The organism is Moraxella sp. I5G (assembly GCF_055193055.1).
Genome location: NZ_JBUXLH010000003.1, coordinates 115,344 through 171,978 on the forward strand (window position 1 = coordinate 115,344; position 56,635 = coordinate 171,978).

Consider the following 56,635-nt stretch of genomic DNA (forward strand, 5'->3'; position numbering starts at 1 on the left):
GAGTTCATCAGCTGCTTGCATGGCAAGTTTATTGTGACTGATAAAAATAAATTGCACATCAGCAGATAATTCATGAATCAAACTGGTAAAACGTCCAACGTTGGCGTCATCAAGTGGCGCGTCTACCTCATCTAACAAGCAAAAAGGGGCGGGATGCTGCTTAAAAATCGCAAAAACTAGACTAAGTGCCGTCAAGGTTTTTTCACCGCCTGATAATACAGCAAGGCGAGAGTTTTTCTTGCCCTTAGGCTGTGCCATCAGCACAAGTCCTGCTCGCCATTTGTCGGTTTTGGATAATGTTTCATCATCCAATAACGCCAAACTTGCCTGACCGCCTTCAAATATTTTAACAAACAGTTCATTTAGCCGCTGATTCACAGCATCCAACATTTGTAAAAATAGCGTTTTAGTTTTTTTATCAATGGTTAAAATAGCTTCTTTTAGGGTTATCATACTTTGATGCACATCATCAATTTGCTGCTGCATGGGCAAAATTTGCTCATCAAGCTCTTGCAGTTGTGTCAAAGCTGTTAAATTAACCGCGCCTAACTGGGTAATTTTTTGCTTTAATGCATCAATTTTTTTATCCAATTCATTAAAATTAGGAGGAATTTTTGCAAAATCAGCCAATTGTACATTTAAATCAAACTGAGCATTTTTTTGTCGCATTTGTTCTGATAAATCCGTTAAACGGCTGGTAGTTACAGCAATTTGAGTATTAATATCTGTATAATTTTGACATACTTTAGTAAAAAGCTCTTGATGATTTTTTAGATGCATCTCTTCATCAGAGGTCTGATTTTCCAGTTCAAGAAGCTGTTTATCAATATCATCAGTACGCTGTTTTAATGCTTCCACCATAACCACAGTTTCATCAAGCCGCTCTTTGACTTTGGGTAAATCCGTTTGATTTTTTTCTTGCTCTTTTGTCAGAACCTGAAGTTCGTTTTCATCTTCTTTGGCTGATTTTTGGGCAAACAAAATCAAATGTTCAGCATGTATTTTTTGTTGTTGCCAGCTTTGCTGATTTAGTTTGAGTTGATTAATTTCGGCGTTAATTTGTTTAATTTTATCTGTCAAATCGCCATCAATTTTATTAAAATCTTTTAACTCATATTGAGCTTGCTGAAGCTTGGGATTTAAAACATCCCATTGCTCTTGGATGGTCAAAAGCTCACCTGCCAACTCGCTCAATTCTTTATCTAATTCTTGTTTTTCATCCTCTAATACAGCGTTATTTTTAACAAAATTTTCTTCATGGAGCATTTTTTGCTGCATTTTTAGGGTTAAATGAGTAATTTTTTCCTTGACGAGATGCAGCTCTTTGGTTGTACTAGCAACCGTCTGTTCATGAGTTTTTTGTTGCTGCTCCAAAACATGCAGTTTATCTACAATTTCAATAAACGCTGATTTTTTATCCATTAATTTATTTTGTAAACCATCAAGACAATTTTGTATTTGCTCTAAACGCTGACGGTGATGAATTTGTTTGGATAAAAACTCATCATTAATAACTTGAAAGTGACTGACATGCAGAATTCCAAATACGCCAATAAGCCAGCCTGTTGGTGTAAAAATCATCATACCTTGTTGAAAATGATGCTGATACATTTGAGCAATATCTTGCAAATTGACATCGTGGTTTTTCAACAAAAAAACATAATGAAATAAATCCAATTGTGGTGCTTGTATCAGTTCATCTAAAGCAACTAGCCCGTTTGTATCATGCCAATTTTTCTTCACACTCAATTGCTTTTTAAATAAAAATGATGTTGGATGACTATTATTGAAAGTAAGATGTACGCCGTTTTTATCCAGCATTGTCATCAAATCATCACAAATTGCCGAATCAAGCCAAATTTGCAAAAATTTATCCAAAATATCGGCGTATTGCTCGCCTTTTTTGGTTAAAACGATGCTCTGTTTCAATGTTGTCCAAACTGGTTCTTTAGAAGTTGCAACATTTACTTTCTGAACGTGAGTTTTTTGGTCGTTTATCCACTGATTGATTGCAATTTGCTCACTTTGTAATGAAATTTGCTGCTTTTCAAGTTCATAAATTTCTTGCTGTAACTGAACATGTCGCTGTTTTGTTTGCTGCAATCGTTCTTTGTCAGTTTCTGTTCTTGTTAGTGTTTCAAGCTCTTTTTGTAGTCCAATTTGTGAATTCTTTAATAAATTCAGTTCATCAGCATCAAAATCGGCGTATTTTTTAACGTGATTTTGCTGTTCGCGCTGTAAGTTTTGATATTTTTTTGACCATTTATCCAGTCTAATATTGGTTTGTTTTTGAGTGTTCTGAGCAATATTTTTGGCATTTTGTAAAATCTGTTTTTCATTAAACAATTGATTTAGATGGTTTTTTGCTTTTTGATAACCAATTTTATGGTCATCAAATTGTTTTTGGGCATTCTGCAATTTTTCAATCAACTTTTGAAGTTTTGGCGTTAGTGCAACCAAATCTTGCTCATAAACCTGTTGCACATTCAGCTGTTTTGTAATTTGCACTCGAGTGTTTTCTTGTCGCTGCTTTAATTGCGTGATTCTTAGCTGGTTTTTCTTGATGGTTTGAATAAGTTCTTGATATTGATGACTGAGAGTTTGGGCGGATAAACTCACATCATGATATGTATCTTTGGCTTTATCTTTTTGAGCTAAAAGCTGGTTTATTTGCAATGTATTCTCATCAATTTGCTGCTTTGATTGTAAAATCTTAGTTTGGCAATCGTTTACAGTTTTTTGGATGATTGTCTGAAGCTGTTTTTTTTCTTCCACCAATTGCCAAGTTTCAAAAATCTTTTTTAATCCTTCTTGCCAAAGCAGTTTATCTAATTTTTGACTCAATTCTTGATAAGTTTTGGCTGATTTGGCTTGCTGCTGTAGTACAGATTGCTGTTTTTTTAATTCACCTTGCAAATCTTGTAATCTATCTAAATTTTGACTAGCCTGCAACAATTGTTTTTGAGTTTCTTCTCGACGTGCTTGGTAACGTGAGACGCCCGCAGCTTCTTCAATAAATGCTCGAAGTTCCTCGGGTGTACTGTCCACAATTCGCCCTATCATACCCTGCTCAATCACTGCATAACTTTTAGAACCAAGCCCCGTCCCTAAAAATACATCAATCACATCGCGACGGCGTACTTTTTCCCCATTGATAAAATAATCCGATTTACCTTCTTTGGTGATTTGTCGTCTTAAAGTCAATTCATGATATAAATTTAAAGCATGGCAAATTCCTGCCTTTTCATCCTGAGTATGTTCAAAAGTCAAATCAACACTCGCCAACGATTTACCACTGCGTCCGTCAGCGCCTGAAAAAATTACATCGCTCATTGCTGTGCCGCGAAGTTGTTTTGCTGATGTTTCTCCTAAAACCCAACGAACCGCATCAATGATATTAGACTTACCGCAGCCATTTGGCCCAACAATAGCAGTAATGTTGTGTTTAAACGTAAATGTTGTTGGGTTGGCGAACGATTTAAACCCTGCTAATTTTAAAGACTTTAGGCGCATGATAAAGCAAATGTTGATAAAAATTACACAAATTATAACATTGATTGGATTTTAAAAAGCAAAAAATAAGTCTTCGCCAGATGGCAAAGACTTATATGATTTGGCGTCAGACGAGTATTTATTCTGCGTCTTTTTTCGCACCCAACTTCTCACGGATACGAGCTGATTTGCCAGAACGCTCACGCAAATAGTAAAGTTTGGCACGACGTACATCACCACGACGTTTAACGCTGATGCTGTCAATGATAGGTGAATGAAGTTGGAAAGCACGTTCAACACCAACACCACTTGAAATCTTACGCACGGTGAAGGATGAGTTTAAACCACGATTACGTTTAGCAATCACAACACCTTCAAAAGCCTGTAAACGCTCACGGTCGCCCTCACGAACTTTTACTTGCACCACAACGGTATCACCTGGGGCAAAAGATGGATGTTGTTTTAATTGGGCATTTTCAACCAATTGAACTAAAGGATGTTTATTACTCACAAAATATCTCCAATAAATGACATAGGCTATCTACCTTTTTAAAGTGGTTAAAAGGTCGCATATCATCATACAATTAACAGGATAAACCTGCTATCTAAACCACTTAGATAAAGGGTTATATTTTAATTATAAACCTAAAAAAATACAAGTAATTTTATAAGTCTTTTAACCATTTTAATTGTTCTTTAGTTGGACTAAATTGTTCCCATAAATCAGGGCGCTTGGCTTGAGTATGTTTAACTTGCTGCAAAAATCGCCATTTGGCAATATTTTTATGATGACCAGACAATAAAACATCAGGGACATTTTGACCATCAAAACTAAGCGGCTTGGTAAAATGTGGGCAATCCAAAAGTCCGTCCACAAAACTATCTTCAATGGCGGAATTTTGATTCATCACATCAGGTAAACGGCGTATTAGACTATCCATCAGCACCATTGCGGGCAGCTCACCGCCAGTCAAAACATAATCACCAATGGAAATTTCCATATCCACATAACAGTCAAGAATCCTTTGGTCTATTCCTTCATAACGTCCACACAATAAAATTGCCCCATCAAATTTATTTGCCATATCCACAACCAAGGATTCAGATAAGGTTTTTCCTTGTGGTGATAGATAAATAACAGGGCAAACCACTTTAGCTAAATCTTTTTGCTGAGCCAAAAAATAATCATTAGCGAGTGATTTGGCGGTCAAAATGGCTTTTTTTAGCGGTTCTGCCATCATTACCATGCCCGGACCGCCTCCAAAAGGACGTTCATCAATACGCCGATAATTATCCGTTGTAAAATCTCTAGGATTAATAAGATGTATGACTGCATGATTATTGTGAATAGCTTTGGCAGTAATTCCAAAATCTGTTACTGCAGAAAACATCTGTGGCATGATGCTAATAACCACAAAAAACATAAACACCCTATTATTTATCAACAATTAATAATCTTTTTCCCACACAACCAGTATCTTAGCAGCTTCCAAATCCACATTCAACACAGTATCTGTATGCCAAGGAATTAGGCGTTTCTCATTATCAATACTATCTTTTGTAGGCTTTACATCCATAATCTCATGCGCCCCTGTTTCAAACATTACATCAATCACGCCCAAATTTTCACCTTGCTGATTGATGACTGTTAAGCCTTCCAAATCTGACCAATAATATTCATCTTCTGCCAAGGCAGGTAAACTTGTTTTATCTACCCAAATACTGACGCCATTCATCGTTTCAGCGATATTTCTATCAGCAATTTCTTTAAAACTTGCAACCAGTCCTGAGCCTTGCTGACGCCAATTGGTTACAGTTAAAGGTTTAAACCCAGTGGCAGTTTTCATTTGCCAATTTTTTAAGGCAAAAATATCAGTGTGATTATCCATATGGCTAAACACCCAAAGCCAACCTTTGATTCCATAAGGTTTTTTTAAAGTGGCAATTTGAATTAAATTTTGTTCTTTAGATTGTGATAATGGTTTATTCATAACTATCATTTGTCATTAAAATCTCAATAAAAAAATCGGCTTGTGAAACCCACAAACCGACTTTTATCATCAAAAACTTAGGCGTTTTGTGATTTAACCAAATCTGCAACGCGCTCAGACGGTTGTGCGCCTTTTGCAATCCAAGCAGCATAAGCATCTAAATCAATGCGGAACTTAACTTCTTGACCACGTGCCAATGGATTGAAAAAACCGATTTTTTCGATATGGCGACCATCACGGGCAGCACGTTTGTCAGCAACAACAACTTGATAAAAAGGACGTTTTTTTGAACCACCGCGGGCTAAACGAATAACAACCATTTTTTAACTCTCTTTTTTGTAAAAATCTAAAATAAAGTGCAAGAGTATCAGGGCGGATGCCCTACATTGATGCTGGTTGCCGAATTTGAGGATGAGCCGATGGCAAAACCAGAACTAAAGTGCCAATTATAACAAAAAATTTTAGTAAAGTAAAATGAGTTTAATGGGTTATTAACATCAAATCCAAACAATCCATCAATACACTATCTTATTAAGTATAAACACTACGGTGCATTTTTCTTAATTATGCTACAATAACCTCACTTTTTTGGGGTTGGGTTTATGAAAAAATTACTTCATTTTTGGCTATTAAAATTTCGTTACAGTTTAAACTCCAACACATGGCACACCGTTGTCATGATTATTTTTATTGTATTTGTTAGCGTTGGTCTTTCCGTTTGGCTCTTTTGGCGAAGTTTATATTTACCCGAAATTAAAACCCACGCTCACTATTTGGCCAGCGAATTGGAAATTTTTGACAAAGCCAATACCAAATTTTCCAACGACCCAAAAACTTTACAATGGATTCATCAGCACAGTCATATGGAAATCATTAAAAATAAAGATGAATTTCCAGAGGTTAGCGATAAAGTCATTGCTGGGTTTTTTACTAAAATTTTTGCCAGGGAGCTTACCAATCAAGTTGGCAGCAATGTGCAAGTGTATTTTAAATTCAAACCCACTCCCCATCTTTGGATACAAGACCAGCGATATCCAGATGTTTGGTTTCGCGAACCTATGCGGCATTATTCGCAATACAGTACAGGAGTATTGGCAGGATTTTTAGTTGGACTGCCAATTTTAACCATCTTAACAATTTTAATTATTGTTCGCCGACTAAATCGCCCTTTAAAACGCCTTGAGCGCACTGCAACTGATTACATCAATCTAGGTCATGCCACAACCTTACCTACCAATAAAGGCTCTAACGAGATTCGCAAAGTGAACACCGCCTTTAATCGGCTATTTACTACACTCAGTCAAGCCCATAAAGAACGCACCATTATGCTTGCTGGTATTTCGCATGACCTGCGCACACCTTTGACACGAATGCGTTTAACGGCTGAAATGCTACCTGATGAATTTTTTCGTGAAGGGCTAGTTTATGACATTGAGGATATGGATGCAATTTTAGAACAGTTTATTTCTTTTATGAAAGATGGCTCTGATGAAGCAGTTCGACTAACTAACCTAGAAAGCATTTTTCATGAAATTATGGTGCAATTTGGGGATACACATTTTATTTATCACAATGAAGTTATTCAAGATGTCGCTGTCAGACCGTTATCCATTAAACGCCTGATTGTTAATCTTGTTAATAACGCCCTACGTTATGGCAACCAGCCAATTCATTTAAATGCGCGCATCTTACCTGCTGACGAAACATCAAACCCTAATGAAATATCATTTCCAACACTGCTTTTAGGGGTGCGTGATGAAGGTAACGGTGTTGCTGATAGTGAGCTTGAGCGCATCATGCAGCCATTTGAGCGCGGAGAGATGGCACGAACCACTCAAGGTAGCGGTCTTGGACTGGCGATTGTTGAGCGAATTTCTCGCCTACACCAAGGGGAAGTGTCCGTAAAAAACCACCCTGATGGTGGTTTGCAAATTTGGGTTAAAATCCCTCTAAAATCACAAAATATTAAAAATAACACTGAAGAAGTTTAGAAAGCATCATAGGCAGTTACTTTTTACCAATTTCTGGAGGAAGTTTATTGGTTGAATTTTCAAAGGGTACAGGGGCTTGCAGACTTTTTTTCGCATCAACTAAAGCCTTGGGTTCTGATTTTGGAGCAAGCATCAAATAGCCCAACAGTGCAACATTTGCCACAACCAAAAAACTAAAAATATAAGGCATAACCATCCCAACCTATCAACTAAATACAGCAACTTAAACTATCAACAATGACTGCTCACACCCTTATGGTAACATATTTATTGACCAAAAACATAGAGTAATGGTCAATTAAGTAACATTGATTACCTAAATGGTTATAAATGTTACCTAATTGGTATAATTGCATAATTATTAATCGAAAAAACAATCAGTGTTTTTTATCAGCAATTTCTTGGGTAAATTCATCAGCAGCAATAGCAATACCTAGCTGTTTAACAGGCCATTGCATGATAAATCTGGCGCCATGCAAAGTTGGGCTTTCATCTACGCTCATATTACCATTAAACCAAAATGCAATGCGACTTACGATAGAAAGTCCCAAACCATAACCTCCCGATGCTCGGGTACGACTGTCATCAAGGCGCGCAAACGGAATAAATACTTTTTCGCGATCCGCTTCTGGAATACCTTGCCCATCATCTTCAACACTTACAAATGCCATATTTTTATGAACACCAGCGCTGATGACAATGGTGCTACTAGCATAACGCAAAGCATTACCTGCCAAATTTTGCACCACTCGATGCAAATAACGTCTATCCGCCATTGCTAAAGTTTTTGCACTTGGTGGGTTAATTTGAACTTTAATTGGTTTGCCCAGCGCATTGGTTTCTTTCTCAATTTGCTCAAGCAACTCTTTGAGCTCAACCATCTGCCAGTCCATGCTTGGTGAGCCTTCCTCTAATTTGGCGTAAGTTAAAATTTCATCAATCAACTCATTTAACGCTTCAATATCTCCATCAATGTATTCTTTTTGGATTTGTCGAGATTCATAATCATCATCATCAGCCAACATATCCACCGCAAAGCGAATTCTGGCAACGGGTGTTCTTAGCTCATGGGAGACAGCACGAGTAAGCTCACGTTGAGACTGAATTAAACGTTTGATGTGTTTGGTCATCACATTAAATGCTGATGACAGTCGTGCCACATCATCACTACCAACTACCTGAACGCTGGTATCCAATTCACCTTTAGTAACTCTATCGACACCCATTTGCAAAAGCTGAAGCCGTCTTTGCAATGGGAAAATCAGTCCATAAACTCCCACACTAATCAGCAGCAAAGAAATCAAAATCATGCTAACAATCAAATTAAGTGGAAAGTAATTAAATAAAGCAATAGGACCTGCAACGATTGCCAAATTATCAATTTCAGATTTTACTACCAGTGAAACGTTGGGGTCTTGTGTAACCACACTGTCTTTAAATAAAATCACTGGTTCTTGGCGATTTAATTTAGCAAGCTGCTCATCATCAAGTCCAAGACTTGGCAAAGTTTCCAAAGTAACTGGATAACCAAATTTTTTACTTAAAAAATCAAGCCGTCCACGTTTAGTATCAAAACTGGGGTAATTAGACAAATCTTGGAATAAAAATAGCATGATTGCCCGTACTTCTCGTTCACTTAAACGAGCAATTTTAGTCGATAATACGTTATTTTCATCGCCGATACGATAATAAACCCATGATTCATTGGTTTGTGCGTTATAACGAACTACCGCTCGTTCCTCACTGAGGCGCTTTAGCTCTCTTGCTTTAAATCCCACACTTTCCACCGAAGTAATGGTGAAAGGGGAGCCAAACAATCCACTGGTATTTTTCAGCCAGGTTTCACGTTCTTGAGGTGATTTTTGGGCAGCCAAACTCTGACTCGTTAGATAAAAAGCCCCTGTTGCAATATTTTCACGATACGATTGAATGCGTTCTTGGTTAATGGTTTCAATCAGTAAATATGCAATAAACGCCACTACCAAACAAATCAGTAGCAGTCCTGAATAAATACGAAAAAAGATGCTGCGTTCAGCAAAAGAAAACAACGTCATACCCCAAACCTATACGAAAACAAAAGCCAGCTCGAAGCCAGCTTTTGTTTGATAAATCCAAAATTAATTACCATCTTTAACAAACAAATAACCTTTGCTACGCACGGTTTTAATGCGTTTTGGATTTTCTGGGTCATCGCCAATTTTTGGGCGAATGCGCGAGATACGCACATCAATGGAGCGGTCCTGACCGTCATATTCTATACCGCGCAAACGCTCAAAAATATCTTCTCGCGATAAAATACGACCTGCATTTGACGCCAAAAGCCACAACAAATCATACTCAGCACTGGTAAAATCCACCACTTTATCATTTAAAGTTACAGAGCGTCCGCCATTATCAATTACCAGCTCGCCAAACTCAAGGCGTTGTGGAGATTCATGACTAGGCGTTGCCTCGGAACGACGCAACAACGCCCGAATACGCGCCAATAACACACGAGGCTGAGCAGGTTTGGCAACATAATCATCGGCACCCATTTCAAGTCCAAGGACCTGGTCCATATCCTCGGTACGAGCAGTAAGCATCAAAATTGGATTATGATACTGCGGGCGCACCTCACGACACACCGTTAAACCATCGCTGCCTGGCAGCATAACATCAAGTACAACTAAGTCGGGTTGCTCACTAATGATGCGACGAATGGCGCGAGTGCCATCTGTTTCAATCGCTACATCTAAGCCATTGCGTCTTAGGTAATCTTGAGTCAGTGTTGCTAAACGCTCGTCGTCTTCAACAATCAAGATGCGCGGAATATCATCTCTTTCTGCTAGGTTTGTTACCATACCTTTCCTCAACAATCAGCTAATTAATGTTTGCACGATTTCTTAATTTTTCAATAGTTCGTAATTGTGCTAAAGATTCTGCCAATGCTAATAGTGCCACGTTGGTTTGAACGTTGCTGTTTTGGTTGGCAAGCATTTGTTCAGCTTGACGGCGAGCTTCCAAGATTCTAGCTTCATCCAAATCATGAGCTCTTTCAGCAGAATCAGCAAGCACGGTTACTCCATGGGGCTGAACCTCCAAAACACCACCTTGGATATAAATAATTTCCTCTTTGCCGTCAGCAGCTTTTAGGTGCATTGCACCTGGTTTTAGCAGTGTAATTAGCGGAGTGTGTCCTGCCAAAATACCCAACTCACCATCAACGCCCATGGCTACCAGCACATGAATATCGCCAGCGTACAATTCCTCTCTTGCACTGACAACGCGGCATTTAAAATTTGCCATATCATACTCCTAATGTTTTGAATTCATAGAGTATCGCTCGTATATTATACCACCAAAATGATGTCTAATAATATTTACGACAAAGGGGACTTGAGAAATTTTTGTACTTAAAAATCCACAAATCCCCATGCTCTATAAAGCACCTAATTAATTATAACAAAACATCAATTAAGCAGCTTTTAATTTTTCAGCTTTTGCCACAACTTCATCAATACCGCCAACCATATAGAAGGCTTGCTCTGGAAGATGGTCGTATTCACCTTCAATAATTGATTTAAAGCCAGCAATGGTATCACGCAGCGCCACATATTTACCTGGAGCCCCTGTAAATACTTCAGCTACGTGGAATGGTTGTGATAGGAAACGTTGGATTTTACGTGCGCGATAAACAACCATTTTATCTTCTTCAGACAATTCATCCATACCCAAAATGGCAATAATATCTTTTAATTCTTTATAGCGCTGTAACACTTCTTGTACACCACGAGCAACATTATAATGCTCTTCACCAATTACCTGTGGATCTAGCTGACGGGAGGTGGAATCCAAAGGGTCTACCGCAGGATAAATACCTTGTGAAGCAATATCACGACTTAATACAACTGTTGCATCCAAGTGAGCAAAAGTGGTTGCTGGTGATGGGTCAGTTAAGTCATCCGCAGGCACATAAACAGCTTGAACCGAAGTAATTGAGCCTGATTGGGTAGAAGTAATACGCTCTTGCAATAAGCCCATTTCTTCTGCCAGTGTTGGCTGATAACCTACCGCTGATGGCATACGTCCAAGCAGTGCTGACACTTCGGTACCTGCCAAAGTATAACGATAAATGTTATCTACAAACAACAACACGTCACGACCCTTGCCAGTGGTTTCGTCTTTTTCATCACGGAAATATTCAGCCATTGTCAAACCAGTTAGGGCAACACGTAAACGGTTTCCTGGTGGTTCATTCATCTGACCATAAACCATAGCCACTTTTGATTTGCTAAAATCTTCTGTATTAACAACGCCAGCTTCTTGCATCTCATGATAGAAATCGTTACCCTCACGAGTACGCTCACCAACACCCGCAAATACAGATAAACCAGAATGTTTTAAGGCGATGTTGTTAATCAATTCCATCATATTTACAGTCTTACCAACACCGGCACCACCAAACAGACCAACTTTACCACCTTTTGCAAATGGACAAAGCAAATCAATAACTTTAATACCTGTTTCTAAAAGTTCAGTTGAGTTTGATTGCTCATCATAACTTGGTGCTTCACGGTGGATAGACCATTTCTCAGCAGCATTTACAGGACCTGCCTCATCAATTGGGCGACCTAGTACGTCCATGATACGACCCAAAGTTGCTTGCCCTACGGGAACAGAAATTGGCGCGCCAGTATTTGAAACAGGCAACCCGCGTTTCAGACCTTCAGTTGAACCCATGGCAATGGTACGTACAACGCCATCACCTAATTGTTGCTGTACTTCTAAAGTTGTTTCAGTACCATCAACGCTTAAAGCGTCAAAAATTTGTGGTACTTGACCACGATTAAATTCAACGTCAATTACCGCACCAATAATTTGTACAATACGACCGCCACTCATTACATTCTCCAATTAAGATTTACTGCATCACACCATATTTAGATTGATTAGCAGTCTCTCTAAAAGTGTAATTTGTCACCACACCTTTAGTATCAAATAAAATAACCAATTCTTTAGTTTTAGTATTGTCCCCTAAAGAAAAGAAGTTATATGGGATAAAATTTCTTGCCATAGGTTTGGATTTTGAATGTCGGTATGTCCAAACTTCATTACCACTATCTGTAAAAGATACCGCATCCGCTGAGCCAAACTTTTGAGTTACTTCCTGCTTAGTTGTCTTACCTTTTTGAATGGCGCTATCAATACTTTGTTGGGTCTGCTCTTTCATAGCAACATTCCCAGACGTTACGCAACCGGTCATGAGTAATGCACAAAATAAGGGAGCAACAAAACCAGGGTTCACTTTTGACATCAATTCCCTACCTCAATAATATTAAGAGACAGCAGCCGCACCGCCAACGATTTCTGAAATCTCCTGAGTAATCGCCGCCTGACGCAACTTGTTATAAACCAACTGTAATTCTTTAATTAAGTTACCTGCGTTATCGGTCGCTGCTTTCATTGCCACCATACGAGCGGATTGCTCTGACGCAATGTTTTCAAGTACAGCTTGATAAACAATGGATTCAATATAACGCACCATCAGGCTATCAATTAAAGACTTGGTGTCTGGCTCATATATATAATCCCAGCCATGTGATGTATCCTGATTATCCAACTTACCTTCTGGCAAAGGTACCAATTGAATTAAAGAAGGTTTTTGTGTCATCGCGTTCACAAATTGGTTGTAAACCAAGTAAATACGATCAAGACGTCCTACTTTATAATCTTCCAACATCGTCTGAACAGGTCCACTTAGCTGCTCATAACTAGGGCTATCGCCATAATCCGTTAAAGCTGAACTAACTTTTCCGCCAAACGTTCTAAAAAAACTAACACCTTTTGAACCAATAGCCGCAAACTCAATTTCAACGGATTGTTCTTGATATTTCTTCACGGATTTTAACAGGTTTTTAAATAAGTTAATATTTAAACCACCCGCCAAACCACGGTCTGATGTCACCACAATAAAACCAACACGATTTACAGGACGACTGACCATGTATGGGTGCTTATAATCCGATTGCGCTTGCACCAAGTGAGAAACCACACGGTGCATACTTTCGGCATAAGGGCGACCCATCTCCATACGTTCTTGTGCACGGCGCATTTTACTGGCAGCAACCATTTGCATCGCACGGGTAATTTTTTGGGTGCTTTTGATGCTGGTTACTTTTGCACGTATTTCTTTTAGGCTTGCCATAACTATTCCAATACTGAATTTATACAGAATTTATGGTGTATATGTATACACCATAACTGCCAAATTAGTAGCTGTGTGATGATTTAAAACTCTGGATTGCAGATTTTAAACGACCTTCAATATCGTCGTTGTAATTTGCCGTTTCATCAATTTCTGTCATCAATGCAGCATGCTCATTGCGCAAATAACGCAACAATGCATCTTCAAACGCACCAATCTTTTCAACAGCCACATCTGTTAGATAGCCTTCGTTTGAAGCATAAATAACTGCTGCCTGATCAGCAATAGACATTGGCGCATACTGTTTTTGTTTCATAAGTTCAGTAACACGTTGCCCATGCTCCAGTTGCTGTTTGGTTGCATCATCAAGGTCTGATGCAAACTGAGCAAATGCCGCTAGTTCACGATATTGGGCTAACGCTGTACGGATGCCACCTGATAGCTTCTTGATAATTTTAGTTTGAGCCGCGCCACCAACACGAGACACCGAAATACCTGCGTTTACCGCTGGACGAATACCTGAGTTAAATAGGTTTGACTCAAGGAAAATCTGACCATCTGTAATAGAAATTACGTTGGTTGGTACGAATGCTGACACGTCACCAGCTTGAGTTTCAATAATTGGCAATGCTGTCAATGAGCCTGTCTTGCCTTTTACTTGCCCACCTGTAAAGGCCTCAACATAATCGGCATTAACACGAGACGCACGTTCAAGCAAACGAGAATGCAAATAGAATACATCGCCAGGATAAGCTTCACGCCCTGGTGGACGGCGTAACAATAGAGAGATTTGGCGATAAGCAACGGCCTGTTTGGATAAATCATCATAAATGATTAAAGCATCTTCACCACGGTCGCGGAAATATTCACCCATAGTACAGCCAGAATATGGAGCAATGTATTGAAGAGCTGCAGGTTCTGAAGCTGATGCAACCACTACAGTTGTGTAAGCCAAGGCTCCCGTTTCTTCCAATTTACGCACCACGTTAGCAATGGTGGAACGCTTTTGACCAATGGCAACATAAATACATTTGATGCCTGAATCTTTTTGGGCAATGATGGCATCAATAGCAAGTGCGGTTTTACCGGTTTGACGGTCACCAATGATAAGTTCACGCTGACCACGACCAATTGGAATCATGGTATCAACTGCTTTATAACCTGTCATGACAGGCTCATCAACAGACTGACGAGCAATAACGCCAGGGGCAATTTTTTCAACCTTGTCAGTTAATTTAGCATTGATTGGACCTTTGCCATCAATTGGGTTACCAAGTGCGTCAACTACACGTCCAAGCAGTTCAGGACCAATCGGAACTTCTAAAATGCGTCCTGTGCAATAGGCTTTTTGTCCTTCTTGCAAAGGTAAGTAATCACCCAATACTACAGCACCAACAGAATCTTGCTCTAAGTTGAGTGCCATACCATAGACACCACCTTCAAACTCAATCATCTCACCATACATAGCTTCTTCTAAGCCATGAATTTGCACAATACCATCAGAGACACTGACGATAACGCCTTCAGTTTTTGCAGTTGCGCCTACGTCAAGGTCTTGAATGCGCTGTTTAATCAGATTACTGATTTCAGCGGGATTCAAATTTTGCACCATTGCCTTATTTCCTTTAAATTTAGACAGCCCTGCTTAAGCAGAAAGCTGATTCTTTAATTGTTGTAACTTTCCACGCACTGAGCCATCAGTAAACTTATCGCCCACTTTGATAGTTGCTCCACCCAATAGCTCAGGATCCACCGCTTCATGTAGAATCACAATAGAATTTGTGGATATTGCCAAACGTTGTTGCAAATCTTTGCGCTGGGCATCTGTTAGTGGATAGGCTGAAGTAATATAAGCGTCAACCTGTTTTAGCTCTTGTGACTTTAACTTGCTGTAATGAGCATAGATTTCAGGTAACAATACCAGTCTATCATGTTCTGATAATTGAGTGGTAAAATTACTCAAAGCTACTGATGGCTTATTGATGCCTGACAACGCCTGCGCGACACCACTCACATCCACCCCGTGTGAAGCAACATAATTTAGCGATTTGGCTAAAATAGAACCCATAGAAATGTGGGATTGATAAATATCCATCAAAATGGTTGCTTTTTGTGTCGCTGAAATGGCTGGATTGTTCAGCAGTGAAGCAAATTCTTCATTGACAACAATACTGCTGGCAGCTGACAGAAAATCTTCCCATTCATTGATTGCATTGTGCTCTTTAGCATACTCAAATGCTGCTTTTGCATAAGGTCTTGCCAAGGTAGATAATTCAGCCATGATGTCCTCTAATTACAGCTTCGCCGCCAACTGTTCTAGCATATTGGCGTGTTTTTGTTCGTCAATTTTGTCTTGCAAAATCTTTTCTGCCCCAAGTACAGCTAAGTTTGCCACCTGCAAACGTAATTGTTCGCGAGTTTGGGCAACTTCTTGCTCAATTGCAGTATGGGCAGCCGAAATAATACGCTCACCTTCCAAACGAGCTTGTTCTTTAGCATCTTCAATCATTTGGTTGGCAGTTTTATTTGCACGCTCAATAATGGAAGCTGCTTCTGTTTTTGCTTTGGCAAATTCTGCCTCTGCTTGTTTTTCAGCAGATGCTAAGTCCGCTTTTGCTTTTTCGGCGGCATTCAAACCTTCTTCGATTTTACGCTGACGCTCATTAATTGCACCAATTAAAGGTGGCCATACAAACTTCATGCAAAACCAAACAAAAATTGCAAATGCAATTGCCTGACCGATAATAGTCGAATTAATGTTCATCCAATCACCTCAAGTATTAGTGAAAGTCAGGTGATAGCCAATTTCTGTGTCAGACACAACCAAGACACGCCAACACAGAAAAACGGGCACTAAACTGACAGTCTTAGCCTGCAAATGGATTGGCGAACAATAACAACATAGCAATACCAACACCAATCATTGGTACAGCATCTAGTAGACCTGCCACAATAAACATTTTAGTTTGAAGTTGTGAACCAAGTTCTGGCTGACGAGCGGTACTTTCTAAGAATTTTCCACCCAAGATAGCAAAACCGATGCCTGTAGCAAGTGCGCCCAAACCGATAAGTAAAGCAACTGCAAGTAGCGTGTACTGAACGATAACTGGATCCATGATGTCTCCTATGACCTATATTTAAGGATTGAAAAAGAGTCTAAAGTTAAAATGTTAATGTTCTGATGTTTGCGAAATTAATGATAAGTAAACAATCGTCAACATCATAAACACGAACGCCTGAAGTGTAATAACCAAAATATGGAAGATTGCCCAAGGCACAGACAGCACCCATTGAACCCAGAATGGCATCAAAGCAATCAAAATAAAGATAAGCTCACCTGCGTACATGTTACCAAACAAACGCAGACCAAGCGAAATTGGTTTTGCAATCAATGTTACTGTTTCAAGGATTAAATTGACAGGGATTAAAATAGCTTGCAATATTGGGTTTTTTGCACTAAATGGATGCAAAGTAAACTCTGCAATAAAACCACCAACACCCTTGTATTTTAGACCAAAACCAATAATTAATAAAAATACACAAAATGCCATACCCAAAGTAACATTTGGATCAGTACTTGGTACAATCTTCATATATACATGATGCGGGTCATGTCCCATTGCTCCACCAATAAGTTGAGCAAGTCCAGGAATAAAATCAATAGGCATTAAATCCATTAAGTTCATCAAAAAAATCCACACAAAAATTGTCAAAGACAATGGTGCAATTAGTTTTGATGTGCCGTTATAAGACTCGCGAACACTATTATCCACAAACTCAACAATCAATTCAATAACGGCTTGTAACTTGGTTGGTACACCCGAGGTTGCTTTTCGAGCAACCGCCCAAAATAAAGCACAAAAGATAATACCCAAGCCCACAGACCAAAGCATAGAATCCAAGTGTATGGCATTAAAACCCATACTAGATGCTTCTTCTGCGGTATGCGCAACAGCCCAGCTTCCATCTGGCAACTTACCAAAAGTCCAGTTGGTTAAATGGTGTTGAATATAATCTGAAGATGATTGTTCAGCTGCCATAATAAGCTCTTTAATTAAAAGAAAACTAATAAAATACGTCAAAGCCACATCTGTGGTTATTTGTCGTAAACTTCCTTTTTACAATAACAATATTTCACAACACAATATTTTTTATACGTTTTATGGATAACCCAATAAACATTCTATGTTTTTTGACACTACATTCTAATTTTGTAATTGGGTTTTCTTAAAAAAACCTAGCCAAAAAACGTAGGCATAACTTGGTGTATTTTATTGCACCAAAGCCAATAAGTAAAGTAAAATTATTATTTTTTCTTGCAGAATTTTTACCAAAGTAGGTAAAAATAACTGTGATTAAAATTTTAAACGCCAAATAGTTATAATATAACTAAACTGTAGCAGCCCATAGCCTACAAAAACTGCCAGTGCATTTATTGGTTTTATCATAATAAAAACCAACGCAAATCCGATGAGTGTAACTAGCCATTTTAACATCTGTCCAAGATACATGTATAAAACGACCTGTTTTCGTGCCCTAATTCCTGTTTTATGATAAGCAACAAAAGTAAAAAAAGATTGGGCAAAATAGGCAATCACCAATCCAGATGCTAATCCTTTAGTAATGTTAGAAGTCATACCAACCAGTAACATACTGATTAAAATCACCACAAACACAACCCAAATTTGACGACGCTGCGCCAAAAAAATCATTTTTTGATGGTTTGGTCTGGCAGGTCTAATCATAGTGGCGTATCAATGCCTAATGCACACTTTGGGTTTAAAATAACAACAAGTTTAGGGAATTATAAGAATTTTTTAATAAACTTACAAGCTATTTTCACCAGAAAATACCAATAATTTTTCTAAAAAATAGTGCAGGTAAATCAAAATCATAAATTTATTGTAACTATTGGGTGCAAGTGTAAATTTCCTGAGCAGATTTTTGCCACGCATCCACAAAATCAGTAGCATCACTCAAATCTTCTTGCAGTACTGCCACACGAATATTGCCAAGCTTATTGGCAATTCCAGACGATACTGCGCCTTGCGATAACAAACACATAGTTTTATTTGGGCGATTTTCACTCAAGTATTTAATTTGATTTACTTTTGGTGCAATATGATGGTCGGGTGTTAATGCTCCAAAAAATGATAAATTTAAAGATTTTTCTAAATACTGAAAAGAATCGTGATATGCCCAATAGGGTCTTTTTGCTGTTTTTGGTAAACTAGCAACCGCTTTATCCATTCGACTGGCAAATTCTTGAGCATTTTTTTGGTATAATTGAGCATTTTTTGGATTGTCATGACTATGAATAACAACAAGTGCCCGTACAATGGCTTTGGCATTTTCTGGGTCTAGCCATAAATGTGGATCTAAACTATCTGGTTTTGGATTACCCTGCACATCTCGCAGTGGCAAACGATGATAAGCATTCATCTGATATAAAGAAATGGCATTAGGTGCATCATTTAAATTATTTACCAGATTTTGCTCTAATTGACTGCCAAACCATACAACAAAGCGGCTATCTTTTGCCATTTTGACCTTACTTGGACTAAGACTACCATGATGACCAACATCGCCTTTTTCAAGCAACACGCCAGCAGGCTCACTACCCTTAGTTACAGCATTGGATAATAAAGCCAGTGGATAATTGCTTACACTAACACTGGCACTGGCGGCCGTGGTAATCAGTGCAGCGGCTGTTATGATGGAAATGGAGTGTAAAAAATTTGACATAATCATAATTAAAAAAATAAAAAAATGAAAATAAAATTGGATTTTAAATATGTTATATTATAACATTATAAAAAAATGATTGCCAATGTTTAAAATTTTGTGATTATCCGTTGTTTTTAGATTTGCTATGCTATAATGTAGCAAGTATTTTATGGGTGCATTATTTTATAATATTTCATTATAAATTACTATTATAAGAATATAAGAAGGTTTTTATGTTTGCTCATCACCATCATCATGTACACAACCACGACCCTGCCGTGCGTTTAGCTGAAGCCAAAGCGTATTGTGAAAAACAAGGGGTGCGTTTTACACCACTTCGTGAGGAAGTGTTTTGTTTGATTTTGACAGCAGACAAACCGCTTGGGGCGTATGATTTAATCAGCGCCTTACAAGAAAGTCGTAAAGCCAGCGACAAAAAAAGCAAAAACGTTGCCCCTCCAACCGTTTATCGATCTTTGGAATTTTTATTAGCAGAAGGATTGATTCATCAATTAAGTTCTATCAACGCTTATGTGCCCTGCTGTCATCCAAGAGACAAGCATGCAGCAGCTTTTTTAATTTGCCAAAATTGTCACAAAGTTGAAGAATGTAGCAACTTGCCCGTCAATGATGTGATTAATTTTGCTAAAAATGATGCAGGGTTTTTGATTGAGCGCACAGTGATTGAACTAAGTGGTCTTTGCCGTGAATGTCAATAACAAATTTAGTTGTGTTTTTAAATAATCCATCTTTAAAATAACAAATCTTTAAATGGTGAACCTTTGGATAATGATGACTACTTAATTCGTCTAGACGATGTTAATTATCACGTTCAAGGCGCTCAATTATTAAATCACATCAGCTTAAGTATTGCCAAGAATGAGCGTATTAGCTTGATTGGACCAAATGGCGCAGGCAAATCGACTCTAGTCAAGCTAATTTTAGGGTTGATTACTCCAACATCAGGTGTCATTACTCGCAAAACCACCATGATGAGTTATGTGCCACAAAAATTTGCCATACCCAGTATTTTGCCATTGCGTACGCAAGATTTACTCAATCAAGCCAATCAAAAGCGACTTAATCAGCATCAAAAAGCATTTATTTTTGATAAACTCTTACTAACTCCTTTACTAAAACGGCAAATTCATCATTTATCTGGCGGAGAAATGCAGCGAGTACTATTGGCTCGGTCACTTTTGGATAAGCCAGAATTACTCATTTTAGACGAACCTATGCAAGGGCTGGATCCTGATAGCGAAACGTGGTTGTATAATTTTATTGATGACATGCCTGATTTTTTACGCTGTGGGATGTTGGTGGTTTCACACGACCTACACTGGGTAATGAAAGGTTCACGTCGAGTAATTTGTCTTAATAAACATATTTGCTGTCAAGGAAAACCCAGTCAAATTGCAACTACCACTGAATTTTCTTCTTTGTTTGGACATTATATGCCCTATATTCATCACCATGACCACTGTCAGCATCATTATTAATTAATACCAATAAGTTAAAGGTCAATAACAATCCCCATGAATCAATGGCTTTCTATTATCGCACCTGCATGGATTGCAGGCTCTTTACTTGCTTTATTGTCCGCGCCTTTAGGGTGTTTAGTATTGTGGCGACGTATGGCCTTTTTTGCTGATACGTTGGCTCATGGCGCACTATTAGGTGTAGCACTGGCAGTTTGGCTTTCTCTTCCTGCTGATTTTGGAGTGTTGCTTGTTAGTTTGGTGGTGGTGATTATCTTAACTTTTTTAGACGATAAACGTTTACCAAGCGATGCTCTGCTTGCCGTTCTTGCTGCCAGTTTATTGTGTTTAGGACTTTTAACACTGACTCAGCTCACTCAAAAACAAGCTAATGTTTTAGGTTATTTATTTGGTAATCTATTGGATGTAGATTGGGCAGATTTACCACATTTAACCTGCATGATTGTTTTGGGTCTTATTTTTTTAAAATGGATTTGGAACAGTCAAGTTAAACTTGCCACCTATGAACCACTTGCCCAAATTAGTGGCATTAATCCTGTTAAGCAAAAATTATTTTTTATGGGGCTATTGGCAGGTTTTTGCTCGATTGCCCTACAAGCGGTTGGCAGTTTGCTTATTAGTGGACTGTTAATTTTGCCGGCACTGATTGCAAGACTGCTTGCCAACTCACCCAAACAAATGGTCATTTATGCAACCCTAATCGCACAAATTGCCGTAACTTCTGGTATTTGGGGCGGTGTGTGGCTAGACATTCAAACTGGTTTGTCTATCGTGTTAACACTGGCTTTGGGTTTTTTTGGGGTGCTATTGACTAGCAAACTGTCCACATTTATCAGTCATCGTTAATGAAATACCCTATTACCAAAATTAATGCCAATGACAAGTTTCTGATTGCTCAAATCAGTGATTTGCATTTAGGTACAAACATCAATTCAGTTTATCATCAAAATTTTTTGACTGTTTTAAAAAAAATTTGCCACCACTCAGTGGACTTACTAATTTTGACGGGAGATTTGGTTAATAATGGTGCAACCAAAGGCTATGACTGGCTTTTTAAAACACTTGCGCAAACCAAAATTGCTTTTTTATGCACAGCGGGTAATCATGACGTTACTATAGAAAAAAATACTCATTTGGATTTTGAACAGCGAATTTTTTTGCCTAAAAAAACAGATTGTCGTTTGTTAAATCACCACATTACCCAACTTAATTTTCCCAATCAAAAATGGCAAGTTATCGTATTGGATTCGACTAAGTCAGGTCAAATTGATGGCAGATTTAATAGCATCACCTTAAACTGGCTAAATACAGCACTTAAAACAACCGTCATACCCACTTTGATTTTTTTTCACCATCACCCATTGGTTGTTGGTTCAGCATGGATTGATAAATATCAATTACAAAATTCAGTGGATTTTTGGCAAATTATCAATCAATACGCCCACGTCAAAGCTATTTTTTGCGGTCATGTACACCAAAACCAAGCGTTTAAAGCTCCAACCAATCACCCGTGTTACGTTTACACCGCTCCTGCTACCAGCCGACAATTCTTACCCCATCATGACGCGTTTTTCTTGGATAAAAAATCTGCTGGTTTTCGCTTAATTACTTTGGGAAATAACTGTTTTCAAACACAAGTTTACAGAATTTAACTGTCATTTTGTCAAGAACGTATAAAATTCGGCATAATTTTTGCTTAAAATATCCGCGATTGATTAAATTAATACACTTACTTGAAAAAACAAACGATTGCCCCAATTTATAGCGGGTTTTTATCTTTAGTTTTTTAATTGTTACAACTGTTTTTTTAGCAAAGGAAAGTTAGCATGAGTGCCACTTTTACCCCCTATACCCCCGCCAAAGGCGAAGAATATATGTCAGACAAACAACTGGCTCACTTTCGTGCTTTGCTATTAAACTGGAAAGCTGAACTTTTGGCTGAAGCTCAGCGTACCAAAGATTATATCAATGAAGAAACAAACGCTTTGGCAGATATTAATGACCGTGCCACCCAAGAAGAAGAGTTTGCTCTGGCTCTACGCACACGCGACCGTGAGCGTAAATTGGTGCGCAAGATAGAAAAGTCTATCAATGAAATTGATTCGGGTGATTATGGTTACTGTGAAACTTGTGGTACAGAAATTGGTTTGCGTCGATTAGAAGCCAGACCTACAGCTACTCAATGTATTGATTGCAAAACCATGTCCGAAATTAAAGAAAGGCAAAACCAAGGACATTTTTAAAGGTTTATGGCGATATGTCAAAAAACCCAATTATTGGACGCTTTGCACCATCGCCAACTGGAAAGCTGCATTTAGGGTCATTAACAACGGCTGTGGCAAGCTATTGTCATATCAAATCTTTAGGTGGAAAATGGCTGGTTCGCATTGAAGATGTGGATTTTGAACGCTGTAAACCAGCTTATACCGCCAGCATTTTACATGATTTGGAAAATTTAGGCTTGTATAGTGATGACTGCGTCTTGTATCAATCTAAACGCACCGCCATTTATAATGAATTTTTAGCTGATAAATTGGCAAAATTTAGTTATATCTGCACTTGCTCTAGAAAACAGCTTTCTGAGTACTACCAACAATCTCAAAAAAATACTGCCAAAATTTATGCCAGACTTCACCAAACCCAAGGGCTAAATACCGCTGACATTTATCCTAGAATTTGCCTAAAAAAACAGCCTTTAACAAACATCAAAGGCAGCAAAACCCGCTTGATATTACCAGATACTTGGGTAGGTTTTTATGATGGCATTCAGGGGATATTGTGGGATAATCCAGCATTGTCTTTAGGTGATGTCGTGGTTAAACGCCAAAATGGCATGATTAATTATATTTTAGCGTGCAGCATTGATGATGGGTTGCAAAATATCACCCATGTTATGCGCGGACTGGATATTATGCCAATGACAGTTGCCCAAATAAAGATTTTGGGTTTATGTAAGTTACCCGCCCCATCTTATTTTTACCACTTGCCTTTATTGCATAATTTTGATGGTCAGAAATTATCAAAACAAAATCTTGCCACGCCTATTGATACTCAAAGCCCATTAAAATCTCGAATGCTTTTATTGGATGCGCTAAAACGACTAAAACAGCCAGTTACGGATGATTTATTAGATGGTAGTGTTGATGAAATTTTAGCATTCGCAATCAAACATTGGAATCATAAGCCATTACAGCAAACATCAACACTGGGCATCGCATAACCAGAATATAGACAATCAATATTCACGGTTTTTATTTTGGTGGTAAATTTTCTCACTTTCTTTAGAAATTTTTAATATAATAGCAATCATCATCATAAACATGAGCATTGATGAGCCGCCATAACTGTAAAATGGTAAAGTCAAGCCTTTAGTTGGCGCAAGAGCCATGGTCATGCCAGCATTGATAATCACTTGACCAAAAATAATCGTTGCAAAACCAAATGCCATATAACTTAAACGCAATTGGCGGCGCTTTAATGTAATGTAACTGATGCGCATAATACAGCCAATAATTAAGGCCTCCAAACAAAACACCAGCATCACGCCTAAAAACCCAAGCTCTTCACCGGTAATGGATAAAATAAAATCGGTATGTGCTTCAGGTAAATGTGATAATTTTAAAATGCTATCACCATAGCCAACGCCCGTCGTCCCACCGCGACCAAACGCCATTAAAGAGCGTGCCAACTGATAGTCTGATTTATAAATATCATCAAATGGGTCAAGAAATGAAAAAATCCTTAATGAACGATAATCTGAAATTAAAATTGCTATGGCGAAAACTGGTATAGCAAGTATTACCAAATAAACAGAATGTGAAAATGGCACGCCACTAATAAACAGTATTACAAGAGCGGTCGCAACAATAACCACACAGGAACCAAAATCAGGTTGAATTGCAATCAATAGTAAAACAGGAAGATACCAAACCAATAACCTAAGTCCTGCCCAAATACTTTCACGCACTTCAGCAGAACGTCGCACCACATAATCAGAAACAATCAACACCATTAACAGTTTGACAAATTCGGAAGTTTGTAAGTTTGCTGGACCAAAATCCAACCAGCGCTTTGCACCAAAAATTTCTGGAGCCACCAATAAGGTTAGAATCAATAATAAATTTAATAAAACCCAAGCAGGCACCACTAATGGCATTTGAAAATACCATTTGAGTGGAATTTGATACACAATTAAAGCGGCTAAAAAACCGACAAACACATAAATAGCCTGTGACCAAAAAAACTTTAACTCAGGAAAGCCCTTTGTTTGAGCATACGGGATGGATGATGACGCAATCATTAATAGGCTTAATACAATCAATGAAAACAGCCCCAATACCAACAGTGATTTTGCTGTTGGCATATAAGGCGACTGCATCAGATTTTGCCATCTGCCAGAAGGAAATTTTTGAAATAGGTGCATGATAAGATAAGAATTTTTTTATAAAATCTTATTATAACTAGTTTTATAGGTTTTTACGAATTTTTTAGGTGAGTTATTCGCCGTTTGACAAGCCCTGAACCAGTCGCACAAAAACCTCACCACGATGATGGTAGCCATCAAATTGATCAAAACTGGCGCAAGCTGGCGATAATAATACCGCTTTAGCATCACTCTGACTGGTCTTAACAATTGCATTATCTAGGGTTTGCACCTGAACAATGTTTATATCATGACTTATACTTAGCAATCCCTGCTCAATCAAATTTGCATCTTGCCCTATCAAATACACCACCGAAGCAAATTTTGCAACAAATTCTCCAAGCTCACTAAAATTTTGTCCTTTGGCTTGACCTCCTAAAATCAATGCCAGCGATTTTTCACCATAAACCATTCCAAGCCCTTCAATGGCAGCAATGGTTGAACCGATATTAGTGCCTTTAGAGTCGTTATAATAATCCTTACCCAAACTATTTGCCACAAATTCACAGCGGTGTGGCAAACCTCGAAAAGTACGTAAAACCGATAGCATACTTTCCATTGGCAAATTCACACTTTGACCAAGTGCCAATGCTGACAAAGCATTGAGTAAATTATGTTTACCCCTAATCAAAAGTTCATTTGCAGATAATAACTGCTGCCCTTGATAATTTAGGTAAATTTGCTGATTTTCTTCACTTAGATAAAAGTCTGCTTGTTTTGGATTACCAATTTGTCCACTGGTTGTAATTGTGTTAACATTTTGACCAATATTAGCAAAAGTTTCTTGGCAAGACTTAGCTAAATTTTCATCATCAAGGCAAATAACTGCGGATGCTGCCTGGTCAAAGATACGCAGTTTTTGTGCTAAATAGCCTGCCATATCGCCATGTCTATCTAAATGGTCTGCTGACAAATTTAAAATTGTAGCAACACTTGCTCCTAATTTTTCAATGTGTTCAAGTTGAAAACTTGATAACTCCAAAACCACCATATCCAAATTGGCAATTTCTAATAAATCAAGGGCGGGAGTGCCAATATTGCCACCAACACCAACTGTTTTACCAGCCTGTTTTGCCATCTCTCCAACCAGTGTGGTTACAGTGGATTTGGCGTTAGAACCTGTAATGGCGACGATGGGCGTTTTTTTGCCTGCCTGAACATCTCTTTGTTGTAGCGCTTGCACAAACAACCAGACATCACTCACCACAGGCACGCCTGCACCTTTGGCGTTAGCAACTTCAGCAATTTGTGGATTAATGCCGGGACTAATCACAATGACATCAGCTTTAATTAGTTTTTCACCATCAATCGCTCCAAAAGAAGTGAGAACTTCTTTGGGTAATTTATCTGCCAATTTTGGCTTAATATTTTCATCAGTAACGGTAACGGCATGACCTTTTGCAACCAAAAACTTTGCTGCAGATAAGCCACTACCACCCAATCCAATAACCACATAATTTGCCATAAATTACCCCTTAGTTTTTTAGTTTGATTTACTTATGATGATGATGCTGATGCTCCATATGATGATTATGTTCCATCTCTGGATTTTGCTCCATAGTGTGATTGTGGTGAGCATCACCATGATGACCATTGTCTACTGATGAATGCGCGTGATGACCATGATGACCGTGCCCATGTCCACCATGCAAATGGTGCATAACCGTTGGAGAAAACGCAATCAAAAGCCCAGAAACAAGCATAATTGCTCCGCTAAATTTGCGAATGTTAAAGGCTTTTACTTTGGCTTGCAGCCAAGAAAGTGCTGTTCCAGTCAGAACCAAAGCAGGCAATGTGCCAAAACCAAAAAATAACATAAACAGCGCACCCATGCCAGAATGATGAGTAGTTGCTGAAATACTTGCTGACATTACCAGCGCCCCGTACACCAAGCCACAAGGTAACAAACCCCACAAGAGCCCAGCTGATAAAGCTTTTGGTATAGTATTCATTGGCAAAACTTTTTGGCGAATTGGAGCAAGTGCATTCCACAATCCCAAACCAACTTTCTCAAGACGATTTAAAAATGGCACACCTAACATCAATAAAGCAGCAAAAACAATCGCAAACCCTAACACCAATCTTGGCATGGCATTATCGGTCAAAAATGGTGCCAAAATCTGCTCGCCAAACAAACTTGCCACCACTCCAAGCATGGTATAGCTTATCAATCTACCCGCATGATAACTACCAATCAACAATGCTTGTTTTTGTGGGCTTACTTGTTTAATGGAGATGCCAAAAGCAGTAACAATGCCTCCACACATTCCCATACAGTGTGGCGACCCTAAAAAGCCCATTAATAATGCTGGAATCAGCAAACTCATACTCATAAATACATCCTTAATTTATTAACCAACTTGCTATTTAAACTAACTTACTGTTTAAATGATGACTTAATTGGTTTATTGTGCTGGTTTTGACTGGCTTGCAAAATTTGACGGCGAGCTTGTCTATCATCAAGAATAATCTGGTCAGGTGCATTATCCAAATCTTCAAACTGATTGGATTTCACAGCGTAATAAATTGCCCAAATCCCTACAACAAATAACATCAAGCTAAGTGGTATCAAAAGATAGATACTGACCATATTACACCTTTTTTTTAAGTTTTAAATGTTATTTTATCACATTTTTATTTAGTTATATAGATACTGACCATATTACACCTTTTTTTTAAGTTTTAAATGTTATTTTATCACATTTTTATTTAGTTATGATGCATTCATTTACGCGCCTATTAATAACTTTACAGCTACTCATCACCGCGCACTCGCACTTTGGTAATACTAGCCTTACCGTCCAAAGTTAATAAATAGATTTCGGTATTTTTTGGGCGAATACTCAGCTCAAAGGTGCGAAATCTTTCCATATCCATGACTCGACTACCATCACCATGTAGTAGCTGCCAAATCAACATACCCAACCACATTCCATGACCAAACACCACATAAGTACCCGCATTTAATCCATCAAAATAAGCACGAGCATTCATTACCCGTCCTGCAAAACTCCAAAAACTTTCTGTGTTTTGACTGTCTTTATGATAAATATCATTGACTTGCCAAAAATCATCGGTTTTTTGTTTTAACTGAGCAAAACTCAAATCCTTAATATGACGAAAATCCAAATAATCAAATTCGTGCAAATCTTCCAAAACAGATGCTTGGCGTTTTACTTTATTTAAAAAAGGTTCAGCGGTTTGTTGAGTACGAACGTAATTTGATACAAAAATTTCCTCAATTGGTTCTGTAATATGATGTAGCAGCCAATCTGATAAGATTTCCGCTTGGTTTTTTCCCAATGGAGTTAAATTAATTTGTGGATTTGGACGAATGTTAATTGCAGCATTTGATTCGCTTTGAGCGTGACGAATAAGATAAATTTTTTTCATTGCAAACCAGATTTTATTAAAATTAGATAATTTTTTCATTTTATCAGATTTTTTATATACATAGCTACATAAAAACAACAAAATAGCGTATTTTTACACAAGACCAACCCTAAGATAGATGATAAAATCACTGTCCAATCTTGCTATTTTGATTTAAAATTGAGCTAATTTTCATTTGATGTTTTTATCAGCATTTAGATTTCTTTACTGTACGATGATTGTATGACGGACTCTACCCACGCCAAACCTTGGCAAAAAATGGCTTTTTTATCTTTATTTGCAACTAGTGTGGGAATCACCGGATGCAATGACAACGCCAATTCTGACGGACAAGCATTAGAGCAAGTCAACGACGCCAAATCTTTTAAACCACTTGCTACTTTTTACACTCCAAACCAAGCCAATATTCATGGGCAACAAAGCGCTTTAAATCATTTTTTAAGTCGACGATGGCAACTAAAAAACATCAACCACATTCCAATTGCTGAGCCTGTCAGCATTGATTTAAGCGATTTTACTCATGGTCATGGTACGGCATTTACCAGTTGTGACCGTATTGATTTTGTACTTGATACGAGTAAATTAGCTTCTGGCGGTTTATCCATCAGTAAAATTGAACGAAAAATGAATGACTGCACTCATAATATCGGCGATGATATCATGCGGATTTTTGGAGATTTACACAGTTTTCACCGCAAAGATGATGTATTGATATTAATTAGCCTAAAAGATGAAGTTGAGCTTATTCCTGAATCTTAAGTACACATTTCATGATAAATAAATAAAATTAAAGCAAAAAACAGTTGCCATTGCATTCACAGTTTGAGAAAATAGGCGGATAGCTTGCGTATCATTTAATCAAATTTTAGCTTTTTTGGACATATATTTTTTTGGACAATCATTTTGCCATTATCTTCCCTAAAAATACAGTTTTTGCCACGTTTTTCTCTGAATTTTGCTGCCAATATTATGGCAAGTTTGTGGATGCTTGTTGGTTCTATTAAAGCCTTTGATTGGGTTAAACCCACGTTCACACAATTTCTTTTATTTTGCATCCTAGCACTTAGTGTTAACGTTTTGTTTGCTTGGCTTGTTGCGGATGCTAACAGCGCCTTTAACGAGCAAGGATTGATTAGCTATCTAGTTTGGCCCATGATTATGCTAATCGCTGGAATTATTCTTGCCAAACGCTCACAAAATTATACCTTGTTATTTGTACCAGTAATTTTATGGTTAACTGCTGATACACTGCTTGTTTTACTGCAAAGTGGCATTCAATTTTTAGGTAATCAAAATCTATTACCAGCCTGGTCTTATGGTGTTATTGAGATTTTATTTTTTTCGCTGTTTATCTGGCAAACCGTCTCTTTGCTTTGGGTTTTTGCCAAACGCCTACATTGGCCTTGGTGGGAACAGGTTATTATGTTAATTGGAGCGGTATCTTTGCTATTTGTCTGGCAAAAAAATGCAAACAATCAAAGAATTTTTCAAACCACAACACCGCCGCCAACCTTAAGCGAGGTCGCTTTTTATGCTCAACCAATGTTACTGGATGATAAATTAGCCAACCTTACCCAAAGTTCTGAAGGCATTAGTGATTGGTATTTTGTGGGAGTGGCGGGTTATCCTGAAAGTGTTTTTGCAGGTGAAATCACCGAAGCCCAGCGACTCTTTGATGTGCGTTTTGGTATGAAAGGTCGCTCGTTGGCATTGGTCAATAACCCATATACTTGGCAATCTGAGCCTATCGCCAGTCAAACCAGTCTTGACCGCGTCTTAAAACATCTTGGTAAAAAAATGAATGCCAGTGAAGACGTGTTATTTTTAGTCCTAAGTTCACATGGTGCAGTGGATGAATCTGGTAAGGTTTTAGGCGACATTGTACTGGACAATCCACCCTTAGAATTAGAAGATATTAATCCAAAATGGTTAAAACAAACACTGGATAATGCAGGTATACGTTGGCGAGTGATTGTAGTATCATCTTGCTATTCAGGCACATTTATTGATGAATTGTCCTCACCAACCACCGTGATTATTACCGCCTCAAAAGCCGACCGAGCCAGTTTCGGCTGTCAGCCTGGCGCTGAACTTAGTTATTTTGGAGAAGCATTTTTTGCTGAAGCTTTGCGAGCCAATACCAGTTTTGAAAGTGCTTTTAAACAAGCCATCCAACGAATCAAAGAACGAGAAGCCTTGCTTGGCTTTGAACCTTCTGAACCGCAAATGGTTGTTGGTAGTCTGATGAAAACCGCTCTTCCTGAATTTGAAAAAGCTTTATTTTATCACGATACCCAAGAAACAGTGCAAGCCAAATAAAATCCCCTTTAAACATAAAGGGGATTTGATGATGAATTTGATTTTTAGTCTTGTTTGACAGGAATTTTACCAATTTTGGCTTGCCAAATTTTTGGAGCGGTCGCATGAACCGACATACCGCGACTATCCACAGCGACAGTTACAGGCATGTCTTTAACTTCAAATTCATAGATTGCTTCCATGCCAAGTTCAGCAAAGGCAACTACCTTAGCTTTTTTAATCGCTTTTGATACCAAATACGCCGAACCACCGACCGCCATTAAATACACTGCTTTATTATCTGCAATGGCTTGGCAAGCAATTTGACCGCGTTCTGATTTACCAATCATACCCAAAAGCCCTGTTTGTTCAAGCATTTGGCGAGTAAATTTATCCATGCGCGTCGCAGTTGTTGGTCCAGCAGGTCCAACCACTTCATCACGCACAGGATCAACAGGTCCAACGTAATAAATGATTTTGTTTGTAAAATCAACTGGTAAAGGCTCACCTCGATTCAACATATCCGTCATGCGTTTATGGGCGGCATCACGACCAGTATAAATTTTGCCTGACAATAATAACACATCACCCGTTTGCCAATCGGCAATTTCTTCTTTAGTTAATGTGTCTACATTAACGCGTTTTCCATTTTCAGGATTGTAGGTAATATCAGGATAGACATCAAAATCAGGTGGCAAAAGCTCAACAGGACCTGAACCATCTAATTCAAATTCTACATGACGAGTAGCAGCACAGTTTGGAATCATTGCCACAGGCTTAGACGCCGCATGTGTTGGATAGTCTAAAATCTTCACATCAAGCACAGTAGTTAAACCGCCCAAACCTTGAGCACCAATACCAAGTGCGTTGACTTTTTCGTATAATTCCAATCTTAAAGCTTCGGTTGTGGTTAATTCTGCGCCACTTTTAGCTTTATCTTGCAATTCATGAATGTCAATATGGCTCATCAACGATTCTTTTGCCAAAAGTGTTGCTTTCTCAGGAGTACCGCCAATACCGATTCCTAAAATACCCGGTGGACACCAGCCAGCACCCATTTCTGGCACTGTTTTTAATACCCAATCCACAATACTGTCCGACGGATTTAGCATGGCAAGTTTTGATTTATTTTCACTACCGCCGCCCTTGGCTGCACAAGTTACTTCAACTTTGTCGCCAGCAACTACCTCCATATGAATCACTGCGGGAGTATTATCTTTGGTATTAATGCGCTTTCCAGCAGGGTCAGCCAAGACAGATGCACGTAGTGTATTGTCTGCGTTGGTATAAGCACGACGAACACCTTCATTAACCATTTCAGCAATTGTCATAGTGCTGTCCCACTGCACATTCATACCAATTTTTAAAAACACCGTCGCAATGCCCGTATCTTGGCAGATAGGACGATGACCTTCAGCGCACATACGACTATTGACTAAAATTTGAGTCATAGCATCCTTTGCGGCTGGATTCTCTTCACGCTCTAAAGCTTCAGTTAAGGCTTTAATATAATCGGTCGGGTGGTAATAACTAATATATTGAAATGCATCACAAATAGATTCAATAAAATCTTCTTGCTTAATAATAGTCATGGATTATCCTTTTGACGTAAATTTTACATAGTTGGTTGGCGGCAAGCTAACTAGATTTATTTTTTAAATAAAAAAATAAACAGTACGGCTATTTTAACAAAAAAAACCCGCACTGTCATTTTCCAAACTGCCAAATTATTGATGACTGTCATCAATTTTTCTAATGCATTTTTTTATTGATACTATTTAACCAGTAAAACCAAATTGGCTTTTTGGCGTAACTTCTTTATATTCAGCCTCATCAATATGAGTAAGCTCTGCCAATGTCATGGGTTTTTCTACAAAAATTGGTTTGTCTAGTGATTTTAAATATTGATTGCATTTTTCAGTAGCCAATTTGTCAAATTTATATTCTGCAATCAATCGACCACGTCTTAGTAATGCATGGTCAATATCCATTAAATCTGCATTAAAGGTACAAATAAATTGACATTCTAAAACATCAGATAAAATACCATCTGCAATATTTAAAATGGTTGCCACCACATCTGTCGTATTGCCGCCACCCACTCGTTCAGCAATATAGTTCTCACAATCTTCCAATACCAAAATAGAATTTTTACGCCCAATCAATAAACTCATAAATTGTGGTTCTGCTAAAGCACCAATCAAGTTATTTGGCACAAAAATAAAATCTTTATCAGGTATTTGTGCAGTTAGCCATTTAATGTAATTGGTTTTTCCTGTACCTGCCAAACCGTGAAGTAACACCACACCTTTTTTGCTATGTTTTAAATCATTTTGAATTTTATTATGTACAGATATAAAATTATCGTTATACATTAATTCTAAATCTAGTTTATAAGGTTTAATGGTTTGATGTCTAAAGACTAAATCATTTCCTTCTTTTAAAAGCAATAAAATTTTTGCTTCACTTGAAATATATTTCTCTAAAAATAAATTAAAAAATTCTTTAATATTCTTTAGAGAATTTGGATTGTTAGAATTATAACCTAATTTCTCTACTTTTAAAAATCCAGATTCAAAAATATGTTTATCATATTCATTACTCAAATCTTCATTTAATAATAAAAAAAATTCAAATTCTGGATAAAAGTAACATAATTCACCCTCATAAAACGTATTACTTTTAGAATCATAATAAACGGTATGATAATCTTCACATTTAACAAATTTTACCAAATGTTCCTTTTTAATCACAATATTATCGCCATTAAAATTGATATTTGGCATCATTGAATCAATCAGCTCTTCAAATGGCGTATTATTTGCAGTGATTTCTTGTTCTAATTCTTTAACCTCAATGAAATATTGATTATCTCGGTAATTTTCCGTCATAATTTTACGTGGACGAAAATATTTTGATTGTAAAATTTTCATATATTAATCCAATAAATATAAATTAAACATTTAACAATATTATTTTATTTGTTAATGATGAATAATGTTATTAAAATGATTTATAATGCAATCATAAAAAATTATTCAAAAATTTTTAAGTATCTTTTGTTAAATCTGCTATCATTTTTAGACATTCTGCCGCCATTATCATGCCAACGGTTGCCGTTACAGTTACCGCAGAACCATAACCTCCACAATTCAAACCACTTTCACAAGCATTTGCCATTTTAATCGGTTCATTAGAATAAACACATTTCATGGCAAACTTATTTTTTAAATCTTTGTTAATATTTTTATCTTTTAAATTTTGACGTAATTTTGCTAATAATGGGTCATGAGTTACTTCTTTTAAATCCGCGACACCAATTTTGGTTGGGTCTATTTTACCGCCTACTCCACCAGAGATAATTAGCTTGATTTTATTAAATCGACAATGTAATGCAATTGCTAATTTTGCCTGAATATCATCCGTGCAATCCAAAACAATAATTGATTTATTTTGCTGTCTTAGCTGCATTATGGTTTGTTTATTTGGTAAAATATCTTGAACATTATTTGAATTTAAAAAATCATCCACCAAAAAAATATTAATATCTGGATTAATATTTTTAGCACGATTTGCCATTTCTTCTATTTTTGATATGCCAAAAGTTTGAGTTAACGCAGGTAATTGGCGATTAACATTACTTTCAACCAAAACATCCAAATCCACCAAGGTTAATGCGCCAATGCCTGTTCGTGCCAGCGCTTCTACCGCCCATGAACCAACACCGCCCACACCAATAATATAAACGTGAGCATTGACAAAAGCATCAAAACTCTTTTCGTATAACGTGCGCGTACCAATAAAACGGCGATTTGATGAATGACTCATAAATAAATTAAGATAAAAAAATTTTAATTAAACTTGCCAATTATAACACATTAATTAATTATTCGTTTCGTTTATTTTTAACGCTTGGTAACTATTTTCCCAAAGTTTATCGGCTAATATTTTTTTATCCATATTAAATAAATTTGACAGTTCTTGTAAAACATAAATCAAATTAGCAGGCTCATTCAATGTATATCCTTGTTTTTGGCAAGGTATTGGTAGCATATCTGGACTGTCAGTTTCTATGACAAATGCACTAACACCGTATTTACAAAATACAGTATTTACCACTTGTCGTAGTTTTTTAGCATTTGGGTTGGTAATTTGACCTGTAATGCCTAATTTAAATCCCATTTGTACAAAAGCAATTGCTTCATTTATTCCGCCACTAAAACTATGGGCAATGCCACCTTGATGATATGGATTGTATTTTTCTTGTTTTAATATTTTTAAAACATCGGCATGGGCTTTACGAATATGCAATAAAATGGGTAAATCATATTTTTTTGCAATTTGAATTTGTTCTATAAAAAAATTTTTTTGTTTTTGATAAATATTCTCTTCTTTTAAAGATTTTTCAAACGTATCTAAACCAATTTCACCTATAGCAATGCTTGGATATTTTTTAATATACGTTTCTAAAATATACAAATCTTCTTGTTGTTGATTTTTAATATATAAAGGATGCAGTCCAAAAGCTAAATGGGTTTTTAAATTTAAATTTAAGTGATTTAATTTTTTTTGACAAACCACCATTTGTTTAAACGAATCCGCCATCAAACCAATAATTACCAGTTCTTTTATGCCATTATTATAAGCATTAATTGCATATTTTTCCAAATTATCTTGATATTCCAAAATATCAAAATGTGTATGAGTATCTATTAAAAAACAACTATTTGTCATATTTATATGTTTTATTAATTATTTTAAATATTCAGGTTTTACAATATTTTTTAAATCTGCATAACCAATAACAAATTCAGGCATTCCCATATTGTAAGGAGTAATTTGTTCTGGTTGATATAAAAATTTTATGCCATCTTTAGTAAATATAAAGTTTTTGGTTAAAAAAAATGACCATTTTTTTTCATGTTTTTTAATATCAACTTTGCCTTTTTTTAACGCATTAAAAAATTTTTCTTTTACCATATTTTCTAATTTTTCTTTTGTGTTTGGCAATAAAATATCATCCAAAGTTAATTGTCGAGATTCTATCATATCAAACACAAAATAATTAATACTTCCTGTTCCAGCCATATCGCCAACTTGATAAAACTCACTAATGGAAAATAATTCTAAATCTCCTTGATGACCCAAATAATTAGGTCTGGCGGAAATATCAATTAAAGGTGAATGCTGGTCTGGATTTTCATTAATAAGTTCTTGATGGGTTTGGATGATATTTAATTCAGATTGTTTTAAAAAATCAGTTAATTGTTTATCGGTTGGCTGACCAATTTTAGCAAACTCTTTATACAATAGGTCCTGTGGCGAATTTTCACCACCCACGCTGCCAAAAACTGATAAAACATTAGTATTAATAATATGCTGAACCCATAAATCGTTGGTGCTAATCAATCCATAATTTAAAACAGGACAATCATCAGCACATAATTGATTAAAATCATTGCCTGTAGTGATGTATTTTGGTTCTACATGAAAATTTGCCGAATGCGCAATGTTTACCAACAATATCAACAAAAACAACCCAAATCTCATGATTGCCCTCTTATTTGTTTTTGAATTATGTTTTATCTAAAACTAATTTTAAAAATCTGCCTGTGTGTGATTTTTCATCCTTTGCAACCTCTTCAGGCGTACCAACAGCAACGATTTGACCACCACCATCACCACCTTCATAACCCAAATCAATAATATGGTCAGCGGTTTTTATTACATCTAAATTATGCTCAATGACAACAACGGTGTTGCCTTTATCACGCAAGGCATGCAAGATGTGTAAAAGTTTATCAATATCAGCAAAATGTAGACCAGTTGTTGGCTCATCTAAAATGTACAAGGTTTGACCTGTGTCACGTTTGGATAGTTCCTTGGCAAGTTTTACCCGCTGAGCCTCACCACCTGATAATGTTGTTGCTGATTGACCCAAACGAATATAATCCAATCCCACCTCTGCCAACGCCTCAATACGTCGATGGATAGCAGGAATTGCCTCAAAAAATACCAGCGCTTCTTCAACCGTCATATCCAAAACATCTGCAATGGATTTTCCCTTGTAGTGAACTTCCAATGTTTCACGGTTATAACGTCTGCCATGACAAGCATCACAGGGTACATACATATCGGGCAAAAAGTGCATTTCCACCTTAATCAAGCCATCGCCCTGACAAGTTTCGCAACGTCCGCCTTTAACGTTAAAACTAAACCTGCCTGCTTTATAACCTCTAGCGCGAGATTCGGGTGTTTGTGTAAATAAATCACGAATTAAGGCAAAAACGCCTGTATAAGTAGCAGGATTACTTCTAGGCGTACGTCCAATCGGCGATTGGTCAATATCCACCATTTTATCTAAGTATTCAAGCCCTACAATCTTGTCATAAGGTTCAGCAGTTAAAGTAGTTGCTCGGTTTAATTGAGCGGCAGCAATTGGCATAAGTGTTTGATTAATTAATGTGCTTTTTCCAGAACCAGACACTCCTGTAATGCAGGTCATCACCCCAATTGGTATGGTTAAATCCACATTTTTTAAATTATTTCCTCGAGCGCCAAAAAGCTCTAAATACATAGGCTCTTGAACTGTTTTTTTGCCTTTTTGAACAGATTGAGTTTTGGCTTTTTTTCGATAACTTGGAATGGCAATTTGTTTTTTACCTGATAGGTATTGTCCCGTTAAGGAATCTGGATTTTTGGCAATTTCATCTGCGCTTCCCTGAGCAATAACTCGCCCTCCATGCACGCCTGCTCCCACGCCAATATCAATAATGCAGTCAGCTTGACGAATGGCATCTTCGTCGTGCTCCACCACAATCACTGTATTACCTAAATCGCGCAAATGAGTTAAAGTGCTTAATAATCGGTCATTATCACGCTGATGCAACCCAATTGAAGGCTCATCAAGCACATACATTACCCCCATCAAGCCTGCCCCAATTTGACTTGCTAAACGAATTCTTTGAGCTTCGCCACCCGACAAAGTTTCTGCACTTCTTGCTAAAGTTAAATAATCCAAACCCACCTTGGTTAAAAACCTCAATCTTTCGCGAATCTCTTTAAAAATTTTATCGGCAACTTCGCCTTTATGTCCATCCAACTTTAGATGTTGGTAATAGTTCCACGCCTGCCCAATGGGTAGATGAATGATATCACCAATTACTCGCCCATCAACCTGTACATGGCGAGCAATATCATTTAAACGCACGCCATTGCAAGCACTGCAAGTGGTATCTGATAAATATTTTGACAATTCATCACGCACCAAATTACTGGTTGTAGTGGTATATCGACGCTCTAGATAAGGCAAAACACCTTCAAAAGGCACCGTTTTGGTAGATTTGCGTCCAGTCTCAAACACAAAATCAAAATTAATTTTTTCTTTACCCGAACCGTATAAAATGATGTTTTGCTGTTTTTTAGATAAGTCCTTCCATGAGTTATCCATATCAATGTCAAAATGCTGACAAACCGTTGTTAAAATTCCAAAATAATACGCATGGGTTTTATCCCAGCCATGAATTGCCCCCTGGTTTAAAGATTTTTCAGGATAAGTTACAATGCGCTCAGCTGCAAAATATTGTCGTTTTCCCAAACCATCACAAACAGGACATGCACCCGCAGGATTATTAAAACTAAACAAACGTGGTTCTAGTTCACTTACTGCTCGTTCGCAGACAGGACAGGAGTGTTTGGCGGACAAAATTTGACTGCGTTCATCATCCATAAAATACAAAATCGCCAAATCTGAACCCAGTCTTAATGCCACTTCCAAGCTTTCAGCAATGCGGTTACCCAAATCATTACGCACCTTAAATCGGTCTACCACCACTTCAAGAGTGTGTTTTTGATTTTTATTGAGTGTTGGCAATTCATCAGTATCATAAATCACCCCATCAATGCGCAGTTTACTAAACCCTTGAGCGGTTAGCTGTTCCATCAGCGCAAGGTGCTCCCCCTTTCGTTCACGCACCACAGGAGCAAGAATCATCAATTTGGTTTCTTCAGGCAGCGCCAAAATATCATCAACCATTTGAGTAATGGTTTGAGCGACCATCGGTTGGTGATGTTCTGGGCAATAAGGTACACCAACTCGCGCAAACAATAGACGCAAATAATCATAGATTTCAGTGATTGTACCAACCGTAGAGCGGGGATTGTGATTGGTTGATTTTTGTTCAATTGCAATGGCTGGTGACAACCCTTCAATGCTATCCACTTCGGGTTTTTGCATTTGACTTAAAAATTGACGAGCATAAGCTGACAAACTTTCCACATAACGGCGCTGACCCTCAGCATATAAAGTGTCAAACGCCAAAGATGACTTGCCTGAGCCTGACAAACCAGTAATTACCACCAGTTTATCACGTGGAATGTCTACATAAATATCTTTTAGGTTGTGTGTTCTTGCCCCTTTAATGGAAATGAATTGCTGCGTCATGAATTGCCCCAAATAACAATAGTCTAATTTGACAATTATGGGGGTAAAAAGTCAATTTCAAACAGATAAACAGATGATTTTATAGAACGATTTGATAAATTTTTCTATAAAATCAATAAATTCATAACAATATCATCAGCAACAAACACTATTTGCAGCAAGGTTATCAGTAATAATGTGAAAACCCAAACATCATTTTTTGCCAATCTTGACCATTTTGAAATTCATGGTGGGCAGATAAATGTAAAGCATTTTCTGATGATAAACTGTAAGTTACTTGAGCATTTGCCACCGTTTGTTTATCACCAGTTTGCCAAAATGGTGTACTCACATCCATCGATGCTTGCCAATGGTCGGAAAAATGTGCCAAACAATGAATCTTTGGCACAATACCAGCACGCCCACCTTTTTCGATAGCTTTGGTAGCCTGCATTTCTGCACGAACATACGCTCCACAAACCAATTGTTCGCCAAAATTTTTTACATAACCAATTTGTCCTGCGGTAATGGTGGCAATATGTGTGTTTTTAGTACTAAATTGCCCTTTATCCATAGCTACTTGCTGAAAACCAAAATCCCAACCCCAAGAATAGGGTTTTTTATAACTGGTAATAGGATTGATTGCATGAACGGATAAGACATCCAAGTAATCAAATTTGAGTTTATTATCATATATGCCAATTGCGCCATCCAAAAAAGTCAATTGACCAATTCCATAGCCCATTTGCGGGTCACTAAAGTGATGATATGCCACGCGATGATGCAAAAAAACGCCTTTTTTATTTTGAATCTCACCCAACCAAACTCCCCAAAGTTTATCACCATGCCCTTGTGTTGGGTCATATTTTGGACGAATTGGTTCAGGTTTTTGTTTATCAACAGTTATCTGACTGCGTAGTAGTAGCAGTTCACGTAAGCGATTTTGAGAAAAATCCGCCTTTACCTTTTTACTGCCATGCTGAAAATACAAATCATCATACGCCAACTCAAGTAATTTAGCTTGATTTTCAATAGATTGACCTTGCAAAACTTGTTGGGGGTTTACCTCTGGCAATGTCATTTTATGAGCCATTTTAGCAAAAGGTTTGCCATAAGTTTTTTCTTGAGTTTGTATTTGAGTTTCTAAAGCGGGACGATATTTGGTTTGTTTAATCAGCCCTGCCTTTTTGACTGCTTTGACAGTTTCAATTGGCACCGCCGTTAAACCAAATTTACTTTGCAAATTCAGTTCAGGGCGCACCAAATCCATCAACCCTAAAATAGCATATGAGCAATTTTTATCCATAAAATAATAAGGAAAATTGACATTTTGCATCTCCCAGATATGCCCTACTAAAAAAGCCACTTCATCTGGGGTTAAATCCAGCTCATACTCCCACATATCACGACTTTCCAAATCGCCATATTCTTTAGTTTTATGAAAATAACGCATCAAAGAATAACTGCCAGGATATTTGCCTGTTAAACCCTTATACGCATAAACCATGCCATTTTCATTATTAGGAGTAGTAGCGGCATAATTGAGCGCATAAGCAAATAAATCTAAATTTTTTCCTTCAGTTTTGACAGGGTCAAGCCGAAGCAATGTATGTCCAAACATAGAACCTGGGCTACCCATATAATCAGTGGCAAAAATCAATGTCATGCTGTTAGGGTTGATTTTTTGATACCAGTCATTAAAGGCTGTGCAATCAACTTTTGCAAGTTGGTTTTTATCAATCTGAAGTGTCTTGGTTAGCCAAGCAGTTCTAGCTGGAAATCGGCACTGGGGCGAATTTTCGGTGTTATCGGTAAACATTTTTTCAAGCGTAATATCCAATTCTGCTTGCAAATTATTTTTACCATCTTTGGACAAAAAGAAGTTTGTATATTTAACATCGCTGATTTGCTGCTTATTGGCATAAAAAAGCCGTTGCCAAACTTTATGTGTGCTTAGGTGCTGATTTTTTGCTTTTTGCTGAAACTGCTTAATCATTAAATCCAAATCATTGACATGATTGTGTGACGAAGTTATCCAATCACCACCATGGTCATTGCTAACCCCGTTCACAACCCCATCAAAAGGCGTAGGTTCATTAGCAAATACTGATGAAAAAGCCGTTAGAAAACATGTCAATGTTATTACGGTAAATGTTTGCCGCATATACTTTTACTCAATCACCTAAAACTCATATAAAAAAACCTTATGAGAAAAGCCCCATAAGGTTTTGATAAAAAAGCAAATCAAACGTAAGCTTTTAAAGTTGCATCAGCAGCCAAAACATTTTGTAGATTAGCAACAACATCAGCAGTAGTGCTACCTGCACTGTAAATAGTGCCAAAGTTTGCTTTAGCAACACTATAGAAACGAGCTTGGTCAGCTTCTTTAATGTTTAATAATTCAGCAAGAACGTTTAGATTTTCGCCTTGACCAATAGCCATATCGCGCGCCAAAGCTTCAGAATTACCATCAACAAACTCAACTACTTGAGCCTTGATAGTGCCTTGACCATTACAGCCCAAAGTACCAAACGTAATACCAAATAATTGGTTTGCAGTACTACCATTGGTGGTTGCTGCTAAAATTTTGGAAACTTTACCTTCTTTGCCTGCCCAAATTTGAGTACCAGCACCACAACCAATGTCATTGTCAGCAAATGCAGCGGTGGAAGATAAAGCAACTGCGGCAACCAATAAGATTTTCTTCAACATAACACAATCCCTAAATTCAAAGGAAACATCATAAACAATGGCTTTATCGTAATACAAAACCATAACAAAAGCAAGGTGTTAATACAAAACATTAACAATTTAATGGGTTTGCTTCTTTAATTTATACCTTTTGGCAATTATTTTACTAGTTTATGCTTTTCTTATGTTAGAATAAAAAGATTTATTGAATTTATCTGTTTTATGTCAATCATTGATACAAGAACTATTTGGGTAATAGATGCGCAAAGTATCTTTTGTCAAAATGGTGTGCCTTTTGCGATTCCCTTAAATAAATTGACCAATTTACAAAATTTCAACTTAGATGATGTTATACACCTAACAGATGGCAATTTTGCACTGGATAAACAAAATATACCAAACTCCGATATCAATCTACCCCAAGGTGAATTCATTGCTTATCGGCATTTGGTTGGTAGACTCAATAACACACTAGCTGGTTTATTTTCCCAAGCAATTCAGTTGATTTATTTTCATAAAACCCATCAGTTTTGTGGGGTATGTGGTCATAAAACAATCAAAAACACTTTAGAGAATAATCACATTTACACACATCGTATTTGCACGCATTGTCAACATCACATTTATCCAAAAATCCAACCTTGCGTTATTGTTGCTATTACTCGCCTGCACCCAACTACTCAAAAACCACAGATTTTACTAGCAAAACATCATCGCCATACTGATATTTACACACTGATTGCAGGGTTTGTGGAAATTGGTGAAACACTTGAAAGGGCTACTGCTCGTGAGGTTTATGAAGAAGTTGGTTTACAGATTGATACACCAATGTATTTTAACAGCCAAGCTTGGCCCTACCCCACAAATTTAATGGTTGGGTTTATTGCCAAATATCGGTCAGGCAAAATTATATTACAACAAGATGAGTTAAACGATGCACGATTTTTTGACGTGGACAAGCTGCCAAACCTGCCCCCTTGCGGTACTCTTGCCAGAAAAATCATTGATGCTGTTTGCCACTAAGTTTGTGCTAAATTAGCCACCGCCCACAGCTTGAACCACTTCAATTATCATGCCCGAGGTCAGTTCTGTATCTGCAAGTTTGGCTTTTGGAACTAAATACCCATCTATTTCAACTGCAAAACGCCCAGTAGTTAAGCCAAGTTCCGTTAATAACTCTAATATATTAGACTTATCGCTTTGATGTTCTTGACCATTTAAACAAATTTGTTTCATAAACTACCTCTTAATCTAAAATCATACTGTCAATGGTCATAGCCTCTTTGATTTTATCCATAGCATTTTTTTCAATTTGTCTTACACGTTCTGCTGAAATATTATACACTGCTGCCAGTTCATGCAGAGTTGATTTTTGATCGGCAAGCCATCTTTGAGTAATAATATCGCGCGAACGGTCATCCAAAGTATCCATGGCTTCTTTTAGGGCAGTGGTAGTATTTTCTTCCCAATCTGCATCCTCGACGACATCAGCAGGGTCAATCGCATCTTCCAAGAAAAGTTGAGGAGCATAGCGCCCATCATCTTCATCACTGTCTTGCATTTCAAAAGAAGCATCGTAACTAGTTAAACGCGACTCCATTTCTAGCACTTGTTTAACAGTAACATTCAAATCTTTGGCGATTGCTTGAGCTTCATCCAATGTTAGCTGATTGTTGGTTTTTTTTAAGCTTCTTAGATTAAAAAATAATTTACGGTGAGCTTTTGTTGTAGCAACCTTTACAATTCGCCAATTTTTAATCACAAATTCATGAATTTCTGCTTTAATCCAATGTACTGCAAAAGACACCAATCTTACACCTTTATTTGGATCAAAACGCTTTACCGCTTTCATCAGACCCAAATTGCCTTCTTGGATTAAATCCGCCTGAGAAAGTCCATACCCTGAATAACTGCGCGCAATATGAATGACAAAACGCAAATGGCTCATCACCAACATTCTAGCGGCTTCCACATCATGATGATTGTAATAACGCTGTGCTAATTCTTTTTCTTCTTCGGGGGTTAAAATGGGAATTTGGTGCACAGTATTGATATATGCGCCTAAATTTACCCCGGGAGCTGCCAAATGGGTTGGCATGGCAGGAACCAAATCCTTAGTGGCGACATGATGTATGTCGCCATCAATAATTGCAAGAATTCGATTGGCGGGGGTTTTGATGATAGGGAAATCATCTTCATCGCCTATTTTGTAAAGTTCATCATCAATCAATTCCAGCTCATCATCAGCCTCTTCATACTCAAAATCATCATCGAAGTCATCATTTTCATCATAATTGTCGTAAGTTTTTATCATCTTTTATCGCTACGTCCATCAAATAAATATTGTTATTGTACGACCAAACGATTTGAAAAACTAGGCAGAATTACATTTTTTGGCAAGCTGTAACAAAGAATTAAGAATCTTTTAATCAGCTTTAGTGATGATAAAATGATAAACAGCATTGTCAAGTAGGTAAGACTGCCAAGTTGTAACTTTCAGTTGATTTTTTTGACAAAAAGCACAAATATCGGTTTGAGAGTTTTTATCACTTGCTAGCAAATACAAACTATCACCAAGTGCTACTTGACGTAAACTTACTTTAGCTTTTAATAAAGGCATTGGGCATGCTAGACCACGTGCATCAAAAAAAACACTAACTGTTAAACCATTTTTCAATTCGGGGTTCTGTTCAAGATATGCTGTCAAATCAGCTGCAATTTCTGATGTTAGATTATCGGGCAAACTATCAAGCAAATGATTACAATTCATAAATAATTATCATAAAAAAATAATCGTTATTATAATATGACATGGTATTTTAGCCAATCCACAAAATCAAAAACCGATACGCTGTATCGGTTTTTTAGTTTAAATTCTGATTTTATCTTGCGCGTTTAAAGCAATTAACTCAAGATAAACGTCATTCACCATAAATTTTCATGCCTGAAACAAAATCGCAGTGTTTTTGACGAGCCGCCAGCACCATTGCATCGTGTTCACCGTAAAGTCTAGCTAGGGTGTTTTTCTTAGCTTGACGCTGACCACTACCAATGCCTGTACCTAGGCTAATGGTTGGGTACAATCCGCCACGCCCGCCAGCAATGCCAATACCCACACCTGTTCCCAAAGAAATGTTTTGTTTTTCAGTTTCATTAGTCAATTTACTAATGCGAGTAATTTCGCTTTTTAAGGTGGCACAATCTTGGGCTTGATAATTGCTTGGGTTGATATATTGTGGAGTGATGTTGCCTTTGGTGGCTGCACACCCTGCTAATGTCAAAATCGTGCCTAATAAAAGTAAATTTTTCATAAATCTCTCTTTAGTTTAGTAAGCAATCAGCCTTTATTTTGTCCTGCACAATTGGGACTTTGAGGGGCGATTTGTTGACTTTGCCATTCATCTGGCGAATAAGCATGGATTGCCAAGGCGTGTACATTGCCACCATTAACCATTAATAAATCATTAATTTGTTGATATACCGCTTGATGGCGCATTACGGGACGTTTGCCTGCAAATTCACTGCTGACAATCACCAATTTAAAATGACTCTCTTTACCATCATAATAGCCTGCATGCATATGACTTTCATTTTCTAGTGTCAAATGTACAGGATTTAATGATTGTAAGGCCTGCTTTAGGGCTTTTGTTACTTGCATGATAATTCCTACTTTTTATTTGATGCATTATAAAGAGGCATGACTGCTGGCAACAAATCCTGAATTTGTTTGATTCGGTTACTGCTGGATGGGTGAGTGCTTAAAAATTGTGGACCGCTCGAACCCGATTTAGCTTGCATTTTTTGCCATAAACTCACAGCTGCATTAGGATTATAGCCAGCACGAGCCATCAACTCAAGTCCAATTTTATCCGCTTCAGATTCTTGAGTGCGTGAATGTGGTAAACTCAACCCAACATCTCCTGCTAATTGTGCCACCTGAGCTTGACCCGCTGACAATCCAAATGCTGCCGAAGCAATACTAATCACACCACCGGTTGCCATACTGCGACTGAGTTTTTCGCGACTGTGTTCACGAAGTGCGTGTGCCATTTCATGACCCATAATTGCAGCAATTTCAGCATCCGTTAGTTTTAAGTTGTCAATAATGCCACTATAAAAAACAATCTTACCACCAGGCATCACATAAGCGTTCATGGTTTCGGCTTGAATGATATGAACTTCCCATTGCCATTTGGTAGCATCGGTTCGATAAACGCTGGTTTGTGGAATCAAATGATTAGCAATTCGTTTTAGACGAGCAAGCTGACTGGCATTGACATCCAAAACGCCTTTTTGGCGAGCTTGGGATAAGGTTTGCTGATAAGATTTACTCGCAAGATTCATCACTTCATCGCTAGAAACCAATAAAAGCTGTTTGCGATTTGCACCCACTGCACCTGCTCCAGTAGTACTGCTACACCCTGCCATTGGTAAAACCAAACTAGCAGCAACCAAAGAAGCTAAAGCGGTTTTTTTAAATTGCCAAACTCTTTGTAACATACGCATCAAATCTTCCTTTTGCCAAAAGCCATAAAAATGTTAAAATAAACATCAGGTGAAGTATAACCTAAGCAAAATAAATAGCAAGCGCTTACTACAAATTTTCTACAAAATCAGAAAGTTGTCAATGATGAATCCAGATATAAATGACATTCCACCGCCACCTGAAGCACCTGAAGATTATGAATGTTGCCAAAATGGCTGTGATGAGTTGTGTGTTTTTGAAATTTATCGTCAGCAAAAGATGGACTACGATGCTAAATACGCCCATCTTTGCAATCAAACCACCAATCCAAAATGAATGCAGATTGACCTATTGAATGATTTTACCCGCTTTATCAATCTGCAAGTCTTTACCATCAAGCCAAACATCAGCCTTACCGCCAGAAAAACTGGTTGCCACATCGTATTTGGTTTGGATGATTTCTTTGCCAGTAATATCAATATAACCACATTTTTGTTTAAGACAAACAACTGCCAAACCTTCTGAGAATAACCCCACATCATCATAAATGATTTTGGTTAAAGGTTTGCCTGATATATCAATATAGCCAACTTTGCCATTTTGCACCACTACGTAAGCATCTTCGCCAGCGTATAACATATCATCATAAGCTAATGCCGTGATTGATTTGCCTGTTTTGTCAATCAATCCATACTTTTCAGCTTTTGCAACAACTGCCACGCCATTTTCAAAATTTAAGGCAAAATCATAAATTAATGGGATGACTACCTGTCCTTTTGTATTGATAAAACCATATTTATCGCCCTTGCCAACCATAGCAAGCCCATCTATAAACGGCAAAGCTTCATCATAATCAAAAGCGATAACTTCTTTTCCAGTTTTATCAATAAAACCTGCCTTGCCATCTCGATAAGCGGTAAATAGATTTTCACTGATTAAAGCATAAACAAAATCATATTTTGGCGCAATAACCATTTTATCACTTGGATTGATAAATCCCCATTTACTTTCTTTGTCTAGTTTAACCTGAGCTAGCCCCATTTCATCAGTAAAGTTCCACGCATCAGTGTATTTAAATGGAATGACGATTTTGCCCGTTTTATCCATAAAACCGTATTTATCATCCATATTTTTAACTACTGTCAAGCCCTGATAAAATTCACCCAAAATATAATTGTATTTTGGCTCGGCAAGCCATTTACCCTGCTTTGACATAAGACCTGCTTTATCGCCAATGGTAACTACAACGCTATCATCAGCATTTTTAGTGCAATCAATGTCTGTAATTTTATCCAATAAATGATAAACATTTTTTGGTAAACATTCTCCATCAATGAATTCTTCAATTTTATCGTTGGCATGACTGACTGTTGTTAGCATTACTGATAATGTCAAAATGCCCAATGTTAATTTCATAAATAACTCCTTATTACCTATGTCATTATTATAGCAGAGTTTTTTATTTTATCATCTTTCGCCCATACCTTCAGACAACGTTTTGGTAATTGGCTTGGTTAGATAAGATAAAACGGTGCGTTCCATAGCTTTAATATCCACACTTGCGGTCATACCTGGCTTGATAATAATGTCTTTAGCGCGATGTTGGTATTTTGCACCATCAATGCGAATTTGTACCCGATAATAGGGCTGTTCGCCTTGTGGGGTTTTTTCCATTAAAGTATCTGGACTGATATAAATTACTTCGCCCGCCATTGCCCCAAAAATAGAAAAGTCATAAGCATCTAACTTTACACTCGCCTGCTGACCTTCTTTAACATACGCGATATCCATTGGCTTAACCTTTGCCTCAACAATCAAATCACTGCTGGTTGGTAAAAGCTGCATGATGGTGTCGCCTGCACGTACCACCCCACCAATGGTTGTTACAGCGATGTTATTTACTTTACCGTCTGTTGGGGCAAATAGACGTTTTTCTTCCAATACCTGGGTGCGGTCTCTAAGCTGTTCTTGCTCAGCTTGCAATTCTTCTTGGGCGCGCGTCAATTCTGTTTGCGCATCTTCAAAATATTTATTGCGTTTATTGGTAATTTGAGCTTCAATATCCGCTACTTGCCGTCTTAGACGAATGACGTCTGCTTGACTGACATCACCATGTTTTAATAGTGGCTCATTCATTGCCAGTTCTTGTTTGGCAAGTTTAAGCATATTTTGCAAAGATGACACATCTTGCTCAATCGCTTGACGGCGACGATTATAAAGTTGGGTTTGGTTTGCCACATATTCAGGAAATTTTTGAACATCTGCTGGAAACACCAATTGTTTATCAAAAATCTCTGCTTCCAATCGGGAAACTTTGGCTTGCAAAGCAGCTACTTTTGTTGCTGAATTTCCTAAAGCAGCCTTGGCGCGCTCTTCTTCTAATATGGCAAGCAAATCGCCTTTTTTGACATCATCACCCTCTTTAACCAAAAGTTCTGACAATACACCTTCGTCTACTGCTTGAATCTCTTGAGTTCTAGCAGATGCAATCACCGTTGCCGAAGCTCGGGTAACTTGGTCAATTTTGGCAAAGGATGCCCACGTTACCAAAATAATAATCATCACCAATGTTGTCCAAATAATGATGCTAAATTTTCCAACACTGGGTTTTGTGGGGCGATAATTATATTCTTTCATATCGTTTACACTTATTTTTATTTAGGCGGATGAATTGTTAAATTGGCTTGTTTTTGCCCTGCTAATTTGGCTGCTTTGGCGTCTTGTTCATTTTTCATCAATTGCGCCAAAACTTGCTCTTTGGGTCCATCCATAACAACCACACCATCACGCATAATAATCACCCGATTAACCAACGCCAAAAGCTCCAGTTTATGAGTGGAAACCACCAAAGTTTTACTCGCGTCTTTAAATTCTTCGGCAATTACCCGTAAACACTGCTGGGCTTGTTGGTTATCCATAGATGCCGTTGGTTCATCAAGTAGCCACACTGACGGGTCAGTTAATACCAATCGTGAAAATGCTACTAATTGTTTTTGACCGCCCGATAACCCTTTACCTCCTTCACTGATTGGCAAATCTAAACCGCTTGAATGATTAGAAACTAAACGAATCAGTCCTGTACGATGCAATACTCTATTTAAAATATCATCACTAGGAGTTGGCATACCAATTAATAAATTCTCGCGTAATGTTCCTTGAAATAGACGATGATCCTGTTGTAAATAGCCAATTTGATGGTTTAAAGATTCTCGGCTGATATGATTGATATCCAGACTATCCAGTAAGATATTGCCTGATGTTGGTGTGTAAAGCCCTGATAATAACTTTAATAAGGTGGATTTTCCCGAACCAATTGGACCTAAAATCGCCACGCGCTCGCCTGCATTAATCACCAAATTAGGGATTTGCAGTGCCAAGCGGTCATTATCACCGTATTTAAATTCAAGACGGTTGCACTGATAATTACCATAAATTCGGCTAGGTGATAATGGATGGCTAACATTATCATTGTCTTGAGCCAAACTAAACAGTCGCTCAATGTTCATTTGAGCGGCTTTTGAGTGCGAATGTTGCACCAAAAGATTGGGCAGGTTCATAATTGGCGCTAAAATTCGCCCGCCCAAAATTGTACAAGCAATCAAACCCCCGGTCGTCATTTGCTGGCTCATTACGATAAATGCTCCAACAATCACAATGCCGATATAGCTGACTTGTTGTAGCATTTGCACGCTGTAATTTAAATTGTCATTTACATGACGCATTTTTAAATCGTTTTTGGTTGTGGTATCCATGACACTAAGCCATCGGGATAAAAACTTCCAGTTGCCAGAACCTGCCTTGATGGTTTCCATACCTTCCACCGTTTCAACCAAAATTCCTGTTTTTAAATACGATGCAGACGCACCTTCTTTGGCAATCTCATCCATTTTTTTACGGCTATTGATACCCAGCAAAATACCAATAATCGCTGCTACAATTGGCACAGCCGCGACCCAAGGTGAGCCAATTGTTGCAATAATCAAAATAAACAGCAAACTCATTGGCACATCGACCAAGGTAAACAGACTGCTTGCAGTAAAAAAACTACGAACTTGTTCATAACCACGCAGCTGAGCAACCAGGCTACCCACAGAATTGGGCATTTGGTCAATACGCACTTTAAGTAGTCTTTCAAAAATCTTTCGTGAAAGCCCTTGGTCAATACCAACCACCAATTTATCCATGACTTTTGAACGGGCAAACTTCATACCCGCCTCAAATAAAATAATCAGTGCTACGCCCGATGATAAAATAATGAGTGTGTATTTACTGCTGGTAGGAATCACCCTATCGTATACCTGCATGGAAAATAGCGAAATTGCTAGAGCTAGCATATTGATAATAAAAGACGCAATAATTGCCTCAGCAACCACCCAGCGATATTCTTTTAGGTTTTGACGTAAAAGTTGCGCAAAGGTAATGTTTCTTTGGGCAATGTGTTCTTCAGTTAAAACAATCTTAGCAACAAAATCCAAGTCTGAAGAACGGCAAGAAAATCGATCGTGTTCTTGCTGAAATACCCAAAGACCCGATTGTACTTGTTGTACAATCCGCCCAAAGCCTAAATCCCGATGATGCACCAAAAGTGGCATATACGCTGCATCGGGTTCACTAAGCACAAATGGCAAATCTGGAATACCTAGTACTTGCAGTAGCACCAATAATTGCCCTTCAGGGTCATCAACACCAACCACACTTTGGATTGCTGAATGCAGACGGTTGGAATCTACAGGTACGCCTTGTTCTTTTAATAAGGTTGCAGTCGCAAAGCCCAATTCCTGCAAACTGCGCTGAACTGCAACACTATTTTGGGAGTTTGATGACATGAACGTTCCTTTATTATAAATATATTTTTATCAAAAAAATGATGATAAATAATTACGCTGTATAATTATGATAAATAACCAAAATAGACGGATATACTAATTTTCACCCAATTAATAATTCATTTAGTAGTTTACTGCTTTTTTTATCTTAAAAATCATTGAGTTATTGATTTATCTTGAGAGTCTTTGACAGCCTGTTCTTCAGATTTATCAGTAGCGCCACTTTCTTCTGTTATTGCGATACCCTCACCTTCTTCAATTTCGCTATCATCTTCGGTTGGGTCGCCCACAAAAGCTGTTTCATCAATTGTCCATTCAGGTAACGCTTCACTGCTCATCGGTTCAGCAGGTTTGCGGCGCTTTTTAATTTTATTTTTTTGAATATCCACCCAATTATTAAACTCACGATATGGACGAAATTCGATTGTTGGCTCTGTAATAGATTGATGACCTCGCTGCCAAGACATTGCTCCAAAATCCACTTGTAATTTATAAAAACTAGCTACCATTTGTGCTTGCACTTCTAACAGCTGTCTTTGATAGTCGGATAACTCACGCACAGCATTTAATACCTCAAGCCATGTTTTTCGCCCTGCAATAAATTGTCGGCCATAAGAATCCACAACAATTTGAGCTCCTTCAATTGCTGATACCAAAGAACGTTCTTTATCTTTAGCAGAAAGAAAAGCTTGATATTGAGTTTGCAAACTTTCCATGACATTACGTCTGGCGGCTTCTTGGCTTTGCATAAGACTTTGGGCTCGCGCTTGCGATGCTCGCGCCAGCGCCATATTGGAAAATCCCGCACCAGGGTCATAACTCATGCCAACACTAAAATCGCCTTTATCACTGCCTTTTTCCAGTTTAAAAGTGTGCTGATATTGCGCATAAACTGTTGGATAACGACTGGCATTTTGTGATTTCACTTCTTGTTTGGCAGATTCAACTTGATAAAACTGACGAACCACACTTGGGTGGCTTGCTCCTGAATTTTTAAAAACCAACGCCTCAAAACTGGCTGATTGTGTTTTGGCGTAATCAGTGAGTTTTTTTAAAGTAATGTCGTATTTTTTTGTACCAAGATTATCACCAACAAGCTGAGCAAGCCTTGCCCCAGCGACGCGCTCTTGTTCAAGTGCCCCTTGATAAGAATTATAGTCTTGCAAAATTCGGTTTTTGATTAAATCCAATTCAATTTTTGCTGACACACCCTGCTCAACACGCCGACCCATCATTGCTTCAAATTCACGCAAACGTTCTAAGTTTGCCGTATAAAGCTCTTGCAATGCAATGGCATAAATGTAACTTTGCCAAACGTCTATGGTGTTTTTAGCAACTGTATTTTGCTGGTCATAAATATAAGCAGTCGCTGCTTTTTCATCATAGATGCTGCGGTTAATATTGGCGGTCAATTTACCGCCTGTCCACAATGGTTGCCTGATGGTAATGGTGCTAATCGCCCCATCATCAATATCATAACCTGCATTGATACTTGGCGTTGCCCATAGGCTTAATTTAGCAGCATGTACTCCTTCTTGGGCTGCCAATTCATCAGCTCGAGCAGCATTGACCAATGGGTGTGTATCGGTTGCCTTTAAAATCAATTCATCAATATTTAAAGGATTTACGTCGGCATAAACGGGCATTATCATTGCGACAATCAAACCCAGCCAAAGTTTAGAATATTTCATAAAAAATGCCATATTACTAAGCAAACTTTGCTTTATCAATTTTTGATAATGCTAAGAGATATTTGTATTTAATTTGGTATGTAATTTGTTTATACACCACAAGTTTGTGTTATTTATTTGTATCATGGTACGGATATTATGGTGATTTGCATCAAATTTATCTGATTCATCATAGCAAATTTTCGATTAAATTACTGCAACGCTCATGCCATCTATTAGCGTTCTTGGTCGTCTTTTTTACCAAACTATACAAAAAATTGACATCTATTTACATAAAATGAATAATTTTTGTACTTATCTGATTTTATTCATATTTGCAGCATAAAAAAAAGCACTCCAAAGAGTGCTTTTTTGTTTTGATTATCTAGATAACAGTCTTAGATAACGTTAATGCCTTGTTCAATATACAATGTTTGGTCTTCTGCTGTCCAAGCATCATACACCACGCCATCAACTTCCTTAGCAGCGCCTTTAGTCCAAGTTGCTCCGTTTTGGTCGGTTAAGCTTGCACCTTTAGCACCCAAATCAACAGTGTCGTTAGCATCGCCTTTGACATAGATGGTAGATTGACCATTTTGCTTGTCAATTGCAGCTTTTACGTCAGCGACAGTGCCACTAAACAAGGTATTGCCAGCAACAGCATCACCTAAATCAATGGTTTCAAAGCTAAACACGTCAGATAATGACAAGCTATTGCCTGTGCCTGATACCATCAAGGTGTCATGGCCTGCCCCACCACTAATGCTGTGTGTGTTACCACCGCCAATGGTTTGATTGCTACCTGTAAAGTTCAACACATCATCACCAGTGCCTAAATTAACAGTTTGACCATTACCAATGTTATCAAAGTTAATTGTTTGAGATGCACCAGATGAGCCTTCCATTACAAAGAAGTCATTACCAATACCATGGTTGCCTGCAACGTCAATCACATCAGCTTGGACGTTGAGCGTACCTTCTTTTGGCAAGTCAACTTCAAAGGTAATTACTTTACCAGGAGTAACGCCATTTTCGCCAACAGTATAGCGAGCAATCTCATCACCTGCCGCACCTGTTGAGTGGTTACTTACTACAATAACGTCACCAGCTACTGCATCTTTTGGCACTTCAATTTCAACTTTGGATTTGGTTGCAGTGCCTTTTTCTTTGGCAGTTAAGATACCATCATTGTCGGCATCAAGCAGCAATTTCACCACAGGTGCAGTTGGAGCAATCGTATCAATAGTAAACTTACGTTCACTTTCTGCCAAGACAGTTGGTTTGATGTAATCTGCCGCTTGGTTACCCGCTAAGTCCACAATACGCGCTCTAATGTTGTGCACACCTTGAGCAAAGGCATTCGCTTGGTTATCTAAAGCATCATAAGTCCAAATTGTACCTGCTACTTTTGTAACTGTTACCCATTCGCCATTATTGACACTGACTTGTACACGCTCATCAGGTAGTAACAGACGATGTACGTTACCATAGAAAATGAGAGTACTATCACTGGTTACAAAGTCATTATTATTAGCAAAACGCCCTGTATCTGTAGTGATGCGCGTAATATCGATTCTGTTTGCTTGAGCAGTTAAGTCAATCACCACATCTTGCTTAGCGATTGCGGTTTCTGAACTATTGCCTGCGCGATCGGTAATGCGAGCAATCACATGGTGGGTACCTTCAGTCATTATCGTACTAGTGTAATCCAGTTTCCATGTTGTGCCTGTTGTGACCGCATCCATGTAGGTTAAGCCGTTATCGACGCTGATTTGAACTTTTTCATCAGCCGCCAAAGCTCTACCCAATTTACCACTAAACTCTAAGGTTTGGTCATTGGTAATAAAGTCTGTGCCAACCAATCCTGTATCGTTGTGGATGGATTCGATGGTAATGCTGTTACCCTCGGCAACCTTAGTGTCAATAATTGCTGTATCTGTACCCGTTAAGGTTACGCCCGAGGCATTGGTAATTGATGCTGACACTCTGATAGTGCCGCCTTCACCCGGAATAGATACATGAGCAACTTGAGTAGTACCCGCAGCGTATTCGCCTTTATCTACAGTGTAGGTTGCTAATACTTCGCCTGTGCTATCATCTTTAACAGTCACCACATCGCCAATTTTTGCATCTCTTGGAATGACAATATTTAGGATGGCTTTAGTTGATGTGCCACGTTCTGAGCGGTCAATATAACCATCATCATTCAAATCTTTAGTGATAAGAATAATTGGTGCTGAACTTGGTGCAACAGCGTTACTCTCAATCACAATCGCTTGTTTGGTTTCTGGCCCAACGTTTTGAGCCTTGTCAATGATACGTGCAATTACGTTATGTGTACCTACAGTTAAGGCAGTACCTGTGGCATCAAGTTTCCAGCTGGTACCCGTTGTAACTGCTTTGACAAAGGTTTTACCGCCATCTAAGCTAACCTGAACAATTTCATCAGCTGCTAAGTTTTTGGTTAAAGTGCCATGGATGACTAATGTATTGTCTGTGGTTTTAAAGTCACCTTTAGTGCCAGTATCGTTTTCAATATAAGCCACTTTAATGCCATTACCCACACCAACACTAGTATCAACCACTGCTTTGTCTGAAGCACCTGTCAAGCTGCCATAACCATTCGTAATTGTTGCTTTTACATCCAGTGTTTGACCATTGGCTGGAATGTTCACATTATTGATGTATTGATTTGAACCAGCAGTCACGCCGTTTTGACCAACGGTTATTTTACCAAGTACCTGACCTTGAGCGTCAGTTAAGGTAATCACATCACCATTTTTGGCATCGGATGGAACACGAATCAAGATGCGTTTTTCACCACTATTTACTTCAGTGGTATTTAATAAACCATCATTGTTCTTATCCGCCATAATTGCCACAGTTGGCGCAGTCGCTGGTGCTGTACCTGCATTTTCAATCTCAAGTGTTTGAGTGGTTTCAGAACCAATATTGCGAGCGTTATCAATGACACGAGCAACGATGTTATGAGTACCAACCTCAAGAGTTGTTTTGGTTGCATCTAACGTCCAAGTGGTGCCGTTTACGGTGGCTTTTACAAAGCTTTGACCGCCATTTAAACTAACTTCAATGGTTTCATCCGATGCCAATGCCTTGGCGATGGTGCCGGAGATAACCAATGTTTTATCTGTAGTTTTAAAGTCGCCTTTGGTACCAGTGTCTTCGCTAATAGAAGTAACCTTGATGTTATGATCTTGAGTAACCACAGTGTCAATAATTGCTCTATCTACAGCACCAGTTTTGCTGCCGGCAGCATTGCTAATGGTTGCTTTAACTTCCAACGTTTTTCCATTGGCTGGCAAAGGAATGTCTTTAACAATAGTTGTTTGTCCAGCGGCAACATTGTTTTGACCAACCGTAATGGAACCCAAGGTTTTTCCAGAACCATCAGTAATTGTAATCACATCACCATTTTTAGCATCAGCTGGTACTCGGATAACAATGTCTGTTTTGCCAGTTTTGGCTTCAATAGCATTGATGTAGCCATCATTGTTGGTATCAGCACGGATAGCAACCACTGGAGCGGTAGCTGGAGCTGTTCC

54 protein-coding genes (1 of these 54 running past the window's edge) are annotated in these 56,635 nt (G+C 38.0%); 11 read left to right on the plus strand and 43 right to left on the minus strand.

Annotated features, from left to right (window positions below):
* The 5 genes from smc to rpsP form a co-directional block, all read right to left on the minus strand.
* Positions 1-3,513, minus strand: partial view of a chromosome segregation protein SMC gene (smc, locus tag ACZBKJ_RS02715; protein WP_463199383.1) — the 5' portion only. 84 nt of this gene lie to the left of the window's left edge; 3,513 of the gene's 3,597 nt are visible here — the first part of the coding sequence; it begins with the start codon at positions 3,511-3,513; its stop codon lies off the left edge, out of view.
* Positions 3,514-3,631: 118 nt separating this feature from the next.
* Positions 3,632-4,003: a 50S ribosomal protein L19 gene (gene rplS / locus ACZBKJ_RS02720; RefSeq protein ID WP_463199384.1), complete on the minus strand. Its 372-nt coding sequence runs from the start codon at positions 4,001-4,003 to the stop codon at positions 3,632-3,634.
* A gap of 154 nt (positions 4,004-4,157) precedes the next feature.
* Positions 4,158-4,916 carry a tRNA (guanosine(37)-N1)-methyltransferase TrmD gene (trmD, locus tag ACZBKJ_RS02725; RefSeq protein ID WP_463199385.1) on the minus strand — a complete coding sequence of 253 codons (759 nt, stop codon included), beginning with the start codon at positions 4,914-4,916 and terminating at the stop codon, positions 4,158-4,160.
* 24 nt (positions 4,917-4,940) lie between these two features.
* A complete protein-coding gene (gene rimM, locus ACZBKJ_RS02730; protein WP_463199386.1) occupies positions 4,941-5,483 on the minus strand; it encodes a ribosome maturation factor RimM in 543 nt (180 codons plus the stop codon).
* A gap of 77 nt (positions 5,484-5,560) precedes the next feature.
* Positions 5,561-5,803: a 30S ribosomal protein S16 gene (rpsP, locus tag ACZBKJ_RS02735; RefSeq protein ID WP_463199387.1), complete on the minus strand. Its 243-nt coding sequence runs from the start codon at positions 5,801-5,803 to the stop codon at positions 5,561-5,563.
* Between the two features lie 282 nt (positions 5,804-6,085).
* On the opposite strand from rpsP, the gene ACZBKJ_RS02740 reads away from it, so the two are divergent.
* Positions 6,086-7,474, plus strand: coding sequence for an ATP-binding protein (locus ACZBKJ_RS02740; protein ID WP_463199388.1), 1,389 nt, complete (start codon positions 6,086-6,088; stop codon positions 7,472-7,474).
* A 16-nt stretch (positions 7,475-7,490) separates the two neighbouring features.
* On the opposite strand, the gene ACZBKJ_RS02745 is transcribed toward ACZBKJ_RS02740, so the two are convergent.
* From ACZBKJ_RS02745 to ACZBKJ_RS02810, 14 genes are all read right to left on the minus strand, one after another.
* Entirely contained in the window at positions 7,491-7,664 is a 174-nt protein-coding gene (locus ACZBKJ_RS02745) for a hypothetical protein (protein ID WP_463199389.1), read from the minus strand.
* A 187-nt stretch (positions 7,665-7,851) separates the two neighbouring features.
* Positions 7,852-9,528 carry an ATP-binding protein gene (locus tag ACZBKJ_RS02750; RefSeq protein ID WP_463199390.1) on the minus strand — a complete coding sequence of 559 codons (1,677 nt, stop codon included), beginning with the start codon at positions 9,526-9,528 and terminating at the stop codon, positions 7,852-7,854.
* Positions 9,529-9,591: 63 nt separating this feature from the next.
* The gene (locus ACZBKJ_RS02755) at positions 9,592-10,314 is read right to left on the minus strand and encodes a response regulator (protein WP_463199391.1); all 723 of its coding nucleotides are present in this window, start codon (positions 10,312-10,314) and stop codon (positions 9,592-9,594) included.
* Between the two features lie 19 nt (positions 10,315-10,333).
* Positions 10,334-10,759: a F0F1 ATP synthase subunit epsilon gene (locus ACZBKJ_RS02760; protein ID WP_463199392.1), complete on the minus strand. Its 426-nt coding sequence runs from the start codon at positions 10,757-10,759 to the stop codon at positions 10,334-10,336.
* Between the two features lie 168 nt (positions 10,760-10,927).
* Positions 10,928-12,355, minus strand: coding sequence for a F0F1 ATP synthase subunit beta (atpD, locus tag ACZBKJ_RS02765; RefSeq protein ID WP_463199393.1), 1,428 nt, complete (start codon positions 12,353-12,355; stop codon positions 10,928-10,930).
* Between the two features lie 19 nt (positions 12,356-12,374).
* Complete coding sequence (locus ACZBKJ_RS02770; RefSeq protein ID WP_463199394.1) at positions 12,375-12,683, minus strand: hypothetical protein; 309 nt, start codon at positions 12,681-12,683, stop codon at positions 12,375-12,377.
* Between the two features lie 105 nt (positions 12,684-12,788).
* Entirely contained in the window at positions 12,789-13,658 is an 870-nt protein-coding gene (atpG, locus tag ACZBKJ_RS02775) for a F0F1 ATP synthase subunit gamma (RefSeq protein ID WP_463199395.1), read from the minus strand.
* A gap of 64 nt (positions 13,659-13,722) precedes the next feature.
* Positions 13,723-15,267: a F0F1 ATP synthase subunit alpha gene (gene atpA, locus ACZBKJ_RS02780; protein WP_463199438.1), complete on the minus strand. Its 1,545-nt coding sequence runs from the start codon at positions 15,265-15,267 to the stop codon at positions 13,723-13,725.
* 36 nt (positions 15,268-15,303) lie between these two features.
* The gene (locus ACZBKJ_RS02785; RefSeq protein ID WP_463199396.1) at positions 15,304-15,939 is read right to left on the minus strand and encodes a F0F1 ATP synthase subunit delta; all 636 of its coding nucleotides are present in this window, start codon (positions 15,937-15,939) and stop codon (positions 15,304-15,306) included.
* A gap of 12 nt (positions 15,940-15,951) precedes the next feature.
* Complete coding sequence (locus tag ACZBKJ_RS02790; protein WP_463199397.1) at positions 15,952-16,422, minus strand: F0F1 ATP synthase subunit B; 471 nt, start codon at positions 16,420-16,422, stop codon at positions 15,952-15,954.
* Between the two features lie 103 nt (positions 16,423-16,525).
* Positions 16,526-16,774 carry a F0F1 ATP synthase subunit C gene (gene atpE / locus ACZBKJ_RS02795; RefSeq protein ID WP_463199398.1) on the minus strand — a complete coding sequence of 83 codons (249 nt, stop codon included), beginning with the start codon at positions 16,772-16,774 and terminating at the stop codon, positions 16,526-16,528.
* Positions 16,775-16,828: 54 nt separating this feature from the next.
* Complete coding sequence (gene atpB, locus ACZBKJ_RS02800) at positions 16,829-17,698, minus strand: F0F1 ATP synthase subunit A (RefSeq protein ID WP_463199399.1); 870 nt, start codon at positions 17,696-17,698, stop codon at positions 16,829-16,831.
* A 315-nt stretch (positions 17,699-18,013) separates the two neighbouring features.
* Entirely contained in the window at positions 18,014-18,403 is a 390-nt protein-coding gene (locus ACZBKJ_RS02805; protein ID WP_463199400.1) for an ATP synthase subunit I, read from the minus strand.
* Positions 18,404-18,566: 163 nt separating this feature from the next.
* A complete protein-coding gene (locus ACZBKJ_RS02810; RefSeq protein ID WP_463199401.1) occupies positions 18,567-19,403 on the minus strand; it encodes a metal ABC transporter solute-binding protein, Zn/Mn family in 837 nt (278 codons plus the stop codon).
* Positions 19,404-19,618: 215 nt separating this feature from the next.
* Between ACZBKJ_RS02810 and ACZBKJ_RS02815 the strand changes: the two genes are divergently transcribed.
* From ACZBKJ_RS02815 to gluQRS, 6 genes are all read left to right on the plus strand, one after another.
* Positions 19,619-20,104 (plus strand): transcriptional repressor, encoded by a 486-nt coding sequence (locus ACZBKJ_RS02815; RefSeq protein WP_463199402.1) that lies wholly within the window; start codon positions 19,619-19,621, stop codon positions 20,102-20,104.
* Between the two features lie 63 nt (positions 20,105-20,167).
* A complete protein-coding gene (locus ACZBKJ_RS02820) occupies positions 20,168-20,884 on the plus strand; it encodes a metal ABC transporter ATP-binding protein (RefSeq protein WP_463199403.1) in 717 nt (238 codons plus the stop codon).
* 36 nt (positions 20,885-20,920) lie between these two features.
* Complete coding sequence (locus tag ACZBKJ_RS02825) at positions 20,921-21,730, plus strand: metal ABC transporter permease (RefSeq protein ID WP_463199404.1); 810 nt, start codon at positions 20,921-20,923, stop codon at positions 21,728-21,730.
* A complete protein-coding gene (locus tag ACZBKJ_RS02830; RefSeq protein WP_463199405.1) occupies positions 21,730-22,536 on the plus strand; it encodes a metallophosphoesterase family protein in 807 nt (268 codons plus the stop codon). Before ACZBKJ_RS02825 ends, ACZBKJ_RS02830 begins: the two co-directional genes overlap by 1 nt.
* Positions 22,537-22,710: 174 nt before the next feature.
* Positions 22,711-23,127, plus strand: a complete 417-nt coding sequence (gene dksA / locus ACZBKJ_RS02835; RefSeq protein WP_463199406.1) for an RNA polymerase-binding protein DksA — start codon at positions 22,711-22,713, stop codon at positions 23,125-23,127.
* A gap of 14 nt (positions 23,128-23,141) precedes the next feature.
* The gene (gene gluQRS / locus ACZBKJ_RS02840) at positions 23,142-24,104 is read left to right on the plus strand and encodes a tRNA glutamyl-Q(34) synthetase GluQRS (protein ID WP_463199407.1); all 963 of its coding nucleotides are present in this window, start codon (positions 23,142-23,144) and stop codon (positions 24,102-24,104) included.
* Between the two features lie 15 nt (positions 24,105-24,119).
* Here the strand turns inward: gluQRS and ACZBKJ_RS02845 are convergent, their stop codons facing one another.
* The 5 genes from ACZBKJ_RS02845 to ACZBKJ_RS02865 all read right to left on the minus strand — a co-directional run bounded on the left by ACZBKJ_RS02845 (position 24,120) and on the right by ACZBKJ_RS02865 (position 28,700).
* Positions 24,120-25,262, minus strand: a complete 1,143-nt coding sequence (locus tag ACZBKJ_RS02845) for an FtsW/RodA/SpoVE family cell cycle protein (protein ID WP_463199408.1) — start codon at positions 25,260-25,262, stop codon at positions 24,120-24,122.
* 118 nt (positions 25,263-25,380) lie between these two features.
* Positions 25,381-26,772: a UDP-N-acetylmuramoyl-L-alanine--D-glutamate ligase gene (gene murD / locus ACZBKJ_RS02850; protein ID WP_463199409.1), complete on the minus strand. Its 1,392-nt coding sequence runs from the start codon at positions 26,770-26,772 to the stop codon at positions 25,381-25,383.
* Positions 26,773-26,800: 28 nt separating this feature from the next.
* Positions 26,801-27,640, minus strand: coding sequence for a sulfite exporter TauE/SafE family protein (locus ACZBKJ_RS02855; RefSeq protein WP_463199410.1), 840 nt, complete (start codon positions 27,638-27,640; stop codon positions 26,801-26,803).
* Positions 27,641-27,684: 44 nt separating this feature from the next.
* The gene (ccoS, locus tag ACZBKJ_RS02860) at positions 27,685-27,897 is read right to left on the minus strand and encodes a cbb3-type cytochrome oxidase assembly protein CcoS (RefSeq protein ID WP_463199411.1); all 213 of its coding nucleotides are present in this window, start codon (positions 27,895-27,897) and stop codon (positions 27,685-27,687) included.
* 164 nt (positions 27,898-28,061) lie between these two features.
* Entirely contained in the window at positions 28,062-28,700 is a 639-nt protein-coding gene (locus ACZBKJ_RS02865) for a histidine phosphatase family protein (protein ID WP_463199412.1), read from the minus strand.
* Between the two features lie 222 nt (positions 28,701-28,922).
* Here ACZBKJ_RS02865 and ACZBKJ_RS02870 point away from each other — a divergent pair, with 222 nt between their 5' ends.
* Entirely contained in the window at positions 28,923-29,459 is a 537-nt protein-coding gene (locus ACZBKJ_RS02870; RefSeq protein WP_463199413.1) for a hypothetical protein, read from the plus strand.
* Positions 29,460-29,603: 144 nt separating this feature from the next.
* Positions 29,604-31,019, plus strand: coding sequence for a C13 family peptidase (locus ACZBKJ_RS02875; RefSeq protein WP_463199414.1), 1,416 nt, complete (start codon positions 29,604-29,606; stop codon positions 31,017-31,019).
* Between the two features lie 44 nt (positions 31,020-31,063).
* Here ACZBKJ_RS02875 and ACZBKJ_RS02880 read toward each other — a convergent pair whose 3' ends face one another.
* The 8 genes from ACZBKJ_RS02880 to ACZBKJ_RS02915 all read right to left on the minus strand — a co-directional run bounded on the left by ACZBKJ_RS02880 (position 31,064) and on the right by ACZBKJ_RS02915 (position 42,132).
* On the minus strand, positions 31,064-32,590 hold the full coding sequence (locus ACZBKJ_RS02880) for a fumarate hydratase (protein WP_463199415.1): 1,527 nt from the start codon (positions 32,588-32,590) through the stop codon (positions 31,064-31,066).
* A gap of 186 nt (positions 32,591-32,776) precedes the next feature.
* Positions 32,777-33,931, minus strand: a complete 1,155-nt coding sequence (locus ACZBKJ_RS02885) for an AAA family ATPase (RefSeq protein WP_463199416.1) — start codon at positions 33,929-33,931, stop codon at positions 32,777-32,779.
* A gap of 115 nt (positions 33,932-34,046) precedes the next feature.
* The gene (locus ACZBKJ_RS02890; protein WP_463199417.1) at positions 34,047-34,826 is read right to left on the minus strand and encodes a tRNA threonylcarbamoyladenosine dehydratase; all 780 of its coding nucleotides are present in this window, start codon (positions 34,824-34,826) and stop codon (positions 34,047-34,049) included.
* A gap of 54 nt (positions 34,827-34,880) precedes the next feature.
* Positions 34,881-35,732 (minus strand): TatD family hydrolase, encoded by an 852-nt coding sequence (locus ACZBKJ_RS02895; protein ID WP_463199418.1) that lies wholly within the window; start codon positions 35,730-35,732, stop codon positions 34,881-34,883.
* Between the two features lie 18 nt (positions 35,733-35,750).
* Positions 35,751-36,548 carry an RsiV family protein gene (locus ACZBKJ_RS02900; RefSeq protein WP_463199419.1) on the minus strand — a complete coding sequence of 266 codons (798 nt, stop codon included), beginning with the start codon at positions 36,546-36,548 and terminating at the stop codon, positions 35,751-35,753.
* 25 nt (positions 36,549-36,573) lie between these two features.
* A complete protein-coding gene (uvrA, locus tag ACZBKJ_RS02905) occupies positions 36,574-39,441 on the minus strand; it encodes an excinuclease ABC subunit UvrA (RefSeq protein WP_463199420.1) in 2,868 nt (955 codons plus the stop codon).
* Between the two features lie 166 nt (positions 39,442-39,607).
* A complete protein-coding gene (locus ACZBKJ_RS02910; protein WP_463199421.1) occupies positions 39,608-41,584 on the minus strand; it encodes an Lnb N-terminal periplasmic domain-containing protein in 1,977 nt (658 codons plus the stop codon).
* Between the two features lie 80 nt (positions 41,585-41,664).
* Entirely contained in the window at positions 41,665-42,132 is a 468-nt protein-coding gene (locus tag ACZBKJ_RS02915) for a DUF3015 family protein (protein WP_463199422.1), read from the minus strand.
* A gap of 201 nt (positions 42,133-42,333) precedes the next feature.
* Between ACZBKJ_RS02915 and nudC the strand changes: the two genes are divergently transcribed.
* Positions 42,334-43,134, plus strand: a complete 801-nt coding sequence (gene nudC, locus ACZBKJ_RS02920; protein ID WP_463199423.1) for an NAD(+) diphosphatase — start codon at positions 42,334-42,336, stop codon at positions 43,132-43,134.
* A 12-nt stretch (positions 43,135-43,146) separates the two neighbouring features.
* Here nudC and thiS read toward each other — a convergent pair whose 3' ends face one another.
* From thiS to ACZBKJ_RS02950, 6 genes are all read right to left on the minus strand, one after another.
* Complete coding sequence (thiS, locus tag ACZBKJ_RS02925; RefSeq protein WP_463199424.1) at positions 43,147-43,347, minus strand: sulfur carrier protein ThiS; 201 nt, start codon at positions 43,345-43,347, stop codon at positions 43,147-43,149.
* A 10-nt stretch (positions 43,348-43,357) separates the two neighbouring features.
* Positions 43,358-44,209: an RNA polymerase sigma factor RpoH gene (gene rpoH / locus ACZBKJ_RS02930; protein ID WP_463199439.1), complete on the minus strand. Its 852-nt coding sequence runs from the start codon at positions 44,207-44,209 to the stop codon at positions 43,358-43,360.
* Positions 44,210-44,536: 327 nt separating this feature from the next.
* Entirely contained in the window at positions 44,537-44,881 is a 345-nt protein-coding gene (locus ACZBKJ_RS02935) for a sulfurtransferase TusA family protein (protein ID WP_463199425.1), read from the minus strand.
* A gap of 151 nt (positions 44,882-45,032) precedes the next feature.
* A complete protein-coding gene (locus ACZBKJ_RS02940) occupies positions 45,033-45,422 on the minus strand; it encodes a hypothetical protein (RefSeq protein WP_463199426.1) in 390 nt (129 codons plus the stop codon).
* A 26-nt stretch (positions 45,423-45,448) separates the two neighbouring features.
* Positions 45,449-45,769: a BolA family protein gene (locus ACZBKJ_RS02945; RefSeq protein WP_463199427.1), complete on the minus strand. Its 321-nt coding sequence runs from the start codon at positions 45,767-45,769 to the stop codon at positions 45,449-45,451.
* An 8-nt stretch (positions 45,770-45,777) separates the two neighbouring features.
* Entirely contained in the window at positions 45,778-46,617 is an 840-nt protein-coding gene (locus ACZBKJ_RS02950) for a M48 family metallopeptidase (RefSeq protein WP_463199428.1), read from the minus strand.
* A gap of 121 nt (positions 46,618-46,738) precedes the next feature.
* Between ACZBKJ_RS02950 and ACZBKJ_RS02955 the strand changes: the two genes are divergently transcribed.
* Positions 46,739-46,912 carry an oxidoreductase-like domain-containing protein gene (locus ACZBKJ_RS02955; RefSeq protein ID WP_463199429.1) on the plus strand — a complete coding sequence of 58 codons (174 nt, stop codon included), beginning with the start codon at positions 46,739-46,741 and terminating at the stop codon, positions 46,910-46,912.
* Between the two features lie 12 nt (positions 46,913-46,924).
* Here ACZBKJ_RS02955 and ACZBKJ_RS02960 read toward each other — a convergent pair whose 3' ends face one another.
* From ACZBKJ_RS02960 to ACZBKJ_RS02980, 5 genes are all read right to left on the minus strand, one after another.
* Complete coding sequence (locus ACZBKJ_RS02960; RefSeq protein WP_463199430.1) at positions 46,925-47,992, minus strand: WG repeat-containing protein; 1,068 nt, start codon at positions 47,990-47,992, stop codon at positions 46,925-46,927.
* A gap of 51 nt (positions 47,993-48,043) precedes the next feature.
* Positions 48,044-49,213 carry an HlyD family efflux transporter periplasmic adaptor subunit gene (locus ACZBKJ_RS02965; RefSeq protein WP_463199431.1) on the minus strand — a complete coding sequence of 390 codons (1,170 nt, stop codon included), beginning with the start codon at positions 49,211-49,213 and terminating at the stop codon, positions 48,044-48,046.
* 17 nt (positions 49,214-49,230) lie between these two features.
* Positions 49,231-51,402 (minus strand): ATP-binding cassette domain-containing protein, encoded by a 2,172-nt coding sequence (locus tag ACZBKJ_RS02970; RefSeq protein ID WP_463199432.1) that lies wholly within the window; start codon positions 51,400-51,402, stop codon positions 49,231-49,233.
* 155 nt (positions 51,403-51,557) lie between these two features.
* A complete protein-coding gene (locus ACZBKJ_RS02975; RefSeq protein ID WP_463199433.1) occupies positions 51,558-53,093 on the minus strand; it encodes a TolC family protein in 1,536 nt (511 codons plus the stop codon).
* A gap of 377 nt (positions 53,094-53,470) precedes the next feature.
* Positions 53,471-56,635 (minus strand): Ig-like domain-containing protein (locus ACZBKJ_RS02980; protein ID WP_463199434.1); only part of this gene is annotated, 3,165 nt, incomplete at its 5' end.

What these genes read in the sequence shown, in the direction of transcription:
- ACZBKJ_RS02885 (WP_463199416.1), bottom strand. Translation starts at nt 33,931, where the DNA reads ATGAAAATTTTACAATCAAAATATTTTCGTCCACGTAAAATTATGACG.
- ACZBKJ_RS02830 (WP_463199405.1), top strand. Translation starts at nt 21,730, where the DNA reads ATGAAATACCCTATTACCAAAATTAATGCCAATGACAAGTTTCTGATT.
- atpE (WP_463199398.1), bottom strand. Translation starts at nt 16,774, where the DNA reads ATGGATCCAGTTATCGTTCAGTACACGCTACTTGCAGTTGCTTTACTT.
- thiS (WP_463199424.1), bottom strand. Translation starts at nt 43,347, where the DNA reads ATGAAACAAATTTGTTTAAATGGTCAAGAACATCAAAGCGATAAGTCT.
- ACZBKJ_RS02950 (WP_463199428.1), bottom strand. Translation starts at nt 46,617, where the DNA reads ATGCGTATGTTACAAAGAGTTTGGCAATTTAAAAAAACCGCTTTAGCT.
- ccoS (WP_463199411.1), bottom strand. Translation starts at nt 27,897, where the DNA reads ATGGTCAGTATCTATCTTTTGATACCACTTAGCTTGATGTTATTTGTT.
- ACZBKJ_RS02935 (WP_463199425.1), bottom strand. Translation starts at nt 44,881, where the DNA reads ATGAATTGTAATCATTTGCTTGATAGTTTGCCCGATAATCTAACATCA.
- ACZBKJ_RS02855 (WP_463199410.1), bottom strand. Translation starts at nt 27,640, where the DNA reads ATGAGTATGAGTTTGCTGATTCCAGCATTATTAATGGGCTTTTTAGGG.
- trmD (WP_463199385.1), bottom strand. Translation starts at nt 4,916, where the DNA reads ATGTTTTTTGTGGTTATTAGCATCATGCCACAGATGTTTTCTGCAGTA.
- ACZBKJ_RS02890 (WP_463199417.1), bottom strand. Translation starts at nt 34,826, where the DNA reads ATGAGTCATTCATCAAATCGCCGTTTTATTGGTACGCGCACGTTATAC.
- ACZBKJ_RS02825 (WP_463199404.1), top strand. Translation starts at nt 20,921, where the DNA reads ATGAATCAATGGCTTTCTATTATCGCACCTGCATGGATTGCAGGCTCT.
- ACZBKJ_RS02785 (WP_463199396.1), bottom strand. Translation starts at nt 15,939, where the DNA reads ATGGCTGAATTATCTACCTTGGCAAGACCTTATGCAAAAGCAGCATTT.
- uvrA (WP_463199420.1), bottom strand. Translation starts at nt 39,441, where the DNA reads ATGACGCAGCAATTCATTTCCATTAAAGGGGCAAGAACACACAACCTA.
- ACZBKJ_RS02960 (WP_463199430.1), bottom strand. Translation starts at nt 47,992, where the DNA reads ATGAAATTAACATTGGGCATTTTGACATTATCAGTAATGCTAACAACA.
- ACZBKJ_RS02865 (WP_463199412.1), bottom strand. Translation starts at nt 28,700, where the DNA reads ATGAAAAAAATTTATCTTATTCGTCACGCTCAAAGCGAATCAAATGCT.
- gluQRS (WP_463199407.1), top strand. Translation starts at nt 23,142, where the DNA reads ATGTCAAAAAACCCAATTATTGGACGCTTTGCACCATCGCCAACTGGA.
- ACZBKJ_RS02965 (WP_463199431.1), bottom strand. Translation starts at nt 49,213, where the DNA reads ATGAAAGAATATAATTATCGCCCCACAAAACCCAGTGTTGGAAAATTT.
- ACZBKJ_RS02750 (WP_463199390.1), bottom strand. Translation starts at nt 9,528, where the DNA reads ATGACGTTGTTTTCTTTTGCTGAACGCAGCATCTTTTTTCGTATTTAT.
- nudC (WP_463199423.1), top strand. Translation starts at nt 42,334, where the DNA reads ATGTCAATCATTGATACAAGAACTATTTGGGTAATAGATGCGCAAAGT.
- ACZBKJ_RS02975 (WP_463199433.1), bottom strand. Translation starts at nt 53,093, where the DNA reads ATGAAATATTCTAAACTTTGGCTGGGTTTGATTGTCGCAATGATAATG.
- ACZBKJ_RS02880 (WP_463199415.1), bottom strand. Translation starts at nt 32,590, where the DNA reads ATGACTATTATTAAGCAAGAAGATTTTATTGAATCTATTTGTGATGCA.
- ACZBKJ_RS02910 (WP_463199421.1), bottom strand. Translation starts at nt 41,584, where the DNA reads ATGCGGCAAACATTTACCGTAATAACATTGACATGTTTTCTAACGGCT.
- atpG (WP_463199395.1), bottom strand. Translation starts at nt 13,658, where the DNA reads ATGGCAAGCCTAAAAGAAATACGTGCAAAAGTAACCAGCATCAAAAGC.
- rpoH (WP_463199439.1), bottom strand. Translation starts at nt 44,209, where the DNA reads ATGCCAACCCATTTGGCAGCTCCCGGGGTAAATTTAGGCGCATATATC.
- ACZBKJ_RS02915 (WP_463199422.1), bottom strand. Translation starts at nt 42,132, where the DNA reads ATGTTGAAGAAAATCTTATTGGTTGCCGCAGTTGCTTTATCTTCCACC.
- murD (WP_463199409.1), bottom strand. Translation starts at nt 26,772, where the DNA reads ATGGCAAATTATGTGGTTATTGGATTGGGTGGTAGTGGCTTATCTGCA.
- ACZBKJ_RS02810 (WP_463199401.1), bottom strand. Translation starts at nt 19,403, where the DNA reads ATGTCAAATTTTTTACACTCCATTTCCATCATAACAGCCGCTGCACTG.
- ACZBKJ_RS02940 (WP_463199426.1), bottom strand. Translation starts at nt 45,422, where the DNA reads ATGAAAAATTTACTTTTATTAGGCACGATTTTGACATTAGCAGGGTGT.
- ACZBKJ_RS02970 (WP_463199432.1), bottom strand. Translation starts at nt 51,402, where the DNA reads ATGTCATCAAACTCCCAAAATAGTGTTGCAGTTCAGCGCAGTTTGCAG.
- ACZBKJ_RS02870 (WP_463199413.1), top strand. Translation starts at nt 28,923, where the DNA reads ATGACGGACTCTACCCACGCCAAACCTTGGCAAAAAATGGCTTTTTTA.
- ACZBKJ_RS02770 (WP_463199394.1), bottom strand. Translation starts at nt 12,683, where the DNA reads ATGAAAGAGCAGACCCAACAAAGTATTGATAGCGCCATTCAAAAAGGT.
- ACZBKJ_RS02955 (WP_463199429.1), top strand. Translation starts at nt 46,739, where the DNA reads ATGATGAATCCAGATATAAATGACATTCCACCGCCACCTGAAGCACCT.
- ACZBKJ_RS02745 (WP_463199389.1), bottom strand. Translation starts at nt 7,664, where the DNA reads ATGCCTTATATTTTTAGTTTTTTGGTTGTGGCAAATGTTGCACTGTTG.
- ACZBKJ_RS02805 (WP_463199400.1), bottom strand. Translation starts at nt 18,403, where the DNA reads ATGATTAGACCTGCCAGACCAAACCATCAAAAAATGATTTTTTTGGCG.
- ACZBKJ_RS02895 (WP_463199418.1), bottom strand. Translation starts at nt 35,732, where the DNA reads ATGACAAATAGTTGTTTTTTAATAGATACTCATACACATTTTGATATT.
- rimM (WP_463199386.1), bottom strand. Translation starts at nt 5,483, where the DNA reads ATGAATAAACCATTATCACAATCTAAAGAACAAAATTTAATTCAAATT.
- rpsP (WP_463199387.1), bottom strand. Translation starts at nt 5,803, where the DNA reads ATGGTTGTTATTCGTTTAGCCCGCGGTGGTTCAAAAAAACGTCCTTTT.
- ACZBKJ_RS02945 (WP_463199427.1), bottom strand. Translation starts at nt 45,769, where the DNA reads ATGCAAGTAACAAAAGCCCTAAAGCAGGCCTTACAATCATTAAATCCT.
- ACZBKJ_RS02755 (WP_463199391.1), bottom strand. Translation starts at nt 10,314, where the DNA reads ATGGTAACAAACCTAGCAGAAAGAGATGATATTCCGCGCATCTTGATT.
- ACZBKJ_RS02845 (WP_463199408.1), bottom strand. Translation starts at nt 25,262, where the DNA reads ATGCAGTCGCCTTATATGCCAACAGCAAAATCACTGTTGGTATTGGGG.
- ACZBKJ_RS02740 (WP_463199388.1), top strand. Translation starts at nt 6,086, where the DNA reads ATGAAAAAATTACTTCATTTTTGGCTATTAAAATTTCGTTACAGTTTA.
- atpD (WP_463199393.1), bottom strand. Translation starts at nt 12,355, where the DNA reads ATGAGTGGCGGTCGTATTGTACAAATTATTGGTGCGGTAATTGACGTT.
- atpB (WP_463199399.1), bottom strand. Translation starts at nt 17,698, where the DNA reads ATGGCAGCTGAACAATCATCTTCAGATTATATTCAACACCATTTAACC.
- ACZBKJ_RS02815 (WP_463199402.1), top strand. Translation starts at nt 19,619, where the DNA reads ATGTTTGCTCATCACCATCATCATGTACACAACCACGACCCTGCCGTG.
- ACZBKJ_RS02760 (WP_463199392.1), bottom strand. Translation starts at nt 10,759, where the DNA reads ATGGCAAATTTTAAATGCCGCGTTGTCAGTGCAAGAGAGGAATTGTAC.
- ACZBKJ_RS02790 (WP_463199397.1), bottom strand. Translation starts at nt 16,422, where the DNA reads ATGAACATTAATTCGACTATTATCGGTCAGGCAATTGCATTTGCAATT.
- ACZBKJ_RS02900 (WP_463199419.1), bottom strand. Translation starts at nt 36,548, where the DNA reads ATGAGATTTGGGTTGTTTTTGTTGATATTGTTGGTAAACATTGCGCAT.
- dksA (WP_463199406.1), top strand. Translation starts at nt 22,711, where the DNA reads ATGAGTGCCACTTTTACCCCCTATACCCCCGCCAAAGGCGAAGAATAT.